General features: G+C 62.8%; 44 protein-coding genes, 4 tRNA genes and 1 riboswitch. Of the genes, 14 read left to right on the plus strand and 34 right to left on the minus strand.

Annotation, left to right across the window (positions count from 1 at the left end):
* Positions 1-261: 261 nt before the first annotated feature.
* The 6 genes from I6E04_RS02100 to I6E04_RS02125 all read right to left on the minus strand — a co-directional run bounded on the left by I6E04_RS02100 (position 262) and on the right by I6E04_RS02125 (position 9,206).
* Complete coding sequence (locus I6E04_RS02100) at positions 262-1,251, minus strand: hypothetical protein (protein WP_235421519.1); 990 nt, start codon at positions 1,249-1,251, stop codon at positions 262-264.
* Positions 1,235-1,771 (minus strand): DUF6932 family protein, encoded by a 537-nt coding sequence (locus tag I6E04_RS02105; protein ID WP_235421520.1) that lies wholly within the window; start codon positions 1,769-1,771, stop codon positions 1,235-1,237. The genes I6E04_RS02100 and I6E04_RS02105 overlap by 17 nt, the downstream gene beginning before the upstream one ends.
* 204 nt (positions 1,772-1,975) lie before the next feature.
* Complete coding sequence (locus tag I6E04_RS02110) at positions 1,976-2,806, minus strand: GIY-YIG nuclease family protein (protein ID WP_235421521.1); 831 nt, start codon at positions 2,804-2,806, stop codon at positions 1,976-1,978.
* 20 nt (positions 2,807-2,826) lie between these two features.
* Positions 2,827-5,832 (minus strand): type I restriction endonuclease subunit R, encoded by a 3,006-nt coding sequence (locus I6E04_RS02115; RefSeq protein WP_235421522.1) that lies wholly within the window; start codon positions 5,830-5,832, stop codon positions 2,827-2,829.
* 9 nt (positions 5,833-5,841) lie between these two features.
* Entirely contained in the window at positions 5,842-7,131 is a 1,290-nt protein-coding gene (locus I6E04_RS02120) for a restriction endonuclease subunit S (protein WP_235421523.1), read from the minus strand.
* The gene (locus I6E04_RS02125) at positions 7,128-9,206 is read right to left on the minus strand and encodes a type I restriction-modification system subunit M (RefSeq protein ID WP_235421524.1); all 2,079 of its coding nucleotides are present in this window, start codon (positions 9,204-9,206) and stop codon (positions 7,128-7,130) included. Before I6E04_RS02125 ends, I6E04_RS02120 begins: the two co-directional genes overlap by 4 nt.
* A gap of 913 nt (positions 9,207-10,119) precedes the next feature.
* Between I6E04_RS02125 and I6E04_RS02130 the strand changes: the two genes are divergently transcribed.
* Complete coding sequence (locus I6E04_RS02130; RefSeq protein ID WP_235421525.1) at positions 10,120-10,587, plus strand: hypothetical protein; 468 nt, start codon at positions 10,120-10,122, stop codon at positions 10,585-10,587.
* Here I6E04_RS02130 and I6E04_RS02135 read toward each other — a convergent pair.
* The 8 genes from I6E04_RS02135 to I6E04_RS02170 form a co-directional block, all read right to left on the minus strand.
* Positions 10,584-11,777, minus strand: a complete 1,194-nt coding sequence (locus I6E04_RS02135; RefSeq protein ID WP_235421526.1) for a hypothetical protein — start codon at positions 11,775-11,777, stop codon at positions 10,584-10,586. The genes I6E04_RS02130 and I6E04_RS02135 overlap by 4 nt on opposite strands.
* A 290-nt stretch (positions 11,778-12,067) precedes the next feature.
* Positions 12,068-13,345, minus strand: a complete 1,278-nt coding sequence (locus I6E04_RS02140; protein ID WP_235421812.1) for a PBSX family phage terminase large subunit — start codon at positions 13,343-13,345, stop codon at positions 12,068-12,070.
* Positions 13,338-13,763 carry a transposase gene (locus I6E04_RS02145; RefSeq protein ID WP_235421527.1) on the minus strand — a complete coding sequence of 142 codons (426 nt, stop codon included), beginning with the start codon at positions 13,761-13,763 and terminating at the stop codon, positions 13,338-13,340. The genes I6E04_RS02140 and I6E04_RS02145 overlap by 8 nt, the downstream gene beginning before the upstream one ends.
* Before the next feature lie 108 nt (positions 13,764-13,871).
* Positions 13,872-14,528, minus strand: coding sequence for a hypothetical protein (locus I6E04_RS02150; RefSeq protein ID WP_235421528.1), 657 nt, complete (start codon positions 14,526-14,528; stop codon positions 13,872-13,874).
* 40 nt (positions 14,529-14,568) lie between these two features.
* Positions 14,569-14,991 (minus strand): hypothetical protein, encoded by a 423-nt coding sequence (locus I6E04_RS02155; protein ID WP_235421529.1) that lies wholly within the window; start codon positions 14,989-14,991, stop codon positions 14,569-14,571.
* 221 nt (positions 14,992-15,212) lie between these two features.
* Positions 15,213-17,384: a VapE domain-containing protein gene (locus tag I6E04_RS02160; RefSeq protein WP_235421530.1), complete on the minus strand. Its 2,172-nt coding sequence runs from the start codon at positions 17,382-17,384 to the stop codon at positions 15,213-15,215.
* A complete protein-coding gene (locus I6E04_RS02165) occupies positions 17,381-17,575 on the minus strand; it encodes a helix-turn-helix domain-containing protein (RefSeq protein WP_235421531.1) in 195 nt (64 codons plus the stop codon). Before I6E04_RS02165 ends, I6E04_RS02160 begins: the two co-directional genes overlap by 4 nt.
* A gap of 56 nt (positions 17,576-17,631) precedes the next feature.
* Complete coding sequence (locus tag I6E04_RS02170) at positions 17,632-17,841, minus strand: helix-turn-helix domain-containing protein (RefSeq protein ID WP_235421532.1); 210 nt, start codon at positions 17,839-17,841, stop codon at positions 17,632-17,634.
* 122 nt (positions 17,842-17,963) lie between these two features.
* On the opposite strand from I6E04_RS02170, the gene I6E04_RS02175 reads away from it, so the two are divergent.
* Both I6E04_RS02175 and I6E04_RS02180 read left to right on the plus strand, forming a co-directional pair.
* Positions 17,964-19,160: a hypothetical protein gene (locus I6E04_RS02175; RefSeq protein ID WP_235421533.1), complete on the plus strand. Its 1,197-nt coding sequence runs from the start codon at positions 17,964-17,966 to the stop codon at positions 19,158-19,160.
* 61 nt (positions 19,161-19,221) lie between these two features.
* Positions 19,222-20,532, plus strand: coding sequence for a tyrosine-type recombinase/integrase (locus I6E04_RS02180; protein WP_235421534.1), 1,311 nt, complete (start codon positions 19,222-19,224; stop codon positions 20,530-20,532).
* A gap of 124 nt (positions 20,533-20,656) precedes the next feature.
* Here I6E04_RS02180 and I6E04_RS02185 read toward each other — a convergent pair.
* The 9 genes from I6E04_RS02185 to I6E04_RS02225 all read right to left on the minus strand — a co-directional run bounded on the left by I6E04_RS02185 (position 20,657) and on the right by I6E04_RS02225 (position 28,170).
* Positions 20,657-20,733 (minus strand) — tRNA-Glu (locus I6E04_RS02185).
* Positions 20,734-20,740: 7 nt separating this feature from the next.
* Positions 20,741-20,814: transfer RNA gene (locus I6E04_RS02190), tRNA-Gln, on the minus strand.
* A gap of 271 nt (positions 20,815-21,085) precedes the next feature.
* Positions 21,086-21,162, minus strand: a tRNA-Glu gene (locus tag I6E04_RS02195).
* A 98-nt stretch (positions 21,163-21,260) separates the two neighbouring features.
* Complete coding sequence (locus I6E04_RS02200) at positions 21,261-21,905, minus strand: ABC transporter ATP-binding protein (RefSeq protein WP_235421535.1); 645 nt, start codon at positions 21,903-21,905, stop codon at positions 21,261-21,263.
* Positions 21,902-22,909: an ATP-binding cassette domain-containing protein gene (locus I6E04_RS02205; protein WP_235421536.1), complete on the minus strand. Its 1,008-nt coding sequence runs from the start codon at positions 22,907-22,909 to the stop codon at positions 21,902-21,904. The genes I6E04_RS02200 and I6E04_RS02205 overlap by 4 nt, the downstream gene beginning before the upstream one ends.
* Entirely contained in the window at positions 22,906-23,817 is a 912-nt protein-coding gene (locus tag I6E04_RS02210; RefSeq protein ID WP_235421537.1) for an ABC transporter permease, read from the minus strand. Before I6E04_RS02210 ends, I6E04_RS02205 begins: the two co-directional genes overlap by 4 nt.
* Positions 23,804-24,838: an ABC transporter permease gene (locus I6E04_RS02215; protein ID WP_235421538.1), complete on the minus strand. Its 1,035-nt coding sequence runs from the start codon at positions 24,836-24,838 to the stop codon at positions 23,804-23,806. Before I6E04_RS02215 ends, I6E04_RS02210 begins: the two co-directional genes overlap by 14 nt.
* A complete protein-coding gene (locus I6E04_RS02220; protein ID WP_235421539.1) occupies positions 24,835-26,496 on the minus strand; it encodes an ABC transporter substrate-binding protein in 1,662 nt (553 codons plus the stop codon). The genes I6E04_RS02215 and I6E04_RS02220 overlap by 4 nt, the downstream gene beginning before the upstream one ends.
* 267 nt (positions 26,497-26,763) lie before the next feature.
* Positions 26,764-28,170 (minus strand): CCA tRNA nucleotidyltransferase, encoded by a 1,407-nt coding sequence (locus I6E04_RS02225; protein ID WP_235421540.1) that lies wholly within the window; start codon positions 28,168-28,170, stop codon positions 26,764-26,766.
* A 216-nt stretch (positions 28,171-28,386) separates the two neighbouring features.
* On the opposite strand from I6E04_RS02225, the gene I6E04_RS02230 reads away from it, so the two are divergent.
* The 3 genes from I6E04_RS02230 (at position 28,387) to I6E04_RS02240 (ending at position 31,801) form a co-directional block, all read left to right on the plus strand.
* Positions 28,387-28,965: an RNA polymerase sigma factor gene (locus tag I6E04_RS02230; protein ID WP_235421541.1), complete on the plus strand. Its 579-nt coding sequence runs from the start codon at positions 28,387-28,389 to the stop codon at positions 28,963-28,965.
* 36 nt (positions 28,966-29,001) lie between these two features.
* Complete coding sequence (locus I6E04_RS02235) at positions 29,002-30,000, plus strand: hypothetical protein (RefSeq protein WP_235421542.1); 999 nt, start codon at positions 29,002-29,004, stop codon at positions 29,998-30,000.
* A 451-nt stretch (positions 30,001-30,451) separates the two neighbouring features.
* Positions 30,452-31,801, plus strand: a complete 1,350-nt coding sequence (locus tag I6E04_RS02240; RefSeq protein WP_235421543.1) for an aminopeptidase C — start codon at positions 30,452-30,454, stop codon at positions 31,799-31,801.
* A gap of 109 nt (positions 31,802-31,910) precedes the next feature.
* Here I6E04_RS02240 and I6E04_RS02245 read toward each other — a convergent pair whose 3' ends face one another.
* From I6E04_RS02245 to I6E04_RS02270, 6 genes are all read right to left on the minus strand, one after another.
* On the minus strand, positions 31,911-32,840 hold the full coding sequence (locus tag I6E04_RS02245) for a 1-phosphofructokinase family hexose kinase (protein WP_235421544.1): 930 nt from the start codon (positions 32,838-32,840) through the stop codon (positions 31,911-31,913).
* Between the two features lie 123 nt (positions 32,841-32,963).
* Entirely contained in the window at positions 32,964-33,893 is a 930-nt protein-coding gene (locus I6E04_RS02250; protein ID WP_235421545.1) for a 1-phosphofructokinase family hexose kinase, read from the minus strand.
* Positions 33,894-34,001: 108 nt separating this feature from the next.
* Complete coding sequence (gene ptsP, locus I6E04_RS02255; RefSeq protein WP_235421546.1) at positions 34,002-35,705, minus strand: phosphoenolpyruvate--protein phosphotransferase; 1,704 nt, start codon at positions 35,703-35,705, stop codon at positions 34,002-34,004.
* A 141-nt stretch (positions 35,706-35,846) separates the two neighbouring features.
* Entirely contained in the window at positions 35,847-36,110 is a 264-nt protein-coding gene (locus I6E04_RS02260; protein WP_235421547.1) for an HPr family phosphocarrier protein, read from the minus strand.
* Between the two features lie 143 nt (positions 36,111-36,253).
* Complete coding sequence (locus I6E04_RS02265) at positions 36,254-36,805, minus strand: PTS sugar transporter subunit IIA (RefSeq protein ID WP_235421548.1); 552 nt, start codon at positions 36,803-36,805, stop codon at positions 36,254-36,256.
* Positions 36,806-36,892: 87 nt separating this feature from the next.
* Positions 36,893-36,969 (minus strand) — tRNA-Arg (locus I6E04_RS02270).
* Positions 36,970-37,204: 235 nt separating this feature from the next.
* Here I6E04_RS02270 and I6E04_RS02275 point away from each other — a divergent pair.
* Positions 37,205-38,155 carry a glycosyltransferase family 2 protein gene (locus I6E04_RS02275; protein WP_235421549.1) on the plus strand — a complete coding sequence of 317 codons (951 nt, stop codon included), beginning with the start codon at positions 37,205-37,207 and terminating at the stop codon, positions 38,153-38,155.
* A 335-nt stretch (positions 38,156-38,490) separates the two neighbouring features.
* Here the strand turns inward: I6E04_RS02275 and I6E04_RS02280 are convergent, their stop codons facing one another.
* The gene (locus tag I6E04_RS02280; protein ID WP_235421550.1) at positions 38,491-40,338 is read right to left on the minus strand and encodes a glycosyltransferase; all 1,848 of its coding nucleotides are present in this window, start codon (positions 40,336-40,338) and stop codon (positions 38,491-38,493) included.
* A 75-nt stretch (positions 40,339-40,413) separates the two neighbouring features.
* Positions 40,414-42,288: a glycosyltransferase family 2 protein gene (locus I6E04_RS02285; RefSeq protein ID WP_235421551.1), complete on the minus strand. Its 1,875-nt coding sequence runs from the start codon at positions 42,286-42,288 to the stop codon at positions 40,414-40,416.
* A 332-nt stretch (positions 42,289-42,620) separates the two neighbouring features.
* Here I6E04_RS02285 and I6E04_RS02290 point away from each other — a divergent pair, with 332 nt between their 5' ends.
* Complete coding sequence (locus tag I6E04_RS02290; RefSeq protein ID WP_235421552.1) at positions 42,621-44,375, plus strand: DUF6020 family protein; 1,755 nt, start codon at positions 42,621-42,623, stop codon at positions 44,373-44,375.
* Positions 44,376-44,460: 85 nt separating this feature from the next.
* On the opposite strand, the gene I6E04_RS02295 is transcribed toward I6E04_RS02290, so the two are convergent.
* From I6E04_RS02295 to I6E04_RS02305, 3 genes are all read right to left on the minus strand, one after another.
* Entirely contained in the window at positions 44,461-46,443 is a 1,983-nt protein-coding gene (locus tag I6E04_RS02295) for a Mur ligase family protein (protein ID WP_235421553.1), read from the minus strand.
* 136 nt (positions 46,444-46,579) lie between these two features.
* Positions 46,580-48,154 carry a zinc ribbon domain-containing protein gene (locus tag I6E04_RS02300; RefSeq protein ID WP_235421554.1) on the minus strand — a complete coding sequence of 525 codons (1,575 nt, stop codon included), beginning with the start codon at positions 48,152-48,154 and terminating at the stop codon, positions 46,580-46,582.
* Positions 48,155-48,344: 190 nt separating this feature from the next.
* A complete protein-coding gene (locus tag I6E04_RS02305; RefSeq protein ID WP_235421555.1) occupies positions 48,345-48,908 on the minus strand; it encodes a hypothetical protein in 564 nt (187 codons plus the stop codon).
* Positions 48,909-49,227: 319 nt separating this feature from the next.
* Here I6E04_RS02305 and I6E04_RS09925 point away from each other — a divergent pair, with 319 nt between their 5' ends.
* From I6E04_RS09925 to thiD, 6 genes are all read left to right on the plus strand, one after another.
* Positions 49,228-49,488, plus strand: coding sequence for a nucleotidyltransferase family protein (locus I6E04_RS09925; protein WP_419179984.1), 261 nt, complete (start codon positions 49,228-49,230; stop codon positions 49,486-49,488).
* Between the two features lie 190 nt (positions 49,489-49,678).
* Positions 49,679-51,070 carry an aminopeptidase gene (locus I6E04_RS02310; protein ID WP_235421556.1) on the plus strand — a complete coding sequence of 464 codons (1,392 nt, stop codon included), beginning with the start codon at positions 49,679-49,681 and terminating at the stop codon, positions 51,068-51,070.
* A gap of 180 nt (positions 51,071-51,250) precedes the next feature.
* A complete protein-coding gene (locus I6E04_RS02315) occupies positions 51,251-52,057 on the plus strand; it encodes a YaaA family protein (protein WP_235421557.1) in 807 nt (268 codons plus the stop codon).
* A gap of 1,029 nt (positions 52,058-53,086) precedes the next feature.
* A riboswitch (TPP riboswitch) is annotated at positions 53,087-53,204 on the plus strand.
* Positions 53,196-54,554 carry a phosphomethylpyrimidine synthase ThiC gene (gene thiC / locus I6E04_RS02320; protein ID WP_235421558.1) on the plus strand — a complete coding sequence of 453 codons (1,359 nt, stop codon included), beginning with the start codon at positions 53,196-53,198 and terminating at the stop codon, positions 54,552-54,554. It overlaps the preceding riboswitch by 9 nt.
* A 295-nt stretch (positions 54,555-54,849) precedes the next feature.
* Positions 54,850-55,671 (plus strand): hydroxyethylthiazole kinase, encoded by an 822-nt coding sequence (gene thiM, locus I6E04_RS02325; RefSeq protein ID WP_268830294.1) that lies wholly within the window; start codon positions 54,850-54,852, stop codon positions 55,669-55,671.
* Positions 55,671-57,164 (plus strand): bifunctional hydroxymethylpyrimidine kinase/phosphomethylpyrimidine kinase, encoded by a 1,494-nt coding sequence (gene thiD, locus I6E04_RS02330; RefSeq protein ID WP_235421560.1) that lies wholly within the window; start codon positions 55,671-55,673, stop codon positions 57,162-57,164. The genes thiM and thiD overlap by 1 nt, the downstream gene beginning before the upstream one ends.
* Positions 57,165-57,671 lie beyond the last annotated feature (507 nt).

A 57,671-nucleotide genomic window follows, 5' to 3' on the forward strand; every position in this document is an offset into this window, starting at 1 on the left:
AGCTGGGGGCCGGATCCGAGTAGAAAGCGGGTCTCCGGTACCCATTCGAGACGCCGGCGGTATCGGTTCGCGATACCGCCGGTATCATGCCGAAATAATGGGTGGTATCAAAAGAGGCAAATACTCAGTTATCACCGGCCATGTCGGCCACCTTTCGTGTCGTGGCCGACAAAGAAATCGGCCCCTTAACCTGTATGTAGGCTAAGGGGCTGTCACAAGCTCATCTAGATTCGTAGCTGAGCCAACTACTCTGTCACAATCTCATTCCTGAAGACCAGGGAGCTTTTGAAGCGAGATTCCGATTAACTTTTCGTAGCTCCGACCACCTGGACGACGGCTGACCCGCCGCTCTACCTCGATGTCAACCTGATCGCCAGGATGCAGGGTCACTACATCGGCAGCTGAAATCGTTCCTATAGAGAGCGTTATCTCTTGCTCGCTGTCCGTGAGGACACGGAGCTTATCTTTCTGCGACATGGTTACAGTCAGGATTTTGCCAACGATGTGAATCGTCTCGCTATCGATATTTGCGTTCTGAATGACGACGGAAGCGTGTTTAGCTGTCTCATGCGTCAATCTAGACGTCTCGGGCGGCCTACCAGGTTCCTCCCATTCGAAGTCAACGTCAAGCGCGCCTTTGTCGACAGAATCACAGAAGGCTTTCATGGTAGAGGCCACGCGTGGGCCATGGTCCGTAAGTCGGTCGAGAAAATCCGTCTTGTCTGGCCCATCGACGTTGAGATCCTTAATCAGAGATGAGAATTCGTCAAACGCCAGGTCGGCAAGAGGCCGCGCGCCGATTTCGTCCTCGAGATCGAAGAGCGACTGGTCCTTCCCCTCGGGATAGAGGTCCGATATTCTGTCAAGCGTTGGAGCGACCTGTATGACCACAGAGCCAGGCATTGGCGATGCCACCATGGAAAGCTGTGTCCTACCGGTAACGCTGAATGGCAATGCGCCTGCAGAAGTCATAATTCCCTGAATGGAAGCCCCAATTGCATCAACACCGTCTTGCAGGGCCGAGAGGAACTTGCCGACGGCTTTGAGCGGTGCGGTGTGACCCTTTACGGAAGGTCCGGTGATGTGAATCACACCAATAGACGCGGGGTCGTCCTCTGGAGAGTGTTCGCGGACAAAGGCGTTCACACCCATCAGGGCCGCATCAGCAGGGTTCTCTGGCACCGTATAGGTGACATCGGGGTCAAAGCCCAGGGAGGACAAATAGTCATCGAGGTTAGGCGTCGTAGCCATCGATAATCACCTCCAGGTACCCTGCAGCCGGATAATGCCAGCGATCGTTTCCTTCAGCAAAACGTGCCTTCGACCAGAACTGGTCCCAATAACCACGTGTCACCATGTAGTTGTAGTCGTACCCGTACTCAGTTGGCGGCACTGGCAGCAAGTAGGAGTCAACACGGTCGTTCAGGCGCTTGACGAGCGGGTTCTTGCGCAGAAGAACCTGCGTAATGAACTGGCCCCTCGGGTCACTGGCAGCTTTGTTATACGCATCGCCATCAACCAGATAGACGACGTCGATATCGTGCGGCACTTCCTCTGAGGTGATAAAGCTGCCGCCAATCCATACAGCCGAGAGCCTTCCATAAGCTTGCTGCACGACGGCGGTTACTTCTTGGAATGCATCCCATATCTCACGGCGATTTGCATTGTCTTCGGGTACGTATTTATTGCGTAGCTCATCCATGGTCGTCTGATATCGGCCAAGCGGAAGAACCCTGCGAACTGCACCGATTTCTTGCAATTCAGGAATCAAGGCTCCTCCTTTCGCTTGGTTTCAAACTGCCGAAGTTTGAATTAGAAAGTATATACCCCCTGGCGTCATCGAAGGCTTCACGTTGCTGGATTTTTGGGTAACTGTAAGCATCTGTCCGGCAGTTAGCACTCTCAACTTACATAGTAGGTAAAGGTCACATATTAGCTGCGCAGTCTGTAGAAACCCGCTTCGTCCACGACCGTCTTACTTCCTATACAGCGCATCCAGCGTCTGCTTGTCGCCGTCTTTCCACTCAATCCATCCGTTGTTGGACCCACCCAACACGAAGTCGGCTGCGCCGCTGGGCGTCGAGAAGGAAACCGTCTTCACCAGCCGTCCGCCATCGCCATCCTGGACTAGGTCACCGGACGCCAGCAGCTCCTGCCGCAGCTTCTCGTAGCGGTCGAGCTTCGGCTTCACTTTAAGGTCAACAGGTGAGCCCTCAAGCACATCGAACGTGTCGCCCGTATACACACCACGCGCGCGCACGCCGCGCCGCGAAGTGTAGAACAGCTTCACGTCCGCCAACGCGTCATCGCTATCCTCGATCTGGTAGCCGAACGTGCCCATCACGAAGGCGATCTCCTCGTAGATTTGCTCGACGGTGGGCTTTTGGTACTGGTCGATCACGTAGCGCGGATCGACCTTGTTCTCCACGGTGTACCGCTTCGATGCGGTCGCCTGCTCGATGGCAAACTTCTCAAGTGCGCTCACGTTATCGAGCGAGAACGACTGAATGTCATCCGAGAGGAACAGTATCGCCTTGTTCCAGAAGTCCTTCTTGGCGTTGTGGTCGTCGAGCCGTGCGATGCCCTGCTTGGTCTGTCCAACGTACAAACGAGAGATGGCCCCGTCCTCGTCGTTGATGAGGTAGTAGATGCCGCGCATCGGCAAGTCTGCAATTTGCTTTGCGCGGGAGAGGAGCGGTCTCGGCACGAACACCGTGGTCATGGTCGAGAGCGTGCAGCGGCAGATTCGCACCCCGTTGGGCTCGCCATCAATGAACTGCGTTGTCATGGTCTTCAGTCGTGCCATATTGCGCCCCTTATCAGAATCTATTCCTGCGGTGAGTTATCGCCAGCGCCGTGCAGGCTCCGATATACGTCATCGACAAACGCGTGAACCAGCTGCCTGCGGGCCTCCTCGTTGTTCAAGAGGAAGCCATACCACTCGTTGTCCTGGTCGTAGTCTTTGACCAACGCGTCCTCAGCGCGATCGTCCACCGTGTTGCGGAAGTCGCGGGCAGTGTTGACCCTTGCGCTCTGCTGCACCTTCGGGTCGGCGCGGAGCGTGTCAAGCAGCGAGACGAGCGACCCCGCATGCACCACGGGATCGAGCGTCAACCCGAATCTGGCATTCCACTCCTCAATAATGCGCGAAAGCTTCTCATACTGGTCCTCGGCAAGACCGGTGCCAGTTCCCTTCGGGATGTGAACCTCAGGCTCGGGCTCAAGAGGGACATCAACGTGTTCGCCCGACTTCTCGACCGTGAAGTCTTCGAGCGAGACTTTATCAGCGATGTTGAAATCATTCCCACCACCATGGCCGGAGTCAATCTCGCGAATGAGTGACACGCAGAAGTTGTATTCCATGTGCATGTTCTTGTTCACGAACGGTGCAGCCTGCAGGAGGAAGCCGTACTGCTTGATGAAGTTCCTGATGACGCGCCTGACCTCGTCGGCCTCGTCCTCCTCCATCGCCCTAACCAGCGTGGCGGCAGCGTCGAGTAGCGCCCACATGCGGCCCTTCTCGCTATTGGTCCGATGCGCCTTCGCGAGCAGCGTGTTGAACTCTTCGACGTCATCGAGGTCGAGGATGCCATAGCCGAGGAGCCTGCGCTCGGTCTCCCTCACATCATCGATGGTCAGCGGTTCAATGAGCAACGTATCCTCGTAATAAGGGGCGAACGATTTCCTCACATCGTCGTAACTGTTTCGGAAATCGAGCACAAAGGTGCGCTTCTCGTATGGCGGGCAGATGCGGTTGAGCCGCGAAAGCGTCTGCACGCAGGTGATGCCCGATAGCCGCTTGTCCACATACATAGCAGCAAGCAGGTTCTGGTCGAAGCCCGTCTGGTACTTGTCGGCGACAAACAGTATGCGGTAGTCGTCGGTGTCGAAGTAGTCAGGCAGCTTCTCCTCGGCGAAACCGTTGATGCCGACCTCCGTGTAATCCGTCCCGTCAACAGAAACAGAGCCAGTGAACGCCACGAGGGCGCGGTACGAGCCCATTGTCTGCATGTGGGCCCTCCGCATCCCCTCGTAGGCGAGGTAGTAGCGTACGGCCTCCTCGCGTCCAGCTGTCACCACCATCGCCTTCGCCTTGCCGCCAAGCGTCATGGCAACCGTTGACGCGAAATGGTCGACCATCACGGAGAGGTTGCCCTCGATGGTCCCCGGTGCAACCGAGATGAGGTGTGCCAGCTGCCGCTTTGCGGCCTTGGATTCCAGCTCGGGGTCGTCATCAATCGCCTTCACGACCCTGCAATACGAATCGTAGGTCACGTAGTTCGAGGTCACATCCAGGATGAACCTCTCCTCGATGGCCTGCTTCATGGAGTACAGATCGAAAGCCACCTTTTGGCCGGATGCGTCGGTTTGGCCAAACTGCTGCAGCGTCTTGCCGGTCGGTGTCGCAGTGAAGCCGATGAGCGTGACATTCGGCTGCTTGCCAGAACGTGCGATGTCATTTGCGACGAATGCGGAGAGCTCGTCAAGCGACGAATCCTCCTCGACGCCTTCTGCGAGCGTGCTGTTCACGGCCTGCATCGTCTTGCCCGAGGTTGAGCCATGGGCCTCGTCGATGAGCACGGCAAAGTGACTGCCCTCGCCCTCGAAGGTGCCCGGCTCAAGATGCAGGAACTTCTGCATGGTCGTCACGATGATGCGATAGCTTTTATGCAACGCACGCCCGAGGTCGGCCGAGGTCTTACCCTTGTCCATTACGCACACGATGGCGGGTTCTTTGGCCGTATCGAGCACGGTGTCCTGGAGCTGCCTGTCGACAACCCGACGGTCCGTCACGATGACCACCTTGTCGAATAGCGGCGAATCGGTACCTGGCAGATACGTTGCCGCGAGCTTATGCGATAGCCATGCGATGGTGTTGGTCTTTCCCGAGCCCGCGCTATGCTCGATCAGGTAGTTCCGTGCGGTAGCGTTGTGCGAGATGTCATCGACGACCTTCTGAACGGCGCGAAGCTGCTGATAGCGTGGGAAGATGCGCGTCTCGCCAACCTTCTTGCCCTGCCTGTTGCGCTTGGTCGCCATGTAGATGAAGTCGTAGATGAGGTTAAAGACGGAGTCCTTGGTAAGAACTTCCTCCCAGAGATACGCCGATCTTGGCCCTCGCGGGTTCGGCGGATTACCAGGGCCGGTCGCATGAGCATCGCCACCCTCGTTACAGCCTTTGTTGAACGGCAGGAACGACGATTCTTTGCCTCTCAGCTCGGTGCATACGTAGACCTCGTTCAGGTCTACGGCAAAGTGTGCGAGAGCGCCCGCCTTGCTGTCGAGCAGCCTCGTTGTGCAGTCGCGGTCCTCCTTGTACTGGCGTATTGCCTCGCGATAGTCCCAGCTGGTTCCGGCAGAGTTACATTTCAACTCGATAGTGAATACTGCCAAGCCGTTCAGAAAGATTACGAGATCAATCCGCTCGTCTTCCTTGTGCCAGACCTCCTGCATCACCGAGAGGTCGTTCTCCTCGAAGAGCCTGACAGCATTGGGGTCGAATACGGCAGACGGCTTCGGATACACGAGATCAAGCGTGGCTACGCCATCGAAGTCGACGCCGTCCCACAACACGCGGATGAGTCCACGCCTGCCAATATCGGTGGCGACGCGATTAAAGATGCCCTCCTCGATGTCGCCGTCGAACAGGTTCCAGAGCTTCTCGAACGTCTCGGGCTGCGTGTCCTCGATGAACGCCATGAGCATGCCAGGGTCCATCGCGCGCTTGGAATCAAACTCGAAGTTGCCGCGTTTGATGTAGCCGTTCATTTCCAGCCCGTCATAAACGAGCTGCTGGAAGTCTTTCTCGGTAAGTGGGTTCTGTACAGTCATGGGCGTATCCTAAACAACGCGGCGCTTGCCGGTAACATATTCGTAGATGAGGGACTGACGCTGGGCGCGTAGGGTTTCGAGTTGTTTGCGCTTACCAGCGATAAGACGGTCAACCACTGAATACTTGCTATCAAGATAATTTGCGATCCGTTCCTGTTCATCAAGCGGTGGCAGCGGTACGACCAATCTGCCAAGAAGATTCTGGCTCAATGACGCGCGTGTTACTGAAACCATCTCGCGCGCAAAGTAGGCGCGTAGGTTTTCGGAGCGGAAGTAGTATGCCGCAAATCGCATGTTGAGTTTGCATGTATTGGGTCGAAACCGAATGAGAAAGCCGGCAAACGTAGCATTCTCAATGCTTTCTAGGCAGACCGACGCAAAGCCAATTTCGTCAATAGTCTCCGAAGTTCTTGTAAAGAACGCGTCGTTCTTCTTTACCGAGTATCTGTATCGTTCTTCTGAATTACTCTCTACCAGTCCTTCGACGGCACGTGGTAGGAAGACGTTTCGATAGACATCGCCATAACTTACGAATGGGTAACCGCTGCCAAAGGAATCGCCGTCTTTCGAGATGCCGTTCTGCATTTCGCCAAGGTAGAGCAATGGTGACATTCCCCAAGTTGAAGGAATGCTACCAAGATACTCATATCCGCTCGGCTTCATGTCGACAGTGAGATCCAGCCCTTTGGTTACCGTCTCCTGAATAAGGGACTTTCGATAATCGTCGAGAGTTTGTAGTTGCCGTTCAAGCACCGAGCAGGCACTGTCGAGTTTCGCGCAGGCCCTTCGCAGGTGGTCAGCAATCAGTTGCTGCTCGAAAAGTGGCGGTATTGGCACAATGATTGAACTCATCGATGTCTCTGAAATGGCTGGGTAGGCTATACCCCAGGACCGTCGCTCGATTTCTTCGCAAACCAAGTCGCTGCATATCAGGAACGTAAGATATAAAGAATCAAATTCGCAAGGTTCAAGCACGGCGAAACCCGTGGACACAATGACGTCTTCATCATCCTCAATGCGTGCGATGGCCTTCAGGTATGTTCTTACCGTCGAGACAATCGTATCGCCGCGTCGCACACGTTTACGCGCCCGGGAGGGCGCATCGCGAAACGCCATTTCCGCGTAACCAGTGACACCACTACATGCGGTCACCGAGCCTATGTCCACGTAACGAAACCAGTAATCCGGATTAGTACCTTCCGAAAGCGAGTCGGAGCGGAACGCAATACAATGCTTGAGCGGCGCCACCTTCCAAGTTTCAGGGACATCGCCCGACCATAGTTTCTTCCGCTCACTCACTTCAACTCACCAACCAGCTCTTCAAGCTCGTCCTCAAGCTGCAGGAACTCGTCAAGCAGTTCCCCGGACGGTCGTGGCGCTTCATAATGATAGAAATAGCGTGTGAACGGAAACTCCGCTCCAGTCCGTACGACCTTGGGCGTCTCCTCGTCAAACCACTGTGCATCAGGCACGTATGGATGCACCTCGCGGGCAAAGTAGTCTTCGACGGGTTCGGCTAAGCGAACGATCTCTGTGTCCTTGGTCGCCGGATCGTACTCGACGCTGCCATCGCGCTTGTATCGAAGTGGCGCATCCTTGTCGATGACTGACAGAGAGAACATGACTTTCTCTATGACGGCCTTGCGCTGCGCAGGCGTCTCACCCTTGCGGTAATCCGGCACATCAGCAAAGAGTGTCTTCAGGTGCGCCTCAAACGCCTTGTGGTCGTACCAGACTTCATCACTCACGTTGTCACGTAGAATCTGCACCATCTGCTCGAAGACCGGCTCGGCTGCCTCAAGATCGGCCAGCAGCTTCGCTTCCTTGTCCTTGCGATCCGCCTCGTCGATGAGTCGCAGCTCCTCCACCTTCGCGGGGTCGTGCATGCCGCGCATGAACTGGCCCTCGCACATAGCATCAATGCGCTCGTCGCAGATGCAGTAGCTTCGCTGAAGAGGCTGGTAGACCGCATACTCCTTGTAAAGGAACTCTTCGCAGGGGAGAATGTGGCTGCGCTCGTTTTCCTCGAAGGCGTGATAGAGCCCCGTGATCTCCTCGGCCTGCTCTTCTGAAATGAACTTGCGCTTCTTGCCGAGCGAACGCCTCATCGGCTCCCAAATGTCGGTTGCATCGATGAGTTGCACCTTGCCGCGACGTTCCGCCCGCTTGTTGCGTGAGATAACCCAGATGTAGATTCCGATGCCGGTGTTGTAGAAGAGGTCGGTCGGCATGCCGATGATGGCTTCGACATAGTCGTTCTCCAGCAACCAACGGCGCACCTGGCTTTCGCCCGATGTCGTTCCTCCCGAGAAGAGCGGGCTGCCGTTCGAGATGATGCACGCACGCCCGTATTGCGGATCGAGCTTGTAAATTACGTGCTGCATGAAAAGGAGCTGCATGTCGCCCTTCGCGGGAAGTCCCGCCGGGAATCTCCCGTTGGGCTTAAGGTGCTCCTTCTCCACGGCCTTCTCCACGCCCTGAGAGGCATCTTTGCCGCCCCACGGCTGTCCAAACGGAGGATTGATGAGCGACAGGCGCATGAACTCGCCTGGGAAACAGTCTTCCTTCATGGTGTCCGCAAGCTTGATGCGGTCCTCGCGCTGTCCCTTGATGAGCATGTCGGCAAGGCAGATGGCATGCGATTCAGGGTTGACCTCCTGACCGTACAGATAGACCGTCGCATCGGGGCACATCTCGGCGAGCTTCTCCTGGGCGCAGGAAATCATTCCGCCCGTTCCGCAGGCGAAATCCCCCACATTGATGTTCTTGCCAGGTTCGGTTAGGTCGTCGCATCCCTCGGCAAGGGCAAGGCGAACCATGAGTCGCACGATCTCGCGCGGAGTGTAGTGATCACCAGCCTCAGCATTCTCAGAAAAGCGTCGGATGATCTCCTCGAACATGTATCCCATGGCCACGTTGCTCACGGTATCGGGGTCGAGGTCGAGGTCTGCGAATTTGCGTACCACTCCCGTGAGCTTGGCCCCCTTCGCCATCTTGTCAATTTGCTTCTTGAAGTCGAGGTCGCTGATGATCTGCTTGATGTTGGGCGAGAAAGAGTCAAGATAACTCTTGAAGTTTCGCGCAAGCGACTGCGGCTCAACCAAGAGCTTGGCGAGCGTCCAGCGGCTGTAGTTGTAGAACGGGAATCCCGAAATCTTCCGTAGAACCGCATCGGGTATGTGCTTGTTCTTCTCGTATGCGGAGCAGACGGCATCACGCGTATCCGCCATGGCGCATTCCAGTCGACGGATGATAATCATCGGAATGATGACGTCCTTGTACTTGTCCGACTGGTATGTTCCACGAAGACTGTTCGCTATGCTGAATACGGCATCTACCTGCCGCTTGACGTCGATGGAGCTCTCGCTTGCCACTGCTCTCGCTCTTCCCATAACAGACTGCTGCCGCAGAGGCAAGCAGAAACCGATAAGTATAACCAAACTATTTTACCAGCGAGAAGAATCGATGAGAATGAGGCAATAGGCGGGTTATACTAGCGATTCCACAGGCGGGATAATCCGCTGCTGGTGAGCCAGCAAAACAAGCGCGTCTGCTCTTCTCGAGTTTATTTTGCCGCCATCCCTGGCTGCTGGCCTGGCCGTTCGCTACCAACCTCGAGTTGTCCGCAGCCCGGCCGCCCACGCTCCGGGTGTGCGCTCGGGCCGTTCGTGCCACATGCAGCCCACGCGCCCATGGGAGTCTCCCGTACGGCCAGCCGTCGGCTTCGGTCGGTCTTCGCATACGCGCCTACAGCAGCCCGCTTCGCGGTCTGCTTCCGGCCGCGTGCTCAGCCCGCCCTACGCCGCCGCCCGGCCTAATGCAAGGTCAACGGGGGCGCGTGGTCAGCGTGCGTCACGCCCGGCCAGCGGCGCACACCCTACGCATGCTCGTCCGGTCTGCTGCCGTCACGCGCTCGTCCGCGCCCGTCCAGTCCAACAGCCAGCGCGGGCGGCAAAGGCTCACTGCGGCGGCAACTCAGCAGCCACCACACGCCACCGGCATCCGCCTCCCAGCCGCTCCACCAGCAGCCGACGCCCAGCAGCGCCTGCCAGAAGCCGTCCCAGAGCCGCGACAGCCCCTCTTGCGACCCCCGAACTCGCCAGCTCCACAGAGAGCGCCTGCGGGCTCCTGGCAGCCCACCCGATGCCACATGCCACCCCGGACGCCGCCCCAGCCGTTACAATTGCTCCTGCAATCGTCCACCGAAAGCGAGGCGAGCCTCATGGCCATGCCCACCACCATAGACGGGCGTGGGGGCTCGAGGGCTACGCCCGCATACAGCGCACCGTGCGCGAGACCGACGTCAGCTCCGACGCCGACTTCCAGCGGTTCTACAACCGCTTCTACCGCGTGCGCAGGAACGCGGAGTGGCAGTCGAGCTACTACGCGATCATGGAGAGGGAGAAGGCCACCCCCTCCATGGCGTTCGAGGACGTGCTGCGCGAGATGAACGAGCTCACGGGCAATGTGGAGGCGTCCTTCACCAGCAAGATGATCGCCACGCTCCACCCCGACAGGTCGATATGGGACAGCCTGGTGCTCGCAAGGCTCGGCCTGAGGCTCAAGGGAACGACGGCGCAGGCCAAGCTCGAGAACGCCGTCGAGGTGTACGGGAAGATCGTCTCCTGGTACGAGACCTACCTGGCTACGGAGGATGCCGAGAAGAACATACGGCTCTTCGACGAGCTCCTTCCCGACTACGCTTGGCTCACCCCCGTAAAGAAGGTCGACTTCCTCCTCTGGAGCGAACGCTAGGTATCCTCACCATTGGAAGCCTTGCCCCTCGCGAACCCACGGGCACGCGCCTTGGCCGTCTTCTCGTCCTCGCCGTACCACTTCTGCCGATACTCCCAGGCGTTCATGGTGACGCCCACCTCGGCCATGTCCTGGCGCTTCTCGGCGCTCGTGTCCGTGATGATGCTGTCGTCGAACGTGACGCGCACCTCACCCTCGTCCGGGAGCTCGACCCCGAGCGAGCGCGAAGCCGCCATGACGGCCCTGCATATCCCAGCGATAGCGCTCTCCAGCGCATGCTCGTGTCTGCGGATGTTGCGCATCAGCGCCGAGTTGTCCGCCGAGACCTCCGTCGCGGTCTTCACGTACCCCGCTCCGTCGAAGTCGAAGTACCCCAGGCCGAAGCCCGTCAGGTCGCCGAGCATCTGCAGCGCGCACCTGAAAGCCCTCACCTGAGCGTCGGTCCTCAGCGCCGGCGCAAACTCCTGAATCGTGTCCTCCGTGCTCATCACCTTCCGGAACACGGTGCAGTCCTGCCGCCCAAACGGTATCGAGACCTTGCGCCCCCTGCCGTCCGTTTCCTGGTCGAACATCACGTCACTCAGGAACACCCGCATCTTGCCGTTGTCGATCTCCGAGATCATCGCGTCGAAGGCGAGGTCCACCGCCTGGATAGCGTCCACCGCGTCCGCGAACACGCTCTGCCCGTACGGGCTCATGTCCACGCGCGTATTGTCCACGGCCGGCTTCACGATGGCGAAGGTGGGATAGGGAGAGCCCGTCTCGTACACGGGGCACACGCCCGCAGGCGCGACCACCCAGAGCGTCCACGCGCCCGTCCCCATGCCAAATGCCTTGACCACGGTTGCCTGTGCCGCCGCCATGAAGCCGCTTTGGGCGAGAAACCCCTCGAGCCAGTCCGTGCACTCCTGCGTCCCGCACACCACCTGCGTCTTGTCGTTCAGCAGCAGCGACCCCCACTCCCGGCACACCCGCATTGCCGGATGAATCGAGCGCCTGTGCACCTCGTACATGCGCCCAACGCCGTCGGTGTCCTTGTAGTCGTAGAACGAGCCACACGCCTGCATCCACTCGTGCCACGCGCGTATGTGCGGCTCCATCGCCTCGAGCGGCAGCGCGAACCCGAGCGCCCGCAGGTACTCCCGCACGTGCTCCGGCACCCAGTACTCCTCCTCGTACGCCTGCCCCATCTACATCGCCCTCCATCGTTCGCGCCCAACCGGCTCTCCTGGCAGCTCCTCCAGCCCCCGCTCCTTTTCTTTCGCTTGGCGAGAAGAACGCGCCGCCTCCGCCACACGCCGCCGCACATCCCTCCCATACGCCACAGGCTTTAGCTTTGGATGCCGAGAAACCCGCCCGCATATCCTCAGCTCCCCGCATCCGCCGCGCTCCTCACGGTTCAAGTGCAAAACGCACCGAGAAGAACGTCCGTCACCTTGCGTTTTCAGTTGGTAGCTGAATATGCCGAGAAACACGCCCGTCACCCCCTCAGCACGTCGTCCATCATTGCGTAGCGCACCGCGTCGATGGAATGGTCATCACCGTCGGGGATCTCGTCGATCCAGCGCCCGTCGCGGTCGCGCAGGAACTCCTTGCAGGTGAACTCCTCGAACGTCCGCGGACACCGCGCAGGGTCGATGACAATCTCTCGCAGGCCCGCCAGCCAGTCGTAGGAGAGCCTGCGCATCCGCGCCTTCCGCGCCGGGTGCACGCGTATGCCGAGCTCGCGCCGCCAGACCGCCATCTGCACCTTGGAGTCGGGCGTGTCATCGCACCACACCAGCTGGTCGTGGAAGTAGGGCTCCGCGCCCGGCTCGTCGGCGTAGGTGAGCGCGTCCACCACGATGCGGCCCGTGTCGGCGGGCATCGTCTTGTTGGCCGAGTGCTCCTCAAAGACGGTGAGCCTGCGCGCGCCCGGCTCCCAGCCGCAGCGCACGAAGCGCCACGGGTCGGGGAACCATCCCCAGTCGACGCCGTTTCGCACCCGCTCGAAGCCCCGCACACGCTCGTCGGTGAGCCTGGCCTCCACGATGTTGTCGAAGACCGCGCCGCCCGTCCCGGTCACCTCGCCGAGGTATTCCCAGCGCCATGCGCGCTCGTTCTCCTCGTGCAGGTACTCCGCCTCCTCGATGAAGGGCGCGCCGAGCCACCCTGGCCGCGTCTCCACCACGTCGAGGTACGAAGAGCGCCTAACGAGCGTGTCCGCCCGCCGCCTGCGCTCGATGCACTCCACGTTCACCCAGCTCCACATCGTCTTGGGCGGGTTGTAGCTGTAGAAGATCCAGAAGTCCTCGCCGCCGCGGCGGAGCGAGTTGAGAATGGAGCGAACCGCCTCGATGCCGTCGAACTGGTCGAGCTCCTCGAACCACGTCACGGCGCAGTAGCCGCGCGTGGACTCCACGCCCTTGAGCTTGAGCGGATCGTCGGCGCCCCGGAAGACGACGCGCTGCCCCGTGTGCAGGTAGACGATCTCCATCGGCGAGAGCTTCGCTTTGAAGTACGCCGAGAGCCCCAGCGCCTCGATCGCCCAGAGCACCTGCTGGTACACCGAGTCACGCAGCGTGTTGGAGAAGCGCCGCACCACGCACGCGTTCGCATAAGGAAAAGCCACAACGAGAAGAACGATGCACAGGCTGATGAAGCTCGACTTCGTGCTCCCTCGGCCACCGTGCAGCCAGTAGTGCGTGTGCCCATGTGCCATCACGTCGCCGAGCACATCGTGGAAGCGCGGGATGCACAGGTCGGCGGCGCTAACCATCGGCACCGCCCGCCTCGCCCTCAAGCTCGTCCTCATCGGCCTTCGGCTTCGCAGCGCCAACCGCCACGCCGAGCACAATCTGAGGAGCCGCCTCGGCGCGCTCGCCCTTGTCGCGGGTTGTCTGCGCGTACTCGTCGGGATACTTGCGTTCCAGGAGCCAAGCGGCTGCGGTCCACTGGCCGTTCTTCTTGGTGGCCGCCTCGCGGATGGTGGTGAGAAGCGTCCGTTTATAGTCGGTCTCTACCTTTTTTAGCGACTCGCCTAACGCGCGATGCAGCCTCCCACTCGGCTTGGAGAGCCAACGGTACAGTGTTGCCTCGTGGATGCCCACTGCCCGGCAGATATCTTTGTTGGAGAGGCCATCGCCCTTGAGCGCGGCCATCTGCTCTATCAGCTCCTCGGTGAGCTTCGCCCTCATGCCGGACACCCCCTCCCTGATAGGCCCACATCCTCACGGGTCCATTGTCGGGAGGTGTCACAAAGAGAAGGACCCGTGCGGGGCCTGAATCATAATCAGCGAGTCCGATTAGTCGGGATGCGAGTGGTAGTAGATTCTGATCGTCGCATCTGACGGGTAATGGGAGGAGGAGCTGAAGTCATCCTCCCCGTTGATTGTGATGTGGTCCACCGAGCCGTCGCTATTGAAGAACCCGCCAACCAAATCGAGGTCGTTGAGGTCTATGCATTCGATATTGGTGAATCCGGCGTCCGCAAACCGCTGCTCCACGTCGGAATATAAGATTCCCTCCAGATCGCCAGAAGACGCGGGAACGGCGATATCACCCGTGAAAAGAGCGCCGATGCTGGGGGCGTTGGCCATGAGAAGGCAGAAGAGCATGAGCACGATGAGCAGGCCGAGTGCGGCGAACCCAATTATGTTGTCGTTCCGCTCCTTCTCCCGCTCGCGTTCCAGCCGTCTCACCTGCATTTCTGCTTCAATCGGGGCTCGAACCTTATCGCGTTCCGCGCGTTCCCTGTCGCGCTCGAACCGCGCCCTATCCCTCTCCGCCCGGGCTCGGTCGCGCTCAAGAACCGCCGCGCGCTCTTCCTCGCTCATCCCCTCAACCGAAGAGAAATCGAGCGCGACGTTCAGACCACAGCGTGGACACTTGTAGGCATTTCTCTCCCCTGCGGGAGAGAGGTCTGCCCCACAACGCGGGCAGATGAGAGGTCTTACCTTCATGAGACGGTTCCTCGCTACTGTGCAAACTGCTTTCAAGCGATTATACCGTGCCTATATCCCGCTCCCGCTTGCCGCGCAAGCCGTGCTTGCGCATGAGCCGCGAGTTCTGCTGCCTCAGACGCGCATATTCGCGCCTGGCCGCCTCGATCTCCGGCCCCTCCTCGCACCCCTCCGCCTCGCGGCGCAGGAGCTCGTTGAACGCACGCTCCTCGGCAACGTGCGCCTCCTCGGTACAGCGCGGGCACATCCCGCTCTGGCGGTTGAGGCGTACCCCGACGGCTCCGCATTGCGGACACACCGAAAGCACCCTCAGGCTCGCGTGAATCCGCGACGCCTGCATCTCAATGGCACGGACGGTCCTCTCCACGCCGTAGCGCCTGAGAATCTCCTCGCGCACCGCCGCAGCGCCCCGGTGTCCCAACTCACGGATCACATCGTTCTGTCCAGTTGTCCACGCGCTCATGCGGCACCATCGCCCGGACAAAACACCGTATCCACGTCTGCACTCGAGGTGTCCGGGTGTTCACGCCCGCAATCAGCGAGAAAACACCTTGAACACCAAAAGGGGCAGAGCTCCGCCTAGCCACTCGCATGCCCGTAACCCATCTGCTTCCACCATCATCCGCAGCGCTTCCCAATGAGGTGTTTAGGTGTTTATGGTGTTCGTTTCCGCAGCTCAACACGTCAAACACCAGGCAAACGTCCCTGAGCACCAGTGCGCTCAGCCTCAAGCTCTTCGGGTGTCTTTCGAACAAACGCCCGCTGAGAGCCATAACCCTCAATCCAGCGGTTGCTGGGACACCGCTTCCACTCGGGAAAGCGTCGCGTGATGATATTCGACACGCGCATGTTGTCCCTCTTCTGAACGCGCTCGCGGGGCATCTGGATTGCCTCGATGAGAATCTGCATCGTGCATACGGGCTCACCCTGCCTCTTACCCGTCAAGAACCTGCCGATCAGCCCTATCCATGGGTCCTCAGTCGTCGCGCGCTCGCGCATGGCGTTGGCCTCGTCCTCCACGGCCCTCGGCAGTACAAGGCCTCGGTTTGGGCACACACGGTAGTCCGCAAGCACTTCCGCCCACACCTGCTGCACGTACTCGAAGAAGTCCGGCGCGAAGATGTCTCGCGTGGCGCTTCTTCCGCAGCGGACGGGCATGAAGCGGCGGTTGCCCGTAGGGTCTTCCAGATACTCGCCCAAGTTCGTCGTGCCCACGAGCACGCAACGCCTCGGCAGCTGCACGGGACGCTTGGCGTAGGGCACCCGATAGCTGTCGGTCTGACTCGTAATGAACGACTTCAGGGTCTCGACCTGTCTGCCCTTGAACGCTGCCAGCTCGGCGAGCTCAACGAACCAGCGCCCCTGTATCAGCTCCTGCGCCTCCTTCGTCCCGATGTTCTTCACATCGTCCACGAAGAGCTCGTCGCGCATTGCCAGTCGGCGCAGGAGCGTCGACTTGCCGATTCCCTGAGGTCCTTGCAACACGACCATGTAGTCATACTTGCAGCCCGGCTGATACGCTCGCGCCACGGCAGCCCACAGCAAAAGTGCCGTCACCGCCCGCGTGTAGGGGCTGTCCTCCGCACCCAAACACTCAATGAGCAACAGGTCCTTTCGCGGCGTTCCATCCCATTCCGGCAGCGTGTCAAGCATGTCAACAAGGGCGTCAAAGCTCCTGCCATCCGAGAAGATCGAGAAGGCTGCGAGCACGTTCTTGTCTGAACGCACGAGCGACTTTCCCTCAAACCTGTATCTCTCCTGCATGCGCGCAAAGAGATAATCGTCGTCGACAGGACGCCATATCTTCGCGTCAGCGCTCCACGGCAGCCCATCCTCGACCACTACCTGCTGGCTCATGCGCTCCAGGCGCACGCCAGCGAGAGCGGGATCCTCCTGCATCCACCAAACGAGGGCGGGGACGGTCGGGGCATAGAAGCCGATGCAGTCTCCGTCCTTGTTGAGCTTTGCCTCAAGATGCGGGTTGCTCCATATGCTCGCGCGGCTCATCGTCTCTACGCCCCCATCGCCAAGGGAGCGCCTCCGCGACGTCCCCGGTGGATGCCGATAGGCACTATCGACCTTCTGGACGATGATCGAGTCCGGCAGGGGCGGCACACAACGGCTCTCGTTATATGCGCGGGCAGCCACAAGCGTGACGTCCCTCGGCACGCACTTTGAGTTCATCGAGCACGCAAAGCGATAGATCGTCTCATCTCGCGCGCCCTCGTGAAGCACCTCGGGCAGCTTAAAGGGCGCTTTCCGCACCTCCGCGCCGTTTGTGATTGCCGCCGCTCCATCGGTACCTGGACGATGATGCATCACAAACGCGAGCACGTTCTCATCCGCCTCGGCGATTGCGCACTCATCGGGGCTCATGTCCCAATAGACCTCGCGCCCATTGGGATGAATCGAGCCGGGAAGCATGGCGTAGCCCTTCTCGCCTCGGAAATCCACGTGCGTGTTCTCGTTCTTGTAGGAGTCGGGCACGCCATCAGGGAAGCGAAAGTAGAGGTGAGTGCCACCCTTGCCAGTCACTGTACTGGCCGTATCCGGAAACCTCCCGTGCTCCACCTGCCATTCGGCAAGCTCCTCGCGCCCGTCGAAGGATTTGTCCTCAGCAACGTCCAGGTCAATGACGCCAATGTTGCCGGAGACGGCACCACAGGCAACAGCAATATTGCTGTCAGGATGATCGGAGAACATCGCCTCGATGGTTGCCTCATCGCGCGTCGCGTCCTTGAAGCCGTGTGAGCCCTTGTGCGGCTCCTTCGCACGGGCAGCGAGCGTGAACACCGCGAAACCATGACGGGCCGCAAGGCCAAGCGCCATCTGCCTGCGCTCGTCGTACCCCGTCATTCGTCACCGCCCATCACGTACTCCACGAACCGCGGCTTCGGCACGAACCACTGCCTGCCGCCCACCTGCACGGCGGGGATCTTGTGCTCGCGGCACAGCTTTCGCACGTACTCGACCGTGAACCCAGTTAGCTCCGAGATGTGCGCAGGCGTCAGCAAATCAGGGTAAGCCGCGAAGATCTCGATTGGCATCTCTTGGGCTGCATCGGACGAATTGGATGGAATTGTCAGACAGTTGTGCGACATGGCTACGACGCCACCTTCTGGAGACGCTCCTTCGCCTCGAGTCGCTCGAACGCCGCAAGCATCTTCTTGACCTGCCTGGGATACGGAACGAGATGACCGTTCTCAATCTGAGAGATCGTGGATACATGCAGCCCCGACTCCCGCCCAAAGGCAGACTTCGACAGGCCGAGCCTCTCCCTCCGCTGGGTAATTTCGAATCGCGAGAGTTCCATGAGGTACCTCCGTTCTTTGGCGTTGACGCGCCCTGTTGGTGTTGGTACCATCGTAGCCATCAGAGTTTACTGTTCTTTTTGGTTTACGGTAGATTTACGATATTTTGAGAGTGACGGTTACTATGAGATTGGTTGCCCTGAACGAAGAGCGCGCGGTATATCTCCCGGAAGGGGAAGATCGCGAGGTCGAACCTCGAGCCGCCCTGAACAAGCTGCTCACCGTCCGCTCTTGGAAGGCGATGCTCGACTTCTTGAAGAACGAGGCCTGCTGCTCGCTCTTTGCCAAGCGTGAGGACGATCCCCTTAAGAACGGCCTCTGGAAGCCCGAAGAGCTTCAAATCGACCTGTCCGGCTCCCTCAAGTCGCGGATTGATTCTGACAGCGAGATCGACTATCTCGACGAGCTAACCGAGAAGGACTTGCTTTCGGTGAGCAAAGACGAGCTTCATGAAGTTTGGATTCCCGAACTGTTGTTTTTTCGCGACAGCTATGTCCGCTACCTCACTATCGCTGCTTACGCTTTAGGAGCTACGCCTCCTGACGGATTGTTCAAGTTCCCCGAGATCACAGAGGCGCTCGAGCAGGAATACGTCAGAGACTTTCTCAGCGATGTTTCGAAGTATGCCGCTGTTGCCCTTGACGATGAGTCAACTCACAAGATAGCGGGCACTTATTTTGACAGCATCGCGGAAGACACTATTTTTGAGAATTTTGGCAACTATCCCGACGGCATCAACAAAGACGGCTATTTGCTCACAACATACGAGGAGTGGCCCGAGAATCCGGTTGATTCGCTTGATAGCACCTACTACTTCCTCATCGTTTATGAACGAGAGAGGTACTCGAAAGAAGAGGCAATCCGACTGCTGTGCGGAGAGCTAATTACTGTTGATTTGGGCACGCCGATGTATCTAAACCCGATGGACTTCTACCACTACTACACTGACGAACCGGATTTCGAAATCAACTCCCTATTCTCGCTGAATCAGGGCTTTTTCCGTCCTAAAGATGACGGCGGCTTCACTCGCTGGCAAACCGCTCTCTATGACACCGTCGAGGACGCCATATACGATGGCCGAGTGTCTCTCTGCCCCGTTTGCGGCACTCCAATCATTACTCGCTCGACATCGAGCCGCGCTGAGTTCTGCTGCGAATCCCACAAGACGGCGGCTAGCAAACGCCGACGTCAGACCGCACATATCCTGTACGCCTCCGGCACCCCTCTCGAAGACGCAGTCGCACAAATCGGAGAGGACTACCGCACCTCCATCGAGCGCTGGTACGCGGAGGCCCAAAGAATTGCCCACCCCGCCCCATAGGGGCGTGATGGAATAGCAAAAGACCTGCTCACGATGCTCGCAAACCAAGGAGGTGAATGTAATGGCAAAAGGAGACGGAAGCATTACGGAAGTAAAGAAGCCCGACGGCACCAGCTACGCCCCAAAGCACTGGAAGGTTCGCATCGACCTCGGCACCAACCCCGTCACCGGCAAGCGCGACGTGGTCTCGCGAAACATCAAGGGCACCAAGTCCGACGCCTGCAAACTGCGCGACCAACTCAAGGCAGACCTCGAGAACGGTCTCTCGGCCAACGCCGACAAGATGACCTTCGCCGAGTTCGCAGAGCAATGGCAGCAAGCTCGCGAGACGGCGGCAGAGATCAGCAAGACGCGCTTGCGCCGGGAGCGCACCATCATCGAGGACATGTGCTCCTACATTGGGGCCATCAGGCTTCGCGACATCACTGCCCAGACCATCGAGGGGCTCTACATGAAGATGCGCTGGGACAAGACGGAGGAGAAGGGCAGGTGCAGCGGCACCACCATGAACATGATCCACAAGCTGCTCAAGCAGATCCTCTCGCGTGCCGTGGATTACGACCTCATACTTCGCAACCCCGCCGAGAAGGTCAAGGCGCCGCGATGCGACACACCGGACCGTCGCTCCCTCACCACCGCCGAGGCACGTCAGCTGCTCGCGACCATCGACGAGGCAGAGGACGAGGCGTATGCGTCCCGCGACGCCATCGAGGAACGGCAGGAGAAGCGCGGCGACACCTCGGAGCGGAGCTACCTGCGAGGCCTGTCCAGCATCGGGAACGTCATGGTGGCACGAATCGGTCTCGCAACCGGCATGCGACGCGGAGAGGTCCTGGGTCTCACGTGGGGCCACATCAGCTTCGCACGGGGAACCATCCGCGTCACCCAGTCGGTCACGACCTACGGTGAGGTGAAGGAGCCCAAGACCGAGGCGGGGAAGCGCGTCATCGCCGTGGACGAGAAGACCATAGAGCACCTGAGGCGGTGGAAGCAGTTCCAGCGAGACGAGCTCGCCATTCTGTCGCTCGACCAGACGAGGGACACGCCCGTCTGCTGCAACGACAAAGGCGGCCTCATCGCCCCGACGAACTTCTCGCGCTGGTGGCGGTCCTTCACGAAGGCCCACGGTTTCGAGGGCCTGAAGTTCCATGAGCTCAGGCACACCCAGGCAACGCAGCTCGTCGCCGGCGGCATGGACATGAAGACCGTCCAGCACCGGCTCGGCCACGCCTCGGCGACCCTGACGATGAACCTCTACGCCCACGCGCTGCCCGAGAATGACGCTCAGGCGGCTCAGCTCATCGGCAGCCTGTTCTCCGAAACGCCGAGCGAGCAGGCAAGGCAGGAAGGAGCTCTCAGGGTCGCGGTCTAGACCGATCGCGTCCCGGATTGTGTCCCAGTCCCCGTTGTGTCCAGATTGTGTCCCACGAAGGAGGAGCGATGAGGCCTCAAAAGAAAACAGGCCAGAGGACGTGTCCCCTGACCTGCGGTCTTGTTGGTAGCCCGTACCAGATTCGAACTGGTGATCTCCGCCTTGAGAGGGCGGCGTCCTAAACCGCTAGACGAACGGGCCAAGTGGATGGCTGGGATGGAGGGAGTCGAACCCCCATTGACGGAACCAGAATCCGCTGTCCTGCCATTAGACGACATCCCAATAGTGCATCCGCGCTCGCGTTGCCGCTTTGCGCAAGAAAGTATATTACGGTACGGCATCGCTCCGCGCAAGCCCCAATTTCAAGTTTTTTGAGATGGATTCGGCGGCCAGCGCCCCCGCGGGAAAAAAGGGACTGTCCCCATTTTCCCGTGGGAAGATGGGGACAGTCCCTTTTTCCCACGGGGACGGAGCGAGGCTTTTCCGGCGGGACCTGCGCTTCCCGCGGGGCCCGCGCATGAAAAAGGGCTCCCGTGGGAGCCCTGAGCGTACGTGGTAGCCCGTACCAGATTCGAACTGGTGATCTCCGCCTTGAGAGGGCGGCGTCCTAAACCGCTAGACGAACGGGCCATATGCGCGGTGCGTTTCCGCTTGCGCAGGAAGGATATTACGGGAACTTCCCCACACGCGCAAGGTTCTTTTCCGAAAAACTCGAACTTGTGGACGAGTCATGAAGAGCCGACGTCAACACGGCGCGTCGCGATCCGGTCGAGCAGGGCGGGCGCGTGCGACACGACGACAAGCCCCATGTCGCGCTCCCGCGCGATCCGAAGCACCGCGTGCCACACCTCGGCCTGCGTCACCATATCGAGCATCGCCGTCATCTCGTCGCAGATCAGGTACCGCGGGGCCGCCAGCAGCGCCCGCGCGACGCAGAAGCGCATGAGCTCCCCACCGGAAAGCTCATGCGGATACCGCGACAGCCACGCCTCGCGAATCCCCACGGCATCGAGCAGGCCCTGCGAGCGTGCAAGCTCGATCGCCGCGGGCGCGGACAGATCGCACGCGCCTTCCGCAAGCGAGTTCCCCATGCGCATGCGCCCATCGAAGGCCTGCTCGGGATGCTGCCAGATCAGCTGCACGGGACGGGCACCTGCGCCGCGGCGGCCGTACAGCGGATCCCCGTCGACCACCACCTCGCCGGCATGCGGGCGCAAATACCCCGCGAGAATCCGGCAGAGCGTCGTCTTGCCGACGCCCGAAGCGCCGCACAGCGCCACACGCTCCCCCGGCGCCACGGACAGCGAGAAGCCGCGGTACAGCGGATGCCCGGCGCTATACCCAAACGAGATGCCCCGCGCCTCAAGGCTCATCGGCAATCCCCTCCATCCGACATCCCCCGCCGCACCTTCGACGGCGCCGCACCAAGGGCCCTATCACCCTCCACAACCATCCCGTGTTCCGGCATGGCATGCCACAGCGCGCGCGTGAACGGATCGCGCAGCAACTCCGGCGCGGCGAAGTTCCCCACCGCCGTCTCCTCGACCACCGTCCCGTCATGGAAGACGGCGATGCGGTCGGCCACACGCAGCGCAAGCTCGACATCATGCGTGATGAGCAGGACGCCTCCCCCGCCGTCGGCAAAACCACGCAGATCACGCAGAGCTTGAACCGCCCGCTCCATGTCGAGCCCGGGCGTCGGCTCGTCGGCGACGATGAGCTGCGGCTCGTCCATGAGGGCGCATATGAGCAGCACGCGGCGGGCCATACCGCCCGACAGCTCGTGGGGATACAGACGCTCGACCTCAGGGGAAAGCCCATAGTGCTCAAGCAGCAAGCGCATACGCTCACGGCGCTCGGCACGGCGCCGCCCGTGACACGCGCCGACGATCTGCTCCCCAACCCGCATCAGCGGATCCAGATGCGACACGCTCTGGGGCACGAGCGAGATGCCCCGTCCGCGCAGGCGCTCGAGCGCATCGGCATCCACCGCCTCGCCGTCGAACCAGATATGCCCGCTCACCAGGGTGTTTTGTTCATAGAGCCCCAGCAACGCATCGGCAAGCAGGGTCTTGCCCGAGCCGCTCGCGCCCACCACCGCCAAGATCTCGCCGCGATGCACCGAAAGCGTCACGTCGTGCAGCTGCTCGCACACGACGCGTCCCGCGCGGAAAAACGGCGCGACGGGATCGTACATGTCGAACGACACGCTCAGGTGCTCGACGGTCAACAGGTGGTGGTTGTCCGGATGCCGCGAGATCGCGGCATGGGAATGGTGATGATGGAACTCCGCATCGCCATGGGGCCCATGGGCTGACGGCGCGGCCCCGCCCATCGAGGACGACGGAGACCCGACGTGTCGCACGAGCTGCATCATGCCTGCACCCCCTCCGTCGACACCAGGCGCCGCAGCGCCGACCCGACGCGGTCGAACAACAGCACCACCGTGAGCAGCGCCGCCCCCGGAAACACCGCGAGCCACCATGAGCCGGCCGTCAGGTAGCCCATGGCCTCGGACAAGATCACGCCGATCGCCGGGGTTTCGGGCGACAGGCCGAACCCCAGAAACGTGATCGACGCCTCGTGGAGGATCGCATGGGGGAACAACAGCACCAGCCCGACCAGGTACTGCGGCAACACGTACGGCAGGGCATGGGTCGCGACGAGGCGCACGCCCCGCACGCCGAGGGCGCGCGAGCATGCCAGGTACGGCTGCTCGCGAAGCTGCAGGATCTCGGCGCGCAGCACGCGCGTCAGGCTCGGCCAGTGGGTCACCGCCACGCCGACGCACACGCCGAGCTCCCCGCGCCCCAACGCGTAGCTGATCAGCACCAGCAGCACGATGTGCGGCACGCCCATCGTAAGATCGGTCAGCCAGCTCACCGCCGCATCCGCCCGACGGCCCCCGAACGCCGCAAGGGCGGCGAGCGCGAAGGCCAGAACCGACGAGACGGCCGCGGACAAAAGGCCGATCACGATGGACGTGGAAAGCCCCGCGAGCGTCCGGGCGAGCATGTCGCGCCCCATCCAATCGGTCCCGAACGGATGCGCCGCGGAAGGGGGCAGGTTCTTGGCGGAAAAATCTGTTGCCACGGCAGCAGGCGCCAGCGCGTGCCCCACAAGCACCACAAGCGATAACGCGATGCACGCGAAGACGATGCAGGCGAGCAGAACCCGCCGACCGTTCCATACGCCATGCGGCAGCGGGGCATGGAAGACCGTTGCGGAAGCGGCGGCGGGCGCCGACCCGGCCGCGTCATCGCAGCAGGCATCATGCACGCGCACGGGACACCTCCTGCCTCATACGGGGGTCGATCGAGCCGTACAGGAGGTTGGCGACCAGGTTGCCCGCAAAGACCATGACCGTCGTCGCGAGCGCCAAGCCGACGAGCAGGGGCGCGTCGCCGCCCAGTCCGGCGGTCACGGTCGCCTGTCCGAGCCCCGGATACGAAAACACCTGCTCGACCAGAACCGACCCGCCCACGATCTCGCTCACCGAGGCGAACTGCAGCGTCACGGCAGGAAGCAGCAGGTTTCGCAAACCGTGCCGGCGCATGATCGTCCACCGCGATTCCCCGCGCGCGGCGGCGAGACGCGCATAGTCGCTAGCAAGGACATCGACGACCTTCTCGCGGGTATGCAGGGCGATGTTGGCCACCCCGGTCACCGAGAGCGCGATCGCGGGCAGCACGAGATGATGCAGGCGCTCCGCAAACGAGACGGTCACGGCGGTGCGCCCGATGGGCACCGAAAAGCCCACGGGAAACCAACCGAGCACGACGGCGAACACCATGAGCAGCACCATGGCGAGCCAAAACGTCGGCGTGGCGGAAAGAAGGTAGCAGTAGGCGCGTATCACGCGATCGAGCGCACCGCCACGTAGGGTTCCGGCAAGCACCCCGAGCACGACGCCCAAGATGCCCGAGATCGCCCACGCAGAGGCGAGCAGCAGCGCCGAGGCGGCGACGCGATCGACCACGACCTCGGCAACGGGCGCGTTGAAGCGCAGGCTGTCACCCAGGTCCCCACGGACGGCGTCGTGCGCCCACGCGGCGTAGCGCTCCCATAGCGGCGTGTCGACGCCCCAGCGCTCCTCGAGCTGCCCGCGCTTCTCCGCGCTCATGGACAGCATCGCCGCCTGCCCGGTGTTGGCCTGCACGGGGTCGATGGGAGACGCGCTCACGAGCGCGAACGTGATGAAGCTCACCGCCACCATGAGGGTGACGAGGCGCGCGAGCTGCCCGGCGACGAAGCGCACGGGGTACGGCAGCGCGATCCGGCGGGACCCGCCATGCTCCCCCGTCATGCCCAGCTCCAACGGTCGACGTTGTTGACGAGCGACCAGCCGTGCCCATGCGGATGGGGCTTCTGCGTGGCCACATCGAGCCCCTCGCGCTTGAAATACAGATGCTCGACGTTGGCGATCCAGCACCATGTCGCCGCCCCCTGGGGTGCCACGCCGTCGGTGCCGTCCCACATCGCGCGCCGCCAGTACTCATAGGATGCGTCGATGTCGGTCTGGACCAGGGCAAGATCCAGATAGCCGTCGACCGTCTCGTTCTCGTAGCAGGCGAAGTTGCCCCAACCCGTCGAGTAGTGCAGCTCATAGACCTCGACCGGCGAGTTGGATCCCCAGCCCCACAGGACGGGCTGCTCGAACTCGTGCGGGTAGATCTCGTCCCAGCTGCCACCGCGAGGCGTCACCTCGATACCGAGTTCGCCCATCTGATTGGCGAACTCGTTGGCGAGCGCTTGGCGGACCGAATCGTCGGAGGCGTACCAGATGTCGAAGGCGGCGCGGACGCCGTCGCGCGTGCGGACGCCGTCCTCCCCCGCGACCCATCCCGCCTCGTCGAGCAACGCGCACGCCCGATCGCGGTCGTAGGCGACCTCCATATCGGCGCTCGACCACGGCATGCCGTCGCCCACGCTGTAGGCGAGCTCGCCGTAACCGTCGAGCACGTGCTCGATCATCGCCTGCCGGTCGACGCCGCAGTTGATGGCGCGACGCACGGCGATGTCGCAGGTAACGTCGTTGCCCGAAGGATACTCGTTGTCGCCATCGCGCCGCGTGCCACCCGCCGGGATGCAGGGCAGCGAGATGCCGCGCGAGTCGACGCTGCGGTACGCGACGAGCTCGTAGCCGGCAAAGCGCTGCGCGGCGTGCGTCGCGTACGTGTAGGCGATATCCACCTGACCCGCCTGCACCGCCGCGAGCGCGGCGTCCTCGTCCATGAACACGACGACCACCCGTTCCATAGTCGGGGGCTCACCGTAGTAGTCGGGGTTGGCGCGAAAGATCGCCTGCTGGCCGCGGTCCCACTGCTCGAGGATATAGCGACCCGACCCGATCGGATGCGCGCCGTAGTCCTCACCGTAGGCGTGCTCGGGCACGATGCCCAAGACCGCGAGCGTGTAGAGCAGCGCGTTGTAGGGCTTGTCGAGGTACAGCTCGACGACGGTGTCCGACACCGCCACCGCCTTGTCCACCATGGACAGATCGGCCTCCGACGTGCCGCCATGCGCCACCGCGTTGACGGTGAAGGCGACGTCGCCTGCGGTCAGCGGCTCGCCGTCGGTAAAGCGGACGTCGTCGCGGATGGTGAAGGTCCACACGAGCCCGTCGTCGGAACACACGTAGTCCGTGGCGAGGTCGTTGACGAAGTTCAGGTCCTCGTCGGTCGTGATGAGCGTCGATTGGATGAGCGGTTCGTGCACATGCTCGCCGCAGCCCCAGGCAACCAGCGGATCGAACCCCGCCGCCGGCTCGCTGCCCGCGCTCATGGCGACGATGACCTGCGTCTGCGGGGCGGTGGCGCCACCGGAGGCGCTGCCGCTCCTTTGGGTGGAGGCATCATCGCGCGCCGTCGAGCAGCCCGCAAGCGCACCGGCTGCAAGCGCACCGCATGCCGTGGCGATCAGACCACGGCGCGACACCGTGCAGCGGCTCTCGTGCTGATCCATGCCGACTCCTTCGCAGAGTGTTACGAATGCTTATCATCGTATCACGCATCGGACAGCATGGTAGCCTCGGCGCACGCACACGCCAATGTAAAAATACCCCTGGGGTTTTTGAACTGCCTCCAATGTAAAATAACCCCAGGGGTTATTTTACATTGAGGTAGGCGAGCAGCTCGTCGGTCCGGTTGGGCACCGCCCCGCTCATCGACGCCTTCAGATGTAAAATAACCCCTGGGGTTATTTTACATTGCAGGGGTAATTTTACATTGGCTACAGGTCGAGGTAGGCGAGCAGTTCGTCGGTCCGGTTGGGCACCGCTCCGCTCATCGATGCCTTGAGCGCACGGCGCAGCAGCTCGCCCACGCGCGGACCCGGCTTGACGCCGGCGGCGATCAGATCGCGGCCCTTGAGGGCGAGCGTCCCCATGCTATATGCCTCATGGTTGGCGATGAGCTCGCGCACCATCTCGCGCATACGCTCGATGTCCTCGACGTAGTAGAAGCACGACGGCGCCTTGCCGAGGGCATCGGCGCGTTTGAGGTCGAACAGCTCGCCCATGAGCCGCGCGGTGTTGAGCCCCTCGCCCGAGAAGATCCGCATCACCTTGAGCAGGTCCTCGCGCTCGGCCATCATGGGCCTATCGTGATAGCGGATGAGCAGGCACGTATCGCGGATCAGGTCGTTCGAGCACGACAGCCGCCGCATGATGTCGCGCGCCATCGTGGCTCCGAGCTCCGGGTGTCCGTAGAAGTGGCCGCGACCGTTCTCGTCGACGGTAAAGGTGCCGGGCTTGCCCACATCATGCAGCAGCGCCGCCCACATGAGCGAAGGCGAGGGCGGCTGGTCGGGATCGCCGCCGTCGATGCGGAAGCGCGACAGTTCGCCGGCCACCGTGAGCACGCGGGCGATGTGCTCGTAGACATCGTAGGCATGATAGGGACTGCGCTGGTCGAAGCCACGGCAGACCGCGAGCTCGGGAATCGCGGCGCACATGAGCTCGGGATAGCGCAGCAGGGCGTCGCCGCCGTGCGCTGTCACGAGGATGCCCTCGAGCTCGATGCCCACGCGCTCGCGCGCCACGGCGTCAAGCAGCGGGGCGCAATCCGCGAGGGCCTGCGCGGTCGCAGGTTCGATGCGAAAGTCCAGACGGCAGGCGAAGCGCACCGCGCGCAGCATGCGCAGGGCGTCCTCCTCAAAACGGCGGCGGGGCTCCCCCACGGCACGGATGACCTTATGAGCGAGATCGTCCTGTCCACCATACAGGTCGAGCAGGCCGCGCTCGGGATGCCATGCCATGGCGTTCACGGTGAAGTCGCGCCGTGCGAGGTCGTCCTCCACGCACGAAGCATGCACGATGCTCTCGGGATGGCGCCCGTCGGTGTAGAAGCCGTCCAAGCGGTACGTCGTGACCTCGATGCGCTCACCGTCGACCACCGCCGTGATGCCGCCGAACTTGATGCCGGACTCCACCACCTGGATACCCGCCGCCTCGAGCGCGGCCTCGTTTTGCTGCCAGGTGCCGGCGCAGCACAGGTCGACGTCGTGACCGGATCCGCCCATGAGTGCGTCGCGCACCCAACCGCCGACGACCCAGGCCTCCAGGCCGGCCGCCTCGAGCACACGCAGCACACGCAATGCCGCGTCGGACAGGTACGTCCCGTTCAGTTGCGCTCTCATGCGAATCTCCGTCACCGTTGGTCTCTCCTGTCTTGCTCCCCGCTCCACCAAAGTATAGCGTGAGCCGGGGTCGCTGACGTCCCATGCATGCGCAAACAGGGGTCAAACGGGATTCGCCCGGTCGCCGAACCCATGAAACGCACGCACCTCCTCACTCGTATTCGATGTGAGGAGGTGATACGCATGACTAATCGCACCCCGCGAACCGAGGAGTTCATGGACCGGGCCATCGACGCGCACGGCGACGCCGTGTTCCGGCTCGCCCTGAACCAGCTGAGGAACGCAACGGATGCCCAAGACGCGGTGCAGGAAACGTTCGTACGACTGCTGACCAGCGAGACTCGCTTTGAAAACAAAACCCATCTGCGCGCCTGGCTGCTGCGCGTGGCGATCAACATCTGCCATGACATGCATAAAAGCGCTTGGAACCGCCGCGTGGATAGACTCGAGGATGACCAGCACGCCGATGCTCGCGACTCCCGTCGCTCCGCCTCTGCGGAGGAGATCGCGCTACGCACCCTGAAGGACCATCCGGTCTGGAACGCCCTTGCCGACCTTCCCGAGGACCAGCGTCTCGTCATCCATCTGGCCTATATCGAAGACCGCAGCTCCGACGAGATCGCCCAACTGCTTGGCATCAAACCGGCCACCGTGCGCACGCGGCTGTTCCGCGCGCGCACGCGCTTGCGCGAGATTCTGGGTGAAACCGGAAACGCGATCGCGCTCGCAAGGCCCCCGTGCGCCCCATCCGTCTCTCGCGGCAACGCCGCATCCCACGGCCCTCCCACGCACTGATGGATAGTCGCATACGCATCAGGAAGGAGGAAACCCATGGCAACGATCATGGACGAATATGCACAGCGAATGGCTTCTATCAAACTCACGCCCCAGATGCGTGCCGCAATCAAGCGTCGCATAGCTGACGAGCGGCCGAATCTTGCGCAGGCGGCAGCTCGCTCCCAGCCGGCAAGACGCCCGGATCGGCGCACCCATACGCGACGGCACGTCATCGCAATCGCCGCGTGCACCGCCGGTCTCGTGTTGGGATGCACCGCGCTGGGCATCCTGTGGTCACAGAAAAACCCAGCCCCGACAAATGACGGGACCGCTGACGGAGAGAAGCAGGGGGCAAGCTCGAACGATTCCGCTCTCTCGGCGAGCGAGTCCAGCTTCGTGCTGGTAGCCTACGCCGACGGCACACCCGTGGAGGACCGCGGCGACACGGTGCTCGCAGGCCCCGGCTTCATGGACTCCGTGGGCAGCTGGGACGCCGGACCCGATGACGACGGGGGCATGAGCTGCCACAACGTCTTCAACATCGATCTTCGCGCCTACGGTGACGATATCGTGCAGCTCGACTACCGCATCGACGGAGACGAGTCCGCCCAGTTCTGCTATCTGGGCAGCAGAGGCTATACAAAACCCGACGGCTCATTCGAGGAGATGCACGGCAAGGAGCTGACCATCACGCAGGATATGCTCGAGCGTATCGGGACGATCGACGGCGGCACATTCTCGCTTGAAATGACCTTCGCGCCCCCCGACGAATTTCGAGCCCTATACGAGGAATCCCACGCAACCGGCGACAGCGATGAATTCCGCTTTGAGTCCATCGCCTACGGGGCGCAGCTGCTTGCAGGAAGCATCATCACCGTAACCGCGAGTTTCGAAGACGGCACGACGCTGACCCACGAGTATCGCATAGAGCCGGTCGACGACTTCAAGGACGCGCTCATGCGAAACTCCCAAGCTTTTTTCGACAGCATCGATGCGGGAACCACCGACGAACTCGTCTGCGAGCCCCTGTTTACCATTGAGCAGCTCAGCTGACGTTTCGCACCCTGTTATCACATTGACAAGGCCCGGTTTCCGAAGGCGATAACCGGGCCTTGCGCTACGCGCGTCAGAACGCACCCGCTGGCGTTCATTGTGATTCGTCTTCTTGCTGTTATATGTCATCCGTTTCCAAAGTGAGTGTTTTATATCGGAAATATCGAGTAGGGAAACCCACGATGATGACAAAACCGCAGGTCATGTATTTGGCACTAATCGGTCTACTCGGTATTTCCGCATCAAAACACTCACTTCACAGTTGCAGCGACCGGAACCGCCCGCAAAGCGTGCATCGTCACCTCATCGCGCAATGCGACGCTCTTGAACGTCATGTGTGACTTGCCTGCCGCCGCGTGTTCTTGAAATGTGCGCCGTCGCATGGCGGTATGCTACCTGTCGGTATTGTCCATACGTCGCCGGTACGCCGGCCCACCGAAAGGAAGCGCTCATGGGTCTTGATCTTGCGATCACACCGGACGTGATCGCCGCAGCTCATCGCTCATTCAACGACAATCGCGGCAACCTGATCGCCCGCGACGCGGTCACCAGCTCGGGTATCGACGCCGCCGCGCGCAACCCGCAGGCCGCCGCACTCGCGACCACGACGTTCGACGTGCAGTTGCAGCAGGGCGACGTCACCAACCAGAAGCACTCCGGCCGCTGCTGGATGTTCGCGAGCCTGAACACCATGCGCTTCCGCATCATGAAGAAGCTCGGTCTCAAGACCTTCGAGCTCTCGCAGGCCTATCCCCTGTTCTGGGATAAGTACGAGCGCTGCAACTGGTTCTTTGAGAACATCATCGCCAGCGCCGACGAGACGCTTGACGGCCGCGAGATCGCCTACCTGCTCGCCGACCCCATGTGCGACGGCGGCCAGTGGGACATGTTCCGTTCGCTTGTGAAGAAGTACGGCGTGGTGCCGAAGGAGGCCATGCCGGAATCCTTCCACTCCTCCAACACGCATCCCATGAACCAGCGCCTGACCCGCTACCTGCGTGGCGGCGCCAAGCGTCTGCGCGACGCCCACGCCGACGGCGCCGACATCGAGGCGCTCCGCGCCATCAAGGCCGAACTCATGGAGGGCGTGTACCGCTTCCTCGCCATCTGTCTGGGAGAGCCTCCCGCGTCCTTCGACGTGCGCATCCGCGACGACAAGGGCGAGCTCAAGGCGTCGGGCACCTATACGCCGCAGGAGTTCTTCGCCGAGTTCGTCGACATGGACCTCGATGCCTACATCTCGGTCATCAACGCGCCGACCGCCGACAAGCCCTACCTGCACGCCTACACCGTCAAGTTCCTCGGCAACGTCGTCGAGGACGGCGGCGTGCGCTACGTCAACCTGCCGATCGAGTCGCTCAAGCGCGCCGCGGTCGCCCAGCTCAAAGACGGGCTGCCGGTGTGGTTCGGCTCCGACGTGGGACAGTGCTTCCTGCGCTCCGACGGCGTGCTCGACCCCGCCGTGCTCGACATCGACACGCTGTTCGACCTTCCCATCGAAGGCTGCCTCGACAAGGCCGCGCGCCTGGACTACAGCGAGTCGCTCATGACGCACGCCATGACGCTGCAGGGCGTGAACCTCGACGCCGACGGCAACCCGACCCGCTGGCGCATCGAGAACAGCTGGGGCGACGATCGCGGCAAGAAGGGCTACGACATCGCCTCGGATGAGTGGTTCAGCCAGTACGTCTACCAGATCGTCGTCGACAGGAAGTACCTCACCGACGAGGAGCTCGCCGCCTACGACAGTGAGCCCATCGAGCTCGCGCCCTGGGATCCCATGGGATCGCTCGCTTGCTAGCAGCTACTCCATCACGTGGAATAACCCCAGGGTTTTTATGCATCGGGACGCCCAAAAGGCGTCCCGATGCATAAAAACCCTGGGGTTATTCCACGTGGCCGCGCGAGGGCTAGCGGATGCGGCGTACCTCGACCTGCGAACGATACGCATCCACATGCGCGAAGTCGCCCTGACCGGCGCACTCGACCACGTTGGCCCCGGTCGCCATCGCAAACCGCAGCGCATCCTCCACGCGAGTGCGGTCGCGATACCACACCGACAGGAACGCCGCGAGCGTGGAATCGCCGGCGCATACCGTGGAAAGCACCTGCACGGGCGCGATGCAGCGCGCATACCATATGCCCGCGCCGTCGCTGAAGTACGCCCCATCGCCGCCGAGCGTCAGCAGCACGGCCCGCGCACCGGCAGCATGTAGGGCGTCCAGAGCACGTACGGCACTCGCATCGTCTCCCGCCATGACCTCGAGTCCGAAGATGTCGCGCAACTCGTCGTCATTGGGCTTGATGAGCAGCGGTCGTTCGTGCACGAGATCCGCAAGCTGCGGCGACGAGATGTCGAGCACGACATCGGCGCCGCGCTCCCCCGCCATGCGGACGACGCGCGCCAGAAAGTCGTCGGAGGTGCCCGGCGGCAGCGAACCCGAGATGGACAGGCACGTCATATCGTCGAGCGACCCGATCAGATGCAGCATCTTCCCTTCATCTGCCGGCGTGATCGCGGCGCCCGCGTTCACCATGTTGTATTCACGGTCGACGGCGTTCAAAAACACATTGACGCGCGTGATGCCCTCGGTCCATACCGGATGGACCTCCACGCCCTTGGCCCGCGCGCCGTCAACGATATAGTGGCCCGAGAAGCCCGCAAAGAACCCAAGGACGGCCGTGTCCACCCCAAAGTGATGCAGCGCGAACGAGACGTTCAACCCTTTGCCGTTGGGACTGTACACCGCGTCGCGCGTACGGGTCACGCAGTTGGGCGCAAGGCCGTCGCAGAAGATGTTGTAATCGATCGCCGGGTTGGCGGTCAGGGTGTAGATCATGGTCGCTCCTCGAAGACGGACGGCATGCAAGCCCCGTACGCCGCCCGCGCATCGCAACGAAAGCCGCCCCGCCATCGACGCACGACGGCGGGGCGGCAGCAACATACCGACTTCAGGCGCAGCTTAGCGCGTCAGCTTCTCCACGCTGATGCGACGGCTGTACTCGTCGACATGGCTGAAATCGCCCAGGCCGACGCTCTCGGCCACGTTGGCACCGGTGGCCAGCGCGAGCTTGAGCGCCTCCTCGACGTTGTCGCGGTTGTCGTACCACTTGTACAGGAACGCGGCGAGCGTGCAATCGCCGGCGCAGACGGAGGACACGAGCTTGATGTTGAACTCGCGGCGGGCGTACCAGATGTCCTCGCCGTTGGAGAAGTAGGCGCTGCCGCGGCTACCCATGGTGAGCAGGACGTTCTGGACACCGGACTCGTGCGCCAGGGCGAGGGCGCGCTTGGCGTCCTCGTGCGTGTCGATGCGCACGCCGTAGATCTCGCGCATCTCGTGGTGGTTCGGCTTGATGAGCAGCGGCTTCTTGGAGCACAGCTCCTTGAGCTTGGAGCTCGAGAGGTCGAGGACGACGTCGGCGTTGTGCGCCTGGGCGTGCGTGACGACCTGGTCGAGGAAGTCGGCGGAAGCGCGCGGCGGCACCGAACCGGACACGATCAGGCAGTCGAGGCTGCCGGCGGTGTCGAGGATCTTATAGAGCTCCTGCTCGCCCTGCGGCGTCAGCGGAGCGCCGGGATTCAGCACGCCGTACTCGTTCTCACCGTCGTTGAGGTAGGTGTTGATACGGGTGATGCCGTCGATCCAGACCGGGCGGCACAGGCAGCCCATGTTCATGGTCTCCTCGACGATGTACTTGCCCGTGAAGCCGGCGAAGAAACCGAGCGCGACGGAGTCGACGCCGAACTTCTTGAGCGCGAACGACACGTCGAGGCCCTTGCCGTTGGGCGTGTAGCTCGCGGAGCCCGAGCGGATGTTCTCGTTGGGCACGAGCGGACCGCACGAGACGGTCATGTCGACGGCCGGGTTGGCAGTGAGCGTATAGAACATATTCTCCCCTTTCCAAGGAGACCGCGCGGCCCCGGGTGCGTCCCGGTGCCACGCGGCCACGTAAAACGTTATGTGAGGCGTGTTCCAGACATAGTGTTTACGAAACGCTTACTTCTGGTTCGCCTCGAGCAGAGCCTTGACCTCGTCGGCCGTGGAGCATGCGAGCGCCTTCTCGGCAAGCTCCTGAGCCTCGGCGACGGTCCACTGCGAGATCGTCTTGCGCGTGCGCAGGATGCTGGGCGCGGAGGTGGAGAACTCCTCCATGCCCCACGCGATCAGCAGCGGCGTGAGCAGCGGATCGGACGCGGCCTCGCCGCACATACCGACCATGATGCCCTCCTTGACGCCGGCCTCGATGATGTTCTTGATGGCGCGCAGCACCGCCGGGTAGTACCAGCTGTACAGGTAGGCCACCTTGTCGTTGCCGCGGTCGGACGCCATGGTGTAACCGGTCAGGTCGTTGGTGCCGATCGAGAAGAAGTCGGCCTCCTTGGCCAGCAGGTCGGGGATGTTCGCGGAGGCCGCGGTCTCGGTCATGATACCGACCTCGATGTCCTCGTTGAACTTGTAGCCCTCCTCGCGCAGCTCGGCCTTGCAGGTCTCGACGAGCTCCTTGACGGCACGGATCTCCTCGACGCAGGTGACCATCGGAACCATGATCTTGATGTCGCCGAAGGCGCTCGCGCGCAGCAGGGCACGCAGCTGGACCTTGTACTCGTCGGGATTATCGAGGCAGTAGCGGATGGCGCGATAACCCAGGAAGGGGTTCTCCTCCTTCATGAGCTTGAGATACGGAATCTCCTTGTCGCCGCCCACATCGAGTGTGCGGATGATGACCGGGGCGCCCTTCATGGCCACGGCGACCTTGCGGTACGCGTCGAACTGCTCCTCCTCGGAGGGCAGCGACTTGGCATCCATGAACAGGAACTCGGAACGGAACAGGCCGATGGCCTCGGCGTCGTGATCGAGCGCGCCCTTCACGTCATCGGGGTTGCCGATATTGCAGGCCATGACCTTCTTGTAGCCGTCGGCGGTGATCGTCGGCTTGCCGCGGAAGGCCTCGAGCGCCTGCTTCTCGGCCTTGAAGTCCTCGGCGCGCTTGGTGTAGTCGGCCAGCGTCGCCTCGTCGGGATCGGCGATGACGGCGCCCTTGGAGCCGTCGATGATCGCGGTCATGCCGTTGTGCAGCGCACCGCAGGCGTTGGAGACCGACAGGACCGCCGGGATCTCGAGGGCGCGGGCGATGATCGCGGAATGCGAGGTGCGACCGCCGACCTCGGTGACGATGCCGGCGACGTTCTTCTTGTCGATCGTGGCCGTCATGGACGGGGTCAGGTCATGGATGACGATGACGGTGCCCTCGGGCAGGACGGACAGGTCGACGAGCGCGCGACCCAGCAGCTCGGCGAGGATGCCGGTGCGGATGTCGGCGATGTCGGCGGCGCGCAGACGGAAGACCTCGTCGTCCATGGACAGGAACATGTTCTCGAACATCGTGCTGGTCTCGGTCAGGGCCTGCTCGGCGCAGGTGCCGCCGTCGATGGACGCCATGATGGCGCCACCGAGCTCAGGATCCTGGGCGAGCGTCACATGGCCGTACATGATCTCGGCCTCGGCCTCGCCGACGCTGGTCTTCATGTGCTCGGCCTGGGCCTCGGTCTTGGCGCAGAACGTGTCGAGCGCCGCCTGGAAGCGAGCCTTCTCGGCCTCGGTGTCCTCGACCGTATGCGGCGTGAACGTCAGATCGGGCTCGACGGCGACGACGACGGTGCCGATGCCGATGCCCTCGGATGCGTTAACTCCCTCGTACATTGAACTTCCTCTCCATGCTTGCCCAGCGCAGCGCGCCGGGCCCCCTGCAAAGAACGCGGGCGCCGCGAGCCCGCGACACCCGCGTCCAATATACCCTGATGGGAGGCCCTCAACGTGGAAGGCCGTATGATGTGGGATAGGCTACTCGCCCAGACCGCTCTTGATAAGGTCGATGGCGGCGGTGAGCGCCTCGTTCTCGTCGGCGCCGTCGCAGCGGATCTCAACCTCGGTACCGCACGGGATACCGGCGGCCATGAGCGCCATGGGGCTCTTGCCGTTCACGTCCTTGTCGGTGGTGTGCACGATCACGTCGCAGGCGAACTTGCCCATCGTGGAGGCGAACAGGCCGGCGGGACGCATGTGCAGACCCTGCGGATTGATGAGGGTGACCTTCTCAGAAACCATACTGGACTCTCCTTTGCCAACTGTACGCGCTCTCGATACCTAACGAAGCGCGATAAAGTACGTGGATAGTTTACCGCATCGGCGCGTAAATGATGCGCAGAACGACGAGTGCGGCAAAAACGGCCCCAACGGTATGGTACGCGTTACATGAGTCGGGCGTTGATCGCCGCGGCGAGCCCCGCGGGGTCATCGCAGGACTTGACCTGATCGCGGAACGCCTCGTCCATGAGCGCCTCGGTGACCTGCGAGAGCAGGCGCAGATGGGTGGTGCCGCCCGCCGTGTCGGGAATGAGCAGCGCGATGGCGATGCGCACCGGCAGCTCGTCCATCGTGTCCCAACCCGTGACGCCGACGCGATCCTTGGCGATGAGGACCGCCGTGCGCTCGATGGTCGCCGACTTAGCATGCGGAATCGCGAAGCCGTCCATCATGCCGGTCGTCCCCTCCGCCTCGCGCTTGAGGAACGCCTGCATAAGCGCCTCGGCGTCGCGTGCCAGCCCGAGCGAGACGGCCTGTTCGGACAAAAAGCGCAACATGTCGTCGCGATCGCCGAGCGCAAGACCGCAGAACACGTGACCCTCGGGGACGAGGGCGTCGGCCTCGCCTCCGCGATCCGCCCTCAATCCGGCAAGCGCGGACTGGGCCTTCTCGGCAAGCGAGCTCGTGGCGGCGGCGATGTCAATGGAATCGTTCACGGTCGGTACCTCCCGGCTCAAGTACACCCGGGTACACGCCCCGGGAATATGCAAAAGCCGGACACACGGTCCGGCCTGCGGTTTTTATGGTGCGCCATGTCGGATTCGAACCAACGACCTTAGGATTAGAAGTCCTCTGCTCTATCCAGCTGAGCTAATGGCGCATGCGAGTCAAGTATAGACGATTGCTCGCCAAAGGGTAGGCCCGAGTCCGGGTACCCGAACGCGTCCTCGCGCGCCGGATCAGGCGGAAACCGCACGGCAACGCCCGGAATCGAACACGTGTCGACATTTGCGACGATATCCTACGCACTTCCTTGCGATTTTCTTACGGCGGATATCGGGACGCAGCACGCGGGAACCAGATGATTCGATCCGACCACCTGGATTGGAGTCGTCATGGACACTGCAGCTTCGCGGCCCTCGATCGCCGTGCTCATCCCCTGCTATAACGAAGAGATCACCGTCGCCAAGGTCGTGCGTGACTTCGCACGCGAGCTTCCCGAGGCGGTCATCTACGTGTACGACAACAACTCGACCGACCGCACCGCCGCACTCGCGCGCGAGGCGGGTGCCGTCGTGCAGCCCGAATCGCGCCAGGGCAAGGGCAACGTCGTACGCCAGATGTTCCGCGACATCGAAGCCGATTGCTACCTCATGGTCGACGGCGACGACACCTATCCCGCCAGCGCCGCCCGTGACCTGTGCGACCCCATCCTCGCGGGCGAAGCCGACATGACCGTCGGAGACCGTCTCTCCAACGGCACCTATGCCGAGCAGAACAAGCGCGCCTTCCACGGCTTTGGCAACGATCTGGTACGCGTCATGATCAAGTGGATCTACGGATACGCGTTCGATGACGTCATGACGGGCTATCGCGCGTTCTCGCGGGCCTTCGTCAAAACGTTCCCTGTCCTCTCGGAAGGCTTCCAGATCGAAACCGAGCTGTCCATCCACGCGGTCGACCGGCGCTGGCGCATCCTCGACGTGCCCATCGTCTATCGCGACCGCCCCGCGGAATCGCACTCCAAGCTCTCGACGGTCTCGGATGGGATCAAGGTGCTGCACACGATCGGGACCCTGTTCAAGAACTACCGCCCTCTGAAGTTCTTCACGCTCGTATCCTTGGCGTTTTTGCTGCTCGGCCTCATCGCGGGGATACCCGTCGTCATGGAGTTCCTCCGCACCGGACTCGTCCCGCGGATCCCGACGACCATTCTGGCAGCGTCACTCGTCTTTCTGTGCGGCCTATCGCTTGCAACGGGACTCGTGCTGGACTCCGTCGCCAAGGTCGATCGCAAGCAGTGGGAGCTTTCCGTGCTGCGCGAGGAGGAGCACGACCACCGATAGCGCGGAGACGGGCTCTCGGCGGCCTCGGGCCCATGTCCCAAGGCCGCCGAAAACGTTCGTTTCCTCGCTGGGTTACAAAATCGCACACTTTCTAGTTGAAAATCCGCTCTGCATACGCTTTAGGCGCACCAGCACGATACCCTGGACAGTCCATGCAGGCGCTTTTGCCCTTTGCGTGCGCCATTCACATGCCTAGTACTAATAGCTCTAACGTGCCATACGTAAGATGCATGGATAACACTTCGACCAAAGGCCAGAGAAACTAGAAACTACGCTTTTTTGGCACTCGCCACCGAAGTGAATTTTCAGCCACCCAAATTCTATGCAATCTTTTATTAAAGGCCCAGATAGCGTATCCAAAACTCACGCGACGTCAGATACGGTCGGGCTTCTTTCCATGCCCGCCGCACGCGACCGCGCTCCACGCGGTACCGGCGCAGCAGCATGCGCTCACGCGTGCGGATGGCGCGGAATCGCGCGCGGTCCATATGCCTGATCACGCCACGCGTACGCGTCGGATCGAGCACGACGAGCGTCGCGCACCCCGTCGAATCGCCCTCCAAAACCGTATGCCCGTGCTTGACCACGTACCCGGGCTTTTTCTTGAGTAACGACGGCGGCAGATAGTGCTTGTCGTAGGGCACGGTCCGCCATAAGCGCATCAACGGATGGGACGGACGCGGCAACAAGCCGGTGCAGCCGAGAACCTCCTGGGTGACGCCCGCGTCGCGCAGGAGCATCGGATCGAGGTCCGTCACGGCTTCCATCCGCTCGTTGCGCGCGCCGAGCTGCGCCAGGAGCGCGGCGCCGTCAAGATCGCGCAGATAGTCGGGGCCTTTCAGATAGTCCTCCACACCGTCGAGCAAGAGCTCGGCCGAACGGTAATCCAAGTCTCGCAGGTCCTGCCTGATCGTACGGCGCAGCCGAGCGATGAACATCACGTCGGACGCACAGCCGTCCATCGCCATCGTCGCGAGGAAATTCCGCACGTATTGATAGCAGTCGACCGACGCGCGGAAGCGCCCCTCAAAGCCCTCGTGCCACACGCCGATGCCGATCATGGTCATGAAGGTCGGGTCGTTGCGCACGCCGAACTCCACATCGTCGCAGCGGATGAAAAACGGCATGGGCAGCCCCCGATCGCGAATCACCTCGACGGGGATGCAGCTGTACCACCACGCGCCGTACGCGCGCGGCACCTCCACCGACGTGCGCTCGCAGCGCACAATGCCCGCAAGCTCACCCACGTCGAGGTCTTCCTTCACGCGACGGTACATCCCCGACCGCAACACGTAGGACACGTCCTCGTACAGACGCGTCGGATCCTCGAGCGCGAGCATCGCCCCGTTCACGAAGGCCGTACGATACACGCCGCGCGCAAGCATGAGCAGCGCGTAGGTGCGGATCAGGCTCTCGGGAATGATACGCACGTCGTCGTCCATCACGAGCACGTGCGTGAACGCTCCGGGCTCCTCGGTCGCTGCGAGCATGCCGCGCGCGAAACCGCCCGCACCGCCGACGTTGCGGTTGGGAAGCACCGTGACCATATCGTCCGAAAGCGCGGCGGCATCGAGCGTGCGCCCATTGTCGACCACGAACATATGGAAGTTCGCCTCGACCGGGTCGCCCTCCTCGCGTATCGCACGGCGCACGCGTTCGATGTTCTCTGTCACGTAGGATTCCTTGCAAAACGTCGTGGTGACCAGCGCGAGCCGCGGCGTGTTCACGCGATCGCGCTCGACCGTGGCATGCCACCAGGCGCGCACGAGCCCCATCGTCGCGCCGCTCTTCGGCACGAGCGCGAACCCCACTAGGTCGAACGGCGCACACACGACCTCGATCTCGAGGCGCCGCACCGCACCTGCGGCTGTATCCACCTCGACCACGTCGACAACCTTCGGCACGTCCGACCCTTGCTCGACGCCGAGGACCTCGATGGAGCCCGATCCCGACACCTCGGCATGGAGCCATGCCGTCTCGATGCCCGCGTACGCGCGCCACTTGCATGCCGAAAGCGCGTTGAGGTACGTCAGGAAGTCCACGCGCCCGCGTGCCGTCAAGCCTGCCGACGGGCCATCGACGGACACCGCACCCGGAGCCGCACGAAAGTACAGCTCCGGGTGCCGCGCTGCATGGTCATCCGGATACAGCAGGATATTGCCGAGCTTACAATCGACGGTCATGTGAGCATCTCCAAACATATGCGGCGGCACGCGCGGCAATGGCACCCGCAGGCGGGACACAGCGTGGCGCCTGCATCACGCCATGCCCAGATAGGACTTCCAAAACGTAACGGAGGTCAGCTCGTCGCGACGCTCGGCATACGCGCGGCAGATCTCCTTTCGATGGCGCCTGAAGTACGCGAGGTCCTCCTTATAGCGCTTGACGATACGTGCATACCGTGCGGGATCCTTGGTCCGGATCGTGCCGCAGCGGTTGTGCCAGTCGATGACGATCAGGTGCTTTTTCCCGCGGATCACGCCGGCGGGATACGCCCACCCCTCGATGGGGATGAGCGCATAGCCCCTCCCCTTTTTGACCAGCAGCCTCTGGTGGTTATCGGTCGCATAGTCGCTCAGCCGCTCGACGAAGCTGCGCGCCTTGTCCGAATCGATGAGCTGGCGATCCGCCTGCATGATATGGAAATCCGTAAGACCGAGCGCGTGCGCCTGCCGCTCCAGCTCGTCGAAGGGCACGAGCCGCTCCTTGGCGCGGTTCGCACGCATGAACGTCTTCTCGGCGACGCCGGGTTGCGCCAGATACGCGGGCCCCTTCATGAAGTCCTCGAAGCCGTCCAGACACAGCTCGGCGTTCTCGTAGCCGAACTTCTTGAGCTCGAGCCGGATGTTGTTGTGCAGCTCGTCCATGAAGCCTACCGTGGGCGAGATACCTGCCGAGCACAGCGCGATCATGGTGTTGCGCGTGGTCTGGTAGCGCTCGACCGCGGCGTTGTAACGCGCGTTGAACGGCATGTGCCACACGCAGATGCCGTTCATGGTCATGAAGGTCGGCGCGCAACGAACGCCGAACTCGACATCGTCGAAGCGCACGAACACCGGCAGCGGCAGCCCGTGCTCCTCGATCGCGGAGACGGGGATGCAGCAGTACCACCACGCGGCGTAGCGCCTGCGCGTGCGCGCCACCTCCTCGGGGATGCGGAACAGCTCGTTGTAGACGAGGTCCTCGAAGTTCGTCAGGCGCAAAGGGGGCTTTGCCGGCGCGAGCAGGCCGCTTTCGTCGATCAAGCCGGTGTCCTCCCATTGCTGGTCGGGCACCTCCATGTTGAGCATGGCGCCGCTCACGAAAGCGTCGGCGTACTCGTCGTCGACGATCCGCAGCAGGTTGTAGGTACGTCTGATGCTCTCGGGCGACATGGCCACGTCGTCATCCATGAGCAGCACGTGCGTCGCGCGCGGCTGCTGCTCGAGCGCCTCCACCATGCCGCGGGCAAAGCCACCGGAGCCACCGACGTTGTCATTGGGCGAGATCGAGATGCGATCGCGCTGCAGGCGATCGACGTCGAGCGTGCGCCCGTTGTCGATGACGCGCAGGGAGACATGACGCGCGATGTCGTCGTCGCCTGAAAGGATATCCGCTTCGATCGCGGCGATGTTCGCCTCGACGAACGTCTCCTTCTTGAAGGTCGTCGTGACCAGGCACAGCTCCACGTCGCGCAAGGGTCGCACGGGCTCGACGGCGTAGTGGCAATCGCCGAGCGCGACCGTGCCGGCTGTTTCGAGCACGAAGCCCGCCAAGACCGTCTCGTCGTCGACCGAAAGCTCGAAATCGAGGCTTTGCCACGCATCGGAAGCGGCAACCTCACGGCAGCTCGACGCCACGCGCGCCGGCCGGTCCGAGAAGGCATCGCCCTTCGTCTGCCACAGCGTGCATGCGGCACCCTTGAGCTCCAGATGCAGCACGAAACGCCCCACCGACGCGTACCGTTTGAGCTTGGAGACGGACAGCGCGTTGAAGTACGTCGAGAAATCGAAGGTGCCCGCTCCGTACAGCAGCCATTCCCGGCGCTCATCGTCAAAGATCACGGGCCGGTCGGACCGGCAATACAGAGCCGGACAGCTCATCGCGCGCGGATTGCGTTCCAAAACGACGTTGGCGAATCTCATGAGGGACATAGGCACTCCCGTATTCCGGTCTGCCGGACCGTCTGTCGTCCGGCCATCGTGCGTGGATGATACCCACGGGATATCGACGTTCTTGCACCCGCCGAGCCATCGACATACGGCGAACATCTCGATGGTGTCCTTGTGTGCACTTTCTTATGAATGGCTGATGGGAACGGTCGGCCCGCGTCGGGATTCGCCGGGTCGCAGCGCAGGATGTCGACATATTTGGAGGTTTCCGGCCGCCTCGATACAGCCGATGCCCCACGGCTGTCGACGGGTACAGTACCCGCTGCACGATAGGTCGCCGCCATCGCGGGCGGCTCTCAGCGGAAGGACCGGACGTGCAGCACGTATCGCACCCTCAGACACCTCGCACCTACTGTGGGGAGCACCGCGGCTTCATCGCGGCGGCAGCGCTTCTATCTTGTGCCCTCGCCGCCCTCGGCATCGTGGCGGACGCCTATCGCGCCGCCGACTCCATCGCCGGCATCGCCCAAGTATATGGGTCTGCCGGCGGCGTTGCGGCGGCCTTCCTCCTCCGTATGCTCCCGCTGTTCGCCATCGGCTGCGGCTTGGGCTATCTCTGGTCACAGTCGCGGCGCACGAGCGGCGAGCACCGCGCCGCCAAACCGTGGAACCGAAGGCTCTTCCGCATCGCCGCGCTCGTGATCTTTTTGGGCTGGCTCCCGTGGATCGTCGCGCACTACCCCGGCACCATGCGGGACGACACGTTCGCGCAAGCGCTCCAGTGGTACGGCATCTTCCCCTACTACACGCAGCATCCGGTGACCGACACCGTGGTCTTCGGGGCCTTCTGGTCTCTCGGGGATCTGCTCGGCTCGCGCGCCGCCGGGCTGTTCTGCTACATCGTGGTACAGGCGCTCGCCTCGGCGCTGACGTTCGCCGCCGTCGCCACCTACCTCGACCGCATCGGTGCCCCGCGCGCGCTGGTCGTCGGCACCGTGGCGTTCTATGCGCTCGCGCGCATCGTCTACCAGCCGATCGACACCATGAGCAAAGACGCCCTGAACGGCATCCCGTTCACGCTGTTCTGCCTGCTGCTGTACGAGGTGATTCGGACCGACCTCGCCGCCCTTCGATCGCGGAGATTCCGCATCGCGTTCGTCGCCGCACTGGTGATCACGGCCGTCACCAAACGGACGATGCTCTACGTGGCGCTGCTCGCGATCGCCATCATCGCCCTCGTGCGCCTGGCACGGCACCGGCGCGTAGCGCCCCTGCTGGCAGGCACGACGGTATCATGCGTGCTCGCGCTCGGCATCTGGACACCCGTGGTGAACCACGCGGTCGACGCGAACGCGAATCCCACGTACGAGATGTACTCGATCCCCGTGCAGCAGATGGTTCGGACCCTCAAGGAATACCCGCGTGCCCTGGATGCGCAGGACCGCAAACAGCTCGGCGAGTTCATCGACATCGACCGGGCGTGCCGCGTATACAACCCGTGGCGCTCGGACGAGGCGACCGGGTGCATCGTCGACGGATCGCGATTCCCGGCGTGCTTGGACATCTGGCTTGCGCTGGGCGCCGAGCACCCCGCCTCGTACGCCGCGGCAACCATGAACATGGTCGCGACCTGGTTTTCGCTCGACGCGCCGATCGACTACGGCCACGATGCGCAGGCGGAGCTGTTCACGCCCGCCCGCATGGACGCGTGGATGTCGTTTTTCGATACGCGCGCCCAGCTGGACGGCTTCGTCGCATCGCTGGACGTGGCACCGCGCGGCGAGCTCGCACCCATACGGGACACCCTCGAGTCGCTCGACTCGCTCCAACGCGAGATGCCTTTCATGAGCAGCTACGGGCTGTGGTGCATCGCCTCGCCGCTCATCACCGCGACCTACTGTCTGTGCACCTACGGTGGGCGCGACCTGCGGTATCTGTGCTACCTGTCCATCCCGCTGGCGCTTATCGCCTCGCTGCTCGTAGGTCCGATCGCACTGTACTGGTACTCGATTCCCTCGGTCTACATCTGCCCGCTCATCCTTGGCATACCGTTCGCCATGGTGAGCGGGGAACGCAAGCACACCGACGACAAGGACGCGGCGGCACCGGATACCCGACGCATCGTCTGACACCCGGCGCATATGAGATGCGGCCCGGCCGGGACATCACCATCCCGACCGGGCCGCAGACACGTCCTTGCATCACGCGAGCGAACTACGGAAGCTCGACGTCCTTGCATCCGGCGAACACGTCGACACCGAGCGTCTTGAGCGACGCGGGCAACTGCACCTCGGAGAGCTTCGTGCAGTCGGCGAACGCCTCGTCGCCGATGGTCAGCACACCCTCGGGGATCACGATGCGCTGCAGCGACGTGCAGCCCGCAAACGCGCGCGGCGCGATCGTGCGCAGCGACGACGGCAGCTCCACCGAGGTCAGATACGCGCAGTCGGCGAACGCCTCGCGACCGATCGACTGGACGCCCTCGGGGATCACGACGCCGCGGAGCTTGGACTCCTTAAACGCACCGGAATCGATCACGCGGACCGGCATGCCGTCGACGGTGGCCTCAGGCTTGAGCGTAAAGCCGCTCACCTTGCTGCGGAACACGCGACCGACCAGGTTCTTGCCGGCCTTGGTGTAGCGCAGACCGCGGAAGCGGATGAGCTCGGCGCCGTAGCCATCGAGCGCGCGGTAGCGGATGCCGTCGATCTCGACCGCCGGATGGGCGACCTTGCGCACCATGTCGCCGTCGAGCATGAAGAAGTTCGTGCCGAAGAGGTTGTCGAGCGTCAGCGGCAGGCGCATCTGCTGGCCGCCCTTGAAACCGATCAGGTCGTCGTGGGTCAGGTTGGCGCGGATGTAGTCCTCCAGCTGCGCGCGATCCGACGTCACGAGGATGTTCTTGCCGGCGGCGGCAGCCTCCTCGGCGGCCCACTTCATGTGGTCACCGAAAAAGATGATGAGGTCGATGCCGTCGTGCTCCGCCAGGTTGACGCCCACGCGACGGTGGACCTCCTCGGTCGCGGAACCCAGCTTGTCGTCGATATCCGCCACGACCAGGATGCGCTTGCCGCCGTCGGGCACGTCGATGGTCTCGAGCGTGTCGGCAACGCTCCTGATGGCGACCTCGGAGGCGTTGTAGCAGTCGAGGTACATGTGGTAGCCGGCGATCCACGTCAGGTTCTGGCGCACGCCGACGGCGCGGAACTTGCCCAGGCCCTCCAAGATCTTGTCGTCGGAGATGCCCAGCTCGCGACCAACGGCGAAGGCCGCGAGCGCGTTGTACACGTTGTGGCGGCCGACGATGTTGAGCACGACGGGGATCGGCTGCCCGGGCGCGTCATGGTCGACAAGGTCGAAGCGAACCTGGCCGTTGCGCTCCACGATGTGCTCGGCGGAATAGCGCGCGTCGGGGTTCTCGATACCGAAGGACACGACGCGGTGCGTGTACGTCGCGTGACACAGCAGCTTGTCGTCCCAGTTGACGAAGCCGACCGCGTCGGGCGCGGCCTGACGGTCGAGGTTGATCTTCTCGGCGAGGATGTTCTCCTGCTTGCCGTCGTAGTACTCGATATGGTTGTTGCCGATGTTGGTGAGCACGAAGAAGTCGGGTCGCAGCAGCTTGCCGGCACGCTCGACCGTGCCCGGCTTGCCCATGCCGACCTCCTGCACCAGCAGCTCGGTCTCGCTGTCGATGCGCTGGATGGCGGCGAGCACCTGCGAGAATCCGTTCTGGTTGCCACCGGACCACTTGACCTTCAGGCCCTCGCAGGCGACGAGGCGGATCATCTCCTTGGTGGAGGTCTTGCCCACCGAACCGGTCAGCGCCAGGATGCGCGCATCGGAGTGCTTACGGATGTTCTGCATGAGACCGATCACCTTGTTGGTGGGACCCTTGCAGATGATGGAGGGCAGCTCCTTGCCGTGCGCGTCCGTCATGACGCGCGGGGTCAAAAACGCGAGAACGTCCTTTTCCTCCCAGGCGCGCAGGGCGTCGGAGCGGATCTTGTCGCTCGACCCGCGGCAGACGTAGAGACACCCCGGCTTTGCCGTCATGGAGTTGCTGGTGATGGTGGACAGCGGCTCGTCGGCGCGGTCCTCGAGCTCTCGCGGAAGTTCGAGCCCGAGCTCGGAGCATACGAACCGCAGCGTGAACGTGTAGGCCTTCTCGGGCGACGGGGCGGTTTGCTGTTTCATGTTCAAAGCACCCTTCGTATTATTCGACCCAGCGCAGGGTCGCCGAACATCAGTAGCGCCGTATATCATACGCCGATTCGACTCGGGCGACGTCCGGTGGCCGACTTCACGCAAACGCCACCACATCGCACCCAGTCTACTCGTACACGCTGCCGCCCAGAATGTCGTCGGTGATGGCAAGCGTCTCCTTATCCAAGGTGTACCAACCCAACGTGGCGGTATGGGTGTCGTGCTCCTCGTACACGTGTGCGGTGAGTATGCGGGACGTCTCCTCCTCGAAGCTCACCACGCAGCCGGCGGGCGCGAGCCCAAGGCTTGCGAGCTCCTGGAACATGTAGTCGCGGTAGTCGATGTCGCCTGTCGACGCGGTGGCGGTGCTGCCGCCGGTCGTCGCGGACGCCGCACCGCCCGACGTGTCGGATGCTCCCCCATCCAGCGCATAGAGCGAGACGAGGTGGTACCCGAACACGCTCTCGGCGTCGCGTTGCGCCGTGACGCGATACCGGTAGGTCGCCGAGTCCTCGAGGCCGTCGGAGTAGCTCACCGCCACCTCGCAGGTGACCATCTGACCGAACGACGACCAATCGCTGCTCTCGATCGTGCGCGCGAAGGGGCCGCTTGCCGCCAAGACGGTCCAGCCGGTCCCATCGCGGCGCACGCCGTTGCTCCCGATATAGCCCAGATCGTCCGGACAGGTCCCGTAAAACGACCGGATGATCTTGCGCGCGGTCTCCTCGTACACGAAGTACGAGCCGCCCACGTCGGGGATGTCGTAGCTCAGATCGTACGCGCCGCCCGTCGTGCTCAGGTTCGAACGCTGCTGGTACACCTCGGGATACACGATGCCGTAGATGAGCGACGTGTCGAGCTCGGGATCCTGACCGGGCGTGAGCAAGACCTCGCCGGTCGGCGCCGGCGAGGTGACGAGCGGCGTGGCCGACACGGAATAGATGAGCGCCATGTCCTCGATGGCGGTCTTCGCGGCCGCATCGTCAAACGACCCGGCTGTGATGCTCGTGCCAGCATCGACCTGGATGTCGGTAAGACCGGGGCACGGTGTCAGGTCGAGCTCGGAGAGCTTGTTGCCCGTGCAATGCAGCGATGTGAGCGTGTCGCACGCGGGGAGCACGAGCGTCGTCATCTGGTTGTTGTCGCACACCACCTGCTCGAGATGGATGTTCTGCGTGAGGTCGAGGTTCACGATCGTGTTGTTGGAGCACACGAGCGTGGTGATGTTGGTGAGGTGTTCGATACCCGTCAGATCCGAGATACCAAGGCCCGACAGCCCCTCGTCGCCCGAGCGGGAGCCCAGCTCCGTGACGGCATCGGCCTCCTCGCGCGAGAGTGTGCCGTCCGAATCGGTGTCGGCGTGCTCGGCAAGATAGGAGCGGAACGCCGGATCGGGCACGTCGTCGGCGAGTACCAGGATCGCATCGGTGCGCGTATCTTGCGGCAAGCTGGAAGATGCGCTCGGCGGCGTGCTGGAGGAGGGCTCGAACGGGCCGACTTGGAACACCGCCATGCAGATCAGGGCCGTCGCCACGATCAGAACGAGCGAACCGAGGCACCCCGACGAGCTGTTCTCCGTATCGCCGGCGGCGGGTGACGTGCTCGCCTGGCCGGACGTCTTGCCCGTTTGCACCTTCTTGCCGCACGAACTGCAGAACTTCGCGTTATCCGCCATATCGGCGCCGCACTTGGGACATTTCATGACAACCCCCTCGCTGTTGGTGCCAGTATACATGCCGCAGGCGGCGCGGGCGGTGCCGTGGACGGACGGCACGCGCGAGCGGGTCTCGGGGTTGACGGCGAGGCCGCCCCATCACCGGGACGCGATGGACATTCGCGCGTTGCGGCCGTGGTCCGACGAGTCGCGACCACCTTCCATCGGATCGTGAAGTTCAGAAGCGTCCGGTGCCCGCGATGAAGTCGACCGGCTCGGTCGTCTCCTCGATAGGGACGCCGATGCGATCGAGAAAATCGGAGAATTCCTCGTACACACCGAAGAAGGGGTCGCTATCACCCTTGCCCCGAACGCCGCTTGCGAGGAGCTTCCAACACAGCTCGCGGGGCTCCGCCCACCGGTGACCTTCGCGCCACACATCGCGAATCGCGCCCTGCTTGCTCGGCATGATCCACACGACGCCGTCCTTCTTGTTGTGATAGCCCTCGCATGCGTCGATCGGCACGGCGTGGATGCGCACGGTTCCCTCGCCGCTTGCGTCTTTGTCCCCCATCCACGAGATGTTGAACAAGTAACCGTCTGCAGCGAACATATCCATATGCACCGGCTGCGCGCGATGCGACCGGTTGAGCGCGAGCGATACGCCCAGCAAGATAACGGAAACCAGCAGGCAGACGGCGATGATGACGAGCAGCGGGGTGACAAAGCCGCCTTCCACGCCGGAATAGACGCACACCCCGATAACGATCCACAGCACAACCGCGAACACGAACGGCATCATGGCACCGCTGTCTTTGACCCAACCCTTGGGAAACGCCCACTCTTTGTCGAGCGCGGCGCGGAGCTTTTCGGCGTAGCGGGAGGGCTCGATGACGGTGGAGGGGATGTTATCCGAGGGGGGTCTTGACGGTTGCCTTGCGTGCCATGTCTACCTCCCATGACGACTAGATATGAGGTGGGTTTAAGTTTAACAGACCGGTGGCGTCCGACGTGGTAGCGAGGGGTGTCTCTGTGTGCGGGGGCGAGACGTTGGCGACTTGTTGGGTACGATTGCGACCAAAGGAGATCACCATGCTCCAGATTGCCGACATCAAAGTGCCGTGCGTCGCGCTGCTCAAGAATATGGACTGACTCGGGTCGTCCTCTTCGGTAGCTTTGCCAGAGGTGAGGCTGATGACTCGTCGGATATCGATCTTGTGGTCGAGACATCCCGCCCCTTGGGCTTCGCACAAGGAGCCATCTACAACGAGCTTGAGCGGGAGCTTGGAAGACCGGTTGACATCGTATTTGGTGCGTCGAACCTCTATCCGTTTGTTCGCAAGGCGTACGAGCGCGAGGGAATCACGCATTATGAGGTGTGAGTGCAAAATGCATTGGCAAACCATGCCAATGCCCGGAATCTGCAAACTAATCGACAGCGCTTTCGTCCTGAGCCTTTAGGCACTCCAAAGACGAGCCTCACCACCCCCACCAAAACCCTACACCACCACTAGGAATCCCGTGCTACCATACCCTGCGGTAACTATCCGCGTCGATATGGGGAGGCCCACTTTGGAGCGTCCGAACGCATGGAACAAGTACGGTGAGTCCGACATCGCCGAGCTCGAGCAGCTCTGCAGCGACTACCGCACCTTCATCAGCGAAAACAAGACCGAGCGCGAGTGCGTGACCGCGACCGTCAAGCTCGCCGAGGCCGCGGGCTACGTGAACATCGACGACGTGGTGGCGCAACAGCGCGCCCTCGCCGCCGGCGACAAGGTCTACGCCGTGTGCCACAACAAGACCATCATGCTCGTCAACCTGGGCTCCGCCCCGATCGAGCAGGGTGTGAACATCCTGGGCGCGCACATCGACTCCCCGCGTCTGGACATCAAGCAGAACCCCCTGTACGAGGCCGGCGACATGGCCTACCTCGACACGCACTACTACGGCGGCGTCAAGGCCTACCACTGGGTCGCCACCCCGCTGGCGCTGCACGGCGTCGCGTGCAAGAAGGACGGCACCACCGTCCAGATCTGTATCGGTGAGGATGCCTCCGATCCGGTGTTCTGCATCTCCGACCTGCTGATCCACCTGGCCTCCGACCAGATGAAGAAGCCTGCCGCCGAGGCCGTCGACCACGAGAACCTCGACCTCATCGCCGGCGGCCGTCCCGTCGTCATCGAGGGTGGCGAGGCTCCCAAGGAACCCGTCAAGCAGATGCTTATCGACCTGATGCACGACAAGTACGGCCTTGCCGAGGAGGACTTCCTCTCCGCCGAGCTCGAGGTCGTGCCCGCCGGCCCCGCCCGCGAGATGGGCCTCGACCGCTCCATGATCCTGGGCTACGGCCAGGACGACCGCGTGTGCGCCTACACGTCGCTCGCCGCCCAGCTCGCCGTTCCCAGCGTTGAGCGCACCTCCGTCACGCTGCTCGTGGACAAGGAGGAGATCGGCTCTGTGGGCGCCTCCGGCATGACGAGCCGCTTCTTCGAGAACACCATGGCCGAAATCATGGAGCTCGCCGGCGAGGGCGGTGAGCTGCGCCTGCGTCGCGCGCTGGCCAACTCGCGCATGCTGTCCTCCGACGTATCAGCCGGCTTCGACACGCTCTACGCCGATCGCTTTGAGAAGAAGAACGCCGCCATCATGGGCCACGGCCTGTGCTTTAACAAGTACACGGGCTCACGCGGCAAATCCGGCTCCAACGACGCCGACGCCGAGTTCATGGCGCTCGTGCGCGACATCATGGACGAGGCCGGCGTGGACTTCCAGACCTGCGAGCTCGGCCGCATCGGCGCGGGCGGCGGCGGCACGATCGCCTACATCCTGGCCGAGTACGGCATGGACGTGATCGACTCCGGCGTGGCTGTGCTGTCCATGCACGCCCTGTGGGAGGCCACCAACAAGGCCGACGTGTACGAGGCATACAAGGGCTACAAGGCGTTCATCGAGCGCGCGTAACGCTCGCCGCAGGTAAAGCCCGCAACGCATTCGCTGTGAGGCCCGCGTGTCCCTTTGGGGCGCGCGGGCTTTTTGCGTGGCGCGGGGCATGGCTGATGGACCGCTTGGCACACCGCTTCGCCCCGCAGCGGGTAAGATGGGGTGCATAGTTATTCGTCCCGCGTCGGAAAGGAACCCGACATGCTGCAGGTTATCGTTTCGCCCGCCAAGCAAATGCGGGTCGCCTCGGATTCCTTCGCGCCCCGCGGAATCCCGCCGTTTCCCGCCAAAACCGAGCGCCTCGTCCGGGCGCTTCGCGACATCGAGCACACCGACGGTGCCAAGGGGCTGCGCGCGCTGTGGCGCGTAAACGACAAGCTGCTCGCCGAGAACATCGAGCGGCTGCACGGGTTTTGCATGGTTGCCGACGAATACCAACTGGACGATCCGGTAATCGCTCGACTTGTCTCCCCCGCCGTCTTTTCCTACGTGGGCATCCAGTACCGCAGTATGGCGCCCGAGGTCATGGGCTTCGACGAGCTCGAATGGCTGCAGGGGCACCTATGGGTACTCTCGGGTCTTTACGGATGTGTGCGCCCCTTTGACGCCGTGGAGCCCTACCGGCTTGAGATGGGCGCAAAGCTCGCCGTGGACGGCGCGCGCGACCTGTACGCATTCTGGGGGCCCGACATCGCCCGTGCGATATGCGCTGGTCAGGCAACCACGCTGGTGAATCTCGCGAGCGTGGAGTACGCCAAGGCCGTCCTGCCACATATATCCGCCGATTCGACGGTCGTCACCTGCATCTTCGGTGAGGAGCTGCGTGCGGGCAAGCCGGTACAGCGCGCCACCGCGAGCAAAATCGCCCGCGGGTCGATGGTCCGCTGGATGGCTGAGCGCGGCATCGAGGATGCCGCGGACCTTGTCCGCTTCGATGTGGGCTACCGTTACGCTCCCGAACTCTCCGCGACCGTTGGCTCGACCCTCGTTTTCATGGCGAATAAGTAGCGGCGGGCGGTCCGCTCGGGGCGTTGGCGTCTGCCCGTGCACGCCCGTCTTGCTGAATTTGCACTTTTAGGGGGTTTTGAGGGCGCCTTTTTGGAATGCGGCGGATTTCCGGCCTTTTCGTAAAAACGGCGATTGTCTGACCTGCGCTTTTATTACCAGCCAAAACGGACAGAATCGAAAACCCCCGAAAAGTGCAAATTCAGCAAGTTGGGCTCCGGACAAACGCGGTTACCTACCGGTACCCAACCGCCGTAACCGCAGGATTATGTTTTACATATTCAGATAATCCCATATAACAATGAGCATATAGATGAGAGCGGGAATGGCGATGATCCACGAGCAGCAACCGCAGCTACAGCCCCACCGCCGGAATCACCGCCGCGCGAGGAGCTGCTTGCCCACCAATAGGCGACCCCCGAATCCATATACGTAATGTGCCCGCCGCCGTTCTGTTCGTTAGAACTGTGATTCAACGTTCCCCCTACCCAACCATCAAAACATCGCTGGACGATAAGCCCTGTTCCCGCAGACAAGCACGGCGTCACCCGCAACATACGAGTGCGAGCATAAAGAAAATCGCGACAGCGCCCAAGGGGATCACGCAGCCCAAGAACATGTAGCCACATGTTCCCGGCTCATTATCGCCGGGCTCGGAGTTATACATGGTGCGCATTTCCTCTTCGTACATGAGGTTCGCAAACGATCGGTCACCGATACCGAGGTGCCCGTCGTCATCTCTGTCCAAGAAGTCTTTCATGCGCTTCCTCCGCGGCCTGACCCGTTGGGCCCCCATTGCTCCGATGATACCCAAAGGGTTGCGAATGACATGCAACGTGATGGATCAGCGGTGCAGGTGGGCTTGGCTTGATGCGGGGAATCCTGGGCCGAGGAATGTTCGCACCGGATAGGCGTAGCCAGCTTGTTTGCCAGTCAGAAAGCCTCAAATCCATAATGTAGAAAAACCCCTGGGGTTATTTTACCTGTTGCATTGAGCCATCCGACGCCAACGCGCTATAATCACGTCGACAATCGCATATCACGGGGAGCTTGCAGGACACCACGGCAGGCTGAGAGGGGGCGCGTCCCGCCCCGACCCGACGAACCTGATATGGGTAATGCCAACGAAGGGAGCATGCGTATGGATGCGCACACCACCACTGCAACTACTGAATCGGGAGTCGGCGAGAAGCTGGTCACGCAGCTCGACTTTGCGCGCGCCGGCATCGTCACCGACGCCATGCGCGCCGTCGCCGAGCGCGAGGGCCGCGATCCCGAATTCATCCGCGCCGGCGTGGCCGCCGGCCGCATCGCCATCCCAGCGAACATCCGCCACCTGGAGATGGGCCTCGAGCCGCGCGGCGTCGGAGCCGGCCTGTCCACCAAGGTCAACGTGAACCTGGGCATCTCCGGCGACGTGGCGAACGCCGAGGTGGAGTGGGAGAAGGTCCACACCGCCGAGCAGTTCGGCGCCGACGCCATCATGGACCTCTCCAACTCCGGCAAGACGCGCTTCTTCCGTCAGGAGCTCGTGCAAAAGACCCCGCTCATGGTGGGCACCGTGCCCATGTACGACGCCATCGGCTACATGGAAAAGCCGCTCGTCGAGCTCACGGTCGACGACCTGCTCGAGGTCACGCGCGCGCATGCCGAGGACGGCGTGGACTTCCTCACCATCCACTGCGGCATCAACAAGTCGGTCATCAAGACCTTCAAGGAGACCGGCCGTCTCATGAACATCGTGAGCCGCGGCGGCTCGCTGCTCTTCGGCTGGATGGAGGTCACCGGCAACGAGAACCCCTTCTACGAGTACTACGACGAGATCTTGAAGATCTGCCACGAGTACGACGTGACCATCTCGCTCGGCGACTCCTGCCGCCCGGGCTGCCTGTACGACGCCAACGACGCCACCGAGACCGCCGAGATGATCGAGCTCGGCAAGCTGACGAAGCGTGCCTGGGACGCCGGCGTGCAGGTGATGATCGAGGGCCCCGGCCACATGGCCATCAACGAGATCGCCGCCAACGTCGAGCTGCAAAAGCGCCTGTGCCACGGCGCGCCCTACTACGTGCTGGGCCCGCTCGTCACCGATATCGGCGTGGGCTACGACCACATCACCGCGGCCATCGGCGGCGCCATCAGCGCGAGCGCGGGCGCGGACTTCCTGTGCTACGTGACGCCTGCCGAGCACCTGTGCCTGCCCGACGCCAAGGACGTGCTGGACGGCCTGATCGCCACGAAGATCGCCGCGCACGCCGCCGACATCGCCAAGGGTGTGCCCGGCGCGCGCGACGTGGACGACCGCATGGGCGACGCCCGCCGGCGCCTCGCGTGGGACGAGATGTGGCAATACGCGCTCGACCCCGTGACGTCCAAGGCGCGCTACGAGGCATCCCCCGCCAGCACCGAGGGCACCTGCACCATGTGCGGGAAGATGTGCGCGGTTCGCACGGTCAACAAGGTGTTCGAGGGCACGACGATCGACCTCGACGCGCAGTAGGGCTTTGGGCAGACCCGGCGCTTACAGGTCCGTCCTCAAACAGCTTCGCGCCCTTCGGGCGCTGCAGAACTGCGGGCGGACCCGTAAGCGCCGGGTCTGCCACAACCACCCCTTCGTGCCGCGCGAGGTCGGTCGGCGTGCGCACAGCTTGTCGACGACGTGCTGGGCGGTATGGAGTGGTTGAAGCTTATACGTTTGTTGGATCGGTTACGTTGTTGCGGGCGTTTGGCCCGTTGTTGAAACGATTGCGGGCGCACGGTCCGCAATTGAAAGGATTTTAAAAATGGATATGAACATGCTTGGAACTGCTTTGGATAACGTTCGTGCCGGCGTGCCGCTGGTGCATTGCATCACCAACTATGTGACGGTCAACGACTGCGCCAACGCGCTACTCGCGTGCGGCGGCTCCCCCATCATGAGCGACGAGCCCGCCGACGTGGAGGACATCACGTCCATCTGCGGCGGCCTCGTGCTCAACATCGGCACACTCAACCAGCGCTCCATCGAGGGCATGCGTGTGGCCGGCAAGCGCGCCGCCGAGCTCGGCCACACGATTGTGCTCGACCCGGTGGGCGCCGGCGCGAGCGCGCTGCGCACCGCCACCGCCTCCGAGCTCATCGACACCCTGCCCATCACCGTCGTGCGCGGCAACATGAGCGAGGTCAAGGCCATCGCGGGCGCCGCCTCGTCGACCCGCGGCGTGGATGTGAACCCCGATGATGCCGTCACCGAGGACAACCTCGCCGCGAGCGCCGCGTTCGCGCGCGAGCTCGCTGCGAAGCTCGGCGCCGTCGTGGCCATCACCGGCGCTATCGACATCGTGGCCTCGGCCGACCGTGCGGTCGCCATCCGCAACGGCGTGGCCACCATGGGCAAGATCACCGGCACTGGCTGCATGCTCTCCTGTGTGGTCGCCGCCTACGCCGTCGCCAACCCCGACGACGTCTTCGATGCCACCGTCGCCGCCATCGCCGGCCACGGCCTTGCCGGTGAGATCGCCGCGGCGCGCATGACGCCCGCCGACGGCAACGGCAGCCTGCGCACCTACCTGCTCGACGCCATCTGCAACATGGACGCCGCGACGCTCGTCGCCGGCGCACGCGTGGAGGAGCTGTAATGGCCGCCGTTGCCCGCGGGCCCTGGACGCCCGCGGACATCCGTGCCGGCATGTTCCTGTACGCCGTGACGGATTCCGCATGGCTGCATGGCCGCACGCTCGCCGCATGCGTGCAGCAGGCGATCGACGGCGGCGCCACCTTCGTGCAGCTGCGCGAGAAGCACATGACGACCGACGAGCTCGTCGCCGAAGCGGCGACCATCCTGCCGATCTGCCGCGCGGCGCACGTGCCGTTTTTGATCGACGATGACGTCGAGGCGGCACGGCGCTCCGGTGCCGACGGCGTGCACGTGGGCCAGTCCGACACCGCCTGCGCCGAGGCGCGACGCGTGCTGGGGCCCAACGCCATCATCGGCGTGTCGGCGCAGACCGTGGAGCAGGCGCGCGCCGCCGAGGCCGCAGGCGCGGACTACCTGGGCGTTGGCGCGCTCATCCCCACCCCCACCAAGCCGGACGCGGTCGACGTCACGCGTGACGAACTCGCTGCGATCTGCGCTGCCGTGGATATCCCCGTGGTGGGTATCGGCGGTCTGCATGCCGACACGCTCGACGTGCTCGACGGCACCGGCGTTGCGGGTGCAGCGGTGGTGTCGGCGATCTTTGCCGCCGACGACATCACGGCCGCCACGCGCGAGCTGGCGGACAAGCTGACAAGTTTGAACCTGGCACCATCTTGTCGCTTTACCGCGCCTGCCGTGCTCTCGATCGCCGGGTCCGACTCGAGCGGTGGCGCCGGCATCCAAGCCGACATCAAGACCATCGCCGCCAACGGGCTGTTTGCCGAGACGGCCATCACCGCGCTCACCGCGCAGAACACCCTGGGCGTGCGTGACGTGCTCGAGGCCACGCCGGCCTTCGTCGCCGAGCAGATCGACGCCGTGTTCGAGGACATTCCCCCTGCGGCGGTGAAGATCGGCATGGTGTCGTCGTCGGCCATCATCGAGGCGATCGCCGAGCGGCTGGAAAAGTGGAAGGCCGCGAACATCGTGGTCGACCCGGTCATGGTCGCGACGTCGGGCGCACGCCTGATCAGCGACAGTGCGAGCGAGGCACTCACCGGCAAGCTGCTTCCCCTCGCCCGCGTCATCACGCCTAACATACCCGAAGCCGAGGCGCTCACGGGACGCACGATCGATAGCGAGGAAGCGCAGGCCGCCGCGGCGACCGAGCTCGCGCGCCGCTTTGGCTGCGCCGCGCTCGTCAAGGGCGGCCACGGCGTGGCGGACGCCAACGATGTGCTCGCCGAGCCCGCCGCCGACGGCGATGCGGAACCCCGGCTCACCTGGTTTCGCCACGAGCGCATCGACACTGACAACACGCATGGGACGGGCTGCACGCTCTCGTCGGCCATCGCCTGCGGTCTTGCCCGCGGACTCGACGTCCCACAGGCGGTCGAGCAGGCCAAGGCCTACCTCACGGGCGCCCTTGCCGCCGGCCTGGACCTGGGCCACGGCTCCGGTCCGGTCGACCACATGTGGCAGCATCGCGGTTGACGGGAACGTCATCGCACGAGCCGCTTCTGAAAACTCTTGGGCCACGCGCCGTACAGAAACGATAGGCGCGTGGCCTGCTGGGTTGGCGCGCGGGGCTCGACCCCGGCAATTGGGGCCCCGCACTGACAGTGGGAACTCAGCATTGACAGGCAGAACTCCGTACTGACAAGCAAGACTCACTACTGACACAACCGGGCTCAATAAGAGGGTTTGTGTCAGTAGTGAGTTTCTACCGTCAATACAGGGTCTCGAGTGTCAGTTCTGAGTTCCCGCCATCGGTGCAAAGCTCCACCCGTCAGCGCTGAGTTTCTGTTGTCAGTACGGTGCCCTGCCCGCCAGCGCGAAGCCCACGGACCAGCACAGAGCCCCACCCGCCTGCACGGAATCACGGCTGGCAGCTGGCCTACCCCACCTCGGTACCACCTGCACCGAACCCCGCCGCAACGCAAAAGCCCGCCGTGCCCCACGAATAGGGGACACGGCGGGCCAGAACGTCGCCGGATGGCA

This window comes from Collinsella tanakaei, assembly GCF_021531055.1.
Classification (GTDB): domain Bacteria; phylum Actinomycetota; class Coriobacteriia; order Coriobacteriales; family Coriobacteriaceae; genus Collinsella; species Collinsella tanakaei_B.

Excerpts from the sequence above, each read along its gene's own strand:
- I6E04_RS02100 (WP_235421519.1), bottom strand. The coding sequence starts at position 1,251 with ATGGCTACGACGCCTAACCTCGATGACTATTTGTCCTCCCTGGGCTTT.
- I6E04_RS02110 (WP_235421521.1), bottom strand. The coding sequence starts at position 2,806 with ATGGCACGACTGAAGACCATGACAACGCAGTTCATTGATGGCGAGCCC.
- I6E04_RS02115 (WP_235421522.1), bottom strand. The coding sequence starts at position 5,832 with ATGACTGTACAGAACCCACTTACCGAGAAAGACTTCCAGCAGCTCGTT.
- I6E04_RS02135 (WP_235421526.1), bottom strand. The coding sequence starts at position 11,777 with ATGGGGCAGGCGTACGAGGAGGAGTACTGGGTGCCGGAGCACGTGCGG.
- I6E04_RS02140 (WP_235421812.1), bottom strand. The coding sequence starts at position 13,345 with ATGGTTAGCGCCGCCGACCTGTGCATCCCGCGCTTCCACGATGTGCTC.
- I6E04_RS02145 (WP_235421527.1), bottom strand. The coding sequence starts at position 13,763 with ATGAGGGCGAAGCTCACCGAGGAGCTGATAGAGCAGATGGCCGCGCTC.
- I6E04_RS02150 (WP_235421528.1), bottom strand. The coding sequence starts at position 14,528 with ATGAAGGTAAGACCTCTCATCTGCCCGCGTTGTGGGGCAGACCTCTCT.
- I6E04_RS02155 (WP_235421529.1), bottom strand. The coding sequence starts at position 14,991 with ATGAGCGCGTGGACAACTGGACAGAACGATGTGATCCGTGAGTTGGGA.
- I6E04_RS02160 (WP_235421530.1), bottom strand. The coding sequence starts at position 17,384 with ATGACGGGGTACGACGAGCGCAGGCAGATGGCGCTTGGCCTTGCGGCC.
- I6E04_RS02165 (WP_235421531.1), bottom strand. The coding sequence starts at position 17,575 with ATGCCAATCGAGATCTTCGCGGCTTACCCTGATTTGCTGACGCCTGCG.
- I6E04_RS02170 (WP_235421532.1), bottom strand. The coding sequence starts at position 17,841 with ATGGAACTCTCGCGATTCGAAATTACCCAGCGGAGGGAGAGGCTCGGC.
- I6E04_RS02175 (WP_235421533.1), top strand. The coding sequence starts at position 17,964 with ATGAGATTGGTTGCCCTGAACGAAGAGCGCGCGGTATATCTCCCGGAA.
- I6E04_RS02180 (WP_235421534.1), top strand. The coding sequence starts at position 19,222 with ATGGCAAAAGGAGACGGAAGCATTACGGAAGTAAAGAAGCCCGACGGC.
- I6E04_RS02200 (WP_235421535.1), bottom strand. The coding sequence starts at position 21,905 with ATGAGCCTTGAGGCGCGGGGCATCTCGTTTGGGTATAGCGCCGGGCAT.
- I6E04_RS02205 (WP_235421536.1), bottom strand. The coding sequence starts at position 22,909 with ATGATGCAGCTCGTGCGACACGTCGGGTCTCCGTCGTCCTCGATGGGC.
- I6E04_RS02215 (WP_235421538.1), bottom strand. The coding sequence starts at position 24,838 with ATGACGGGGGAGCATGGCGGGTCCCGCCGGATCGCGCTGCCGTACCCC.
- I6E04_RS02220 (WP_235421539.1), bottom strand. The coding sequence starts at position 26,496 with ATGGATCAGCACGAGAGCCGCTGCACGGTGTCGCGCCGTGGTCTGATC.
- I6E04_RS02225 (WP_235421540.1), bottom strand. The coding sequence starts at position 28,170 with ATGAGAGCGCAACTGAACGGGACGTACCTGTCCGACGCGGCATTGCGT.
- I6E04_RS02230 (WP_235421541.1), top strand. The coding sequence starts at position 28,387 with ATGGACCGGGCCATCGACGCGCACGGCGACGCCGTGTTCCGGCTCGCC.
- I6E04_RS02235 (WP_235421542.1), top strand. The coding sequence starts at position 29,002 with ATGGCAACGATCATGGACGAATATGCACAGCGAATGGCTTCTATCAAA.
- I6E04_RS02240 (WP_235421543.1), top strand. The coding sequence starts at position 30,452 with ATGGGTCTTGATCTTGCGATCACACCGGACGTGATCGCCGCAGCTCAT.
- I6E04_RS02245 (WP_235421544.1), bottom strand. The coding sequence starts at position 32,840 with ATGATCTACACCCTGACCGCCAACCCGGCGATCGATTACAACATCTTC.
- I6E04_RS02250 (WP_235421545.1), bottom strand. The coding sequence starts at position 33,893 with ATGTTCTATACGCTCACTGCCAACCCGGCCGTCGACATGACCGTCTCG.
- ptsP (WP_235421546.1), bottom strand. The coding sequence starts at position 35,705 with ATGTACGAGGGAGTTAACGCATCCGAGGGCATCGGCATCGGCACCGTC.
- I6E04_RS02260 (WP_235421547.1), bottom strand. The coding sequence starts at position 36,110 with ATGGTTTCTGAGAAGGTCACCCTCATCAATCCGCAGGGTCTGCACATG.
- I6E04_RS02275 (WP_235421549.1), top strand. The coding sequence starts at position 37,205 with ATGGACACTGCAGCTTCGCGGCCCTCGATCGCCGTGCTCATCCCCTGC.
- I6E04_RS02280 (WP_235421550.1), bottom strand. The coding sequence starts at position 40,338 with ATGACCGTCGATTGTAAGCTCGGCAATATCCTGCTGTATCCGGATGAC.
- I6E04_RS02285 (WP_235421551.1), bottom strand. The coding sequence starts at position 42,288 with ATGTCCCTCATGAGATTCGCCAACGTCGTTTTGGAACGCAATCCGCGC.
- I6E04_RS02295 (WP_235421553.1), bottom strand. The coding sequence starts at position 46,443 with ATGAAACAGCAAACCGCCCCGTCGCCCGAGAAGGCCTACACGTTCACG.
- I6E04_RS02300 (WP_235421554.1), bottom strand. The coding sequence starts at position 48,154 with ATGAAATGTCCCAAGTGCGGCGCCGATATGGCGGATAACGCGAAGTTC.
- I6E04_RS02305 (WP_235421555.1), bottom strand. The coding sequence starts at position 48,908 with ATGATGCCGTTCGTGTTCGCGGTTGTGCTGTGGATCGTTATCGGGGTG.
- I6E04_RS02315 (WP_235421557.1), top strand. The coding sequence starts at position 51,251 with ATGCTGCAGGTTATCGTTTCGCCCGCCAAGCAAATGCGGGTCGCCTCG.
- thiC (WP_235421558.1), top strand. The coding sequence starts at position 53,196 with ATGGATGCGCACACCACCACTGCAACTACTGAATCGGGAGTCGGCGAG.
- thiM (WP_268830294.1), top strand. The coding sequence starts at position 54,850 with ATGCTTGGAACTGCTTTGGATAACGTTCGTGCCGGCGTGCCGCTGGTG.
- thiD (WP_235421560.1), top strand. The coding sequence starts at position 55,671 with ATGGCCGCCGTTGCCCGCGGGCCCTGGACGCCCGCGGACATCCGTGCC.